Origin of the sequence: Variovorax paradoxus, assembly GCF_030815975.1 — a bacterium.
Classification (GTDB): Bacteria; Pseudomonadota; Gammaproteobacteria; order Burkholderiales; family Burkholderiaceae_C; genus Variovorax; species Variovorax paradoxus_N.
Genome location: NZ_JAUSXL010000002.1, coordinates 4,163,215 through 4,218,587, shown reverse-complemented (window position 1 = coordinate 4,218,587; position 55,373 = coordinate 4,163,215). Strand labels below are relative to the sequence as shown.

Annotated in this window: 50 protein-coding genes and 3 pseudogenes (2 of these 53 only partly in view); 34 read left to right on the top strand and 19 right to left on the bottom strand. The window is 69.2% G+C overall.

The window, feature by feature from the left end:
- The 15 genes and pseudogenes from QFZ47_RS23545 to QFZ47_RS23475 all read left to right on the top strand — a co-directional run.
- Positions 1-340: pseudogene (locus tag QFZ47_RS23545) on the top strand (GNVR domain-containing protein) (its annotated part extends 1,025 nt beyond the left edge of the window); the annotation flags it as partial.
- A gap of 271 nt (positions 341-611) precedes the next feature.
- Positions 612-1,271: a tyrosine-protein kinase family protein gene (locus QFZ47_RS23540; protein WP_307657937.1), complete on the top strand. Its 660-nt coding sequence runs from the start codon at positions 612-614 to the stop codon at positions 1,269-1,271.
- On the top strand, positions 1,268-1,930 hold the full coding sequence (locus QFZ47_RS23535; protein ID WP_307657936.1) for a sugar transferase: 663 nt from the start codon (positions 1,268-1,270) through the stop codon (positions 1,928-1,930). Before QFZ47_RS23540 ends, QFZ47_RS23535 begins: the two co-directional genes overlap by 4 nt.
- Before the next feature lie 67 nt (positions 1,931-1,997).
- Positions 1,998-2,975 carry a GDP-L-fucose synthase family protein gene (locus QFZ47_RS23530; RefSeq protein WP_307657935.1) on the top strand — a complete coding sequence of 326 codons (978 nt, stop codon included), beginning with the start codon at positions 1,998-2,000 and terminating at the stop codon, positions 2,973-2,975.
- 40 nt (positions 2,976-3,015) lie between these two features.
- Positions 3,016-4,338, top strand: coding sequence for a hypothetical protein (locus QFZ47_RS23525; protein WP_307657934.1), 1,323 nt, complete (start codon positions 3,016-3,018; stop codon positions 4,336-4,338).
- Positions 4,339-4,346: 8 nt separating this feature from the next.
- Complete coding sequence (locus QFZ47_RS23520; protein WP_307657933.1) at positions 4,347-5,444, top strand: glycosyltransferase; 1,098 nt, start codon at positions 4,347-4,349, stop codon at positions 5,442-5,444.
- Positions 5,441-6,370, top strand: a complete 930-nt coding sequence (locus tag QFZ47_RS23515) for a hypothetical protein (RefSeq protein WP_307657932.1) — start codon at positions 5,441-5,443, stop codon at positions 6,368-6,370. Before QFZ47_RS23520 ends, QFZ47_RS23515 begins: the two co-directional genes overlap by 4 nt.
- Positions 6,371-6,379: 9 nt before the next feature.
- Positions 6,380-7,312: a hypothetical protein gene (locus tag QFZ47_RS23510; RefSeq protein WP_307657931.1), complete on the top strand. Its 933-nt coding sequence runs from the start codon at positions 6,380-6,382 to the stop codon at positions 7,310-7,312.
- A gap of 31 nt (positions 7,313-7,343) precedes the next feature.
- Entirely contained in the window at positions 7,344-8,609 is a 1,266-nt protein-coding gene (locus QFZ47_RS23505; RefSeq protein WP_307657930.1) for a lipopolysaccharide biosynthesis protein, read from the top strand.
- Positions 8,606-9,832 carry a glycosyltransferase WbuB gene (locus QFZ47_RS23500; RefSeq protein ID WP_307657929.1) on the top strand — a complete coding sequence of 409 codons (1,227 nt, stop codon included), beginning with the start codon at positions 8,606-8,608 and terminating at the stop codon, positions 9,830-9,832. The genes QFZ47_RS23505 and QFZ47_RS23500 overlap by 4 nt, the downstream gene beginning before the upstream one ends.
- A 54-nt stretch (positions 9,833-9,886) precedes the next feature.
- Positions 9,887-10,675 (top strand): LuxR C-terminal-related transcriptional regulator, encoded by a 789-nt coding sequence (locus QFZ47_RS23495; RefSeq protein ID WP_307657928.1) that lies wholly within the window; start codon positions 9,887-9,889, stop codon positions 10,673-10,675.
- Positions 10,676-10,707: 32 nt separating this feature from the next.
- Positions 10,708-12,235, top strand: a pseudogene (locus tag QFZ47_RS23490) (mannose-1-phosphate guanylyltransferase/mannose-6-phosphate isomerase).
- Positions 12,236-12,246: 11 nt separating this feature from the next.
- Complete coding sequence (locus QFZ47_RS23485; protein ID WP_307657927.1) at positions 12,247-12,531, top strand: hypothetical protein; 285 nt, start codon at positions 12,247-12,249, stop codon at positions 12,529-12,531.
- Positions 12,532-12,551: 20 nt separating this feature from the next.
- Positions 12,552-13,151 carry a hypothetical protein gene (locus tag QFZ47_RS23480; protein ID WP_307657926.1) on the top strand — a complete coding sequence of 200 codons (600 nt, stop codon included), beginning with the start codon at positions 12,552-12,554 and terminating at the stop codon, positions 13,149-13,151.
- Between the two features lie 94 nt (positions 13,152-13,245).
- Positions 13,246-13,452: a hypothetical protein gene (locus tag QFZ47_RS23475; RefSeq protein WP_307657925.1), complete on the top strand. Its 207-nt coding sequence runs from the start codon at positions 13,246-13,248 to the stop codon at positions 13,450-13,452.
- Positions 13,453-13,497: 45 nt separating this feature from the next.
- Here QFZ47_RS23475 and QFZ47_RS23470 read toward each other — a convergent pair whose 3' ends face one another.
- From QFZ47_RS23470 to imuA, 4 genes are all read right to left on the bottom strand, one after another.
- Complete coding sequence (locus tag QFZ47_RS23470) at positions 13,498-14,442, bottom strand: hypothetical protein (protein ID WP_307657924.1); 945 nt, start codon at positions 14,440-14,442, stop codon at positions 13,498-13,500.
- A 69-nt stretch (positions 14,443-14,511) separates the two neighbouring features.
- The gene (locus tag QFZ47_RS23465; protein ID WP_307657923.1) at positions 14,512-17,880 is read right to left on the bottom strand and encodes an error-prone DNA polymerase; all 3,369 of its coding nucleotides are present in this window, start codon (positions 17,878-17,880) and stop codon (positions 14,512-14,514) included.
- Complete coding sequence (locus QFZ47_RS23460) at positions 17,873-19,222, bottom strand: DNA polymerase Y subunit UmuC family protein (protein ID WP_307657922.1); 1,350 nt, start codon at positions 19,220-19,222, stop codon at positions 17,873-17,875. Before QFZ47_RS23460 ends, QFZ47_RS23465 begins: the two co-directional genes overlap by 8 nt.
- A complete protein-coding gene (gene imuA, locus QFZ47_RS23455) occupies positions 19,191-19,997 on the bottom strand; it encodes a translesion DNA synthesis-associated protein ImuA (RefSeq protein ID WP_307657921.1) in 807 nt (268 codons plus the stop codon). Before imuA ends, QFZ47_RS23460 begins: the two co-directional genes overlap by 32 nt.
- A gap of 603 nt (positions 19,998-20,600) precedes the next feature.
- On the opposite strand from imuA, the gene QFZ47_RS23450 reads away from it, so the two are divergent.
- Positions 20,601-21,434 carry an aldo/keto reductase gene (locus tag QFZ47_RS23450; protein ID WP_370880607.1) on the top strand — a complete coding sequence of 278 codons (834 nt, stop codon included), beginning with the start codon at positions 20,601-20,603 and terminating at the stop codon, positions 21,432-21,434.
- A 16-nt stretch (positions 21,435-21,450) separates the two neighbouring features.
- Here the strand turns inward: QFZ47_RS23450 and QFZ47_RS23445 are convergent, their stop codons facing one another.
- The 7 genes from QFZ47_RS23445 to QFZ47_RS23415 form a co-directional block, all read right to left on the bottom strand.
- The gene (locus QFZ47_RS23445) at positions 21,451-22,425 is read right to left on the bottom strand and encodes a Bug family tripartite tricarboxylate transporter substrate binding protein (protein ID WP_307657920.1); all 975 of its coding nucleotides are present in this window, start codon (positions 22,423-22,425) and stop codon (positions 21,451-21,453) included.
- A 14-nt stretch (positions 22,426-22,439) separates the two neighbouring features.
- The gene (locus QFZ47_RS23440) at positions 22,440-23,567 is read right to left on the bottom strand and encodes a porin (protein WP_307657919.1); all 1,128 of its coding nucleotides are present in this window, start codon (positions 23,565-23,567) and stop codon (positions 22,440-22,442) included.
- Positions 23,568-23,684: 117 nt separating this feature from the next.
- Entirely contained in the window at positions 23,685-25,382 is a 1,698-nt protein-coding gene (gene ilvD / locus QFZ47_RS23435; protein WP_307657918.1) for a dihydroxy-acid dehydratase, read from the bottom strand.
- Positions 25,379-25,822 (bottom strand): aconitase X swivel domain-containing protein, encoded by a 444-nt coding sequence (locus QFZ47_RS23430; RefSeq protein WP_307657917.1) that lies wholly within the window; start codon positions 25,820-25,822, stop codon positions 25,379-25,381. The genes ilvD and QFZ47_RS23430 overlap by 4 nt, the downstream gene beginning before the upstream one ends.
- Before the next feature lie 130 nt (positions 25,823-25,952).
- Positions 25,953-27,248 carry an aconitase X gene (locus tag QFZ47_RS23425; RefSeq protein WP_307657916.1) on the bottom strand — a complete coding sequence of 432 codons (1,296 nt, stop codon included), beginning with the start codon at positions 27,246-27,248 and terminating at the stop codon, positions 25,953-25,955.
- 41 nt (positions 27,249-27,289) lie between these two features.
- Positions 27,290-28,129: an IclR family transcriptional regulator gene (locus tag QFZ47_RS23420; RefSeq protein ID WP_307657915.1), complete on the bottom strand. Its 840-nt coding sequence runs from the start codon at positions 28,127-28,129 to the stop codon at positions 27,290-27,292.
- Between the two features lie 68 nt (positions 28,130-28,197).
- Positions 28,198-29,652, bottom strand: a complete 1,455-nt coding sequence (locus QFZ47_RS23415; protein ID WP_307657914.1) for an FAD-dependent oxidoreductase — start codon at positions 29,650-29,652, stop codon at positions 28,198-28,200.
- A 166-nt stretch (positions 29,653-29,818) separates the two neighbouring features.
- Here QFZ47_RS23415 and QFZ47_RS23410 point away from each other — a divergent pair, with 166 nt between their 5' ends.
- From QFZ47_RS23410 to QFZ47_RS23395, 4 genes are all read left to right on the top strand, one after another.
- A complete protein-coding gene (locus QFZ47_RS23410; protein ID WP_307657913.1) occupies positions 29,819-30,817 on the top strand; it encodes a Bug family tripartite tricarboxylate transporter substrate binding protein in 999 nt (332 codons plus the stop codon).
- Positions 30,814-31,836, top strand: a complete 1,023-nt coding sequence (locus QFZ47_RS23405; RefSeq protein WP_307657912.1) for a Bug family tripartite tricarboxylate transporter substrate binding protein — start codon at positions 30,814-30,816, stop codon at positions 31,834-31,836. Before QFZ47_RS23410 ends, QFZ47_RS23405 begins: the two co-directional genes overlap by 4 nt.
- Before the next feature lie 96 nt (positions 31,837-31,932).
- The gene (locus QFZ47_RS23400; RefSeq protein ID WP_307657911.1) at positions 31,933-32,598 is read left to right on the top strand and encodes a response regulator transcription factor; all 666 of its coding nucleotides are present in this window, start codon (positions 31,933-31,935) and stop codon (positions 32,596-32,598) included.
- Positions 32,595-34,004, top strand: a complete 1,410-nt coding sequence (locus QFZ47_RS23395; RefSeq protein WP_307657910.1) for a sensor histidine kinase — start codon at positions 32,595-32,597, stop codon at positions 34,002-34,004. Before QFZ47_RS23400 ends, QFZ47_RS23395 begins: the two co-directional genes overlap by 4 nt.
- Here the strand turns inward: QFZ47_RS23395 and QFZ47_RS23390 are convergent.
- From QFZ47_RS23390 to QFZ47_RS23380, 3 genes are all read right to left on the bottom strand, one after another.
- Positions 33,992-34,804 carry a MipA/OmpV family protein gene (locus QFZ47_RS23390; RefSeq protein WP_307657909.1) on the bottom strand — a complete coding sequence of 271 codons (813 nt, stop codon included), beginning with the start codon at positions 34,802-34,804 and terminating at the stop codon, positions 33,992-33,994. The two genes, QFZ47_RS23395 and QFZ47_RS23390, sit on opposite strands and share 13 nt — an antisense overlap.
- A gap of 181 nt (positions 34,805-34,985) precedes the next feature.
- A complete protein-coding gene (locus QFZ47_RS23385) occupies positions 34,986-35,870 on the bottom strand; it encodes an alpha/beta fold hydrolase (protein WP_307657908.1) in 885 nt (294 codons plus the stop codon).
- A gap of 28 nt (positions 35,871-35,898) precedes the next feature.
- The gene (locus QFZ47_RS23380; RefSeq protein ID WP_307657906.1) at positions 35,899-36,729 is read right to left on the bottom strand and encodes a DODA-type extradiol aromatic ring-opening family dioxygenase; all 831 of its coding nucleotides are present in this window, start codon (positions 36,727-36,729) and stop codon (positions 35,899-35,901) included.
- Between the two features lie 100 nt (positions 36,730-36,829).
- On the opposite strand from QFZ47_RS23380, the gene QFZ47_RS23375 reads away from it, so the two are divergent.
- The 5 genes and pseudogenes from QFZ47_RS23375 (at position 36,830) to QFZ47_RS23355 (ending at position 43,377) form a co-directional block, all read left to right on the top strand.
- Complete coding sequence (locus QFZ47_RS23375) at positions 36,830-37,774, top strand: LysR family transcriptional regulator (protein WP_307657905.1); 945 nt, start codon at positions 36,830-36,832, stop codon at positions 37,772-37,774.
- Positions 37,775-37,804: 30 nt separating this feature from the next.
- A pseudogene (locus QFZ47_RS23370) lies at positions 37,805-39,668 on the top strand (ABC transporter ATP-binding protein).
- Between the two features lie 373 nt (positions 39,669-40,041).
- Positions 40,042-41,460 (top strand): DUF2868 domain-containing protein, encoded by a 1,419-nt coding sequence (locus QFZ47_RS23365; protein ID WP_307657904.1) that lies wholly within the window; start codon positions 40,042-40,044, stop codon positions 41,458-41,460.
- Entirely contained in the window at positions 41,457-42,872 is a 1,416-nt protein-coding gene (locus QFZ47_RS23360) for a GTPase/DUF3482 domain-containing protein (protein WP_307657903.1), read from the top strand. Before QFZ47_RS23365 ends, QFZ47_RS23360 begins: the two co-directional genes overlap by 4 nt.
- A 145-nt stretch (positions 42,873-43,017) precedes the next feature.
- Positions 43,018-43,377: a hypothetical protein gene (locus QFZ47_RS23355; protein ID WP_307657902.1), complete on the top strand. Its 360-nt coding sequence runs from the start codon at positions 43,018-43,020 to the stop codon at positions 43,375-43,377.
- An 8-nt stretch (positions 43,378-43,385) separates the two neighbouring features.
- On the opposite strand, the gene QFZ47_RS23350 is transcribed toward QFZ47_RS23355, so the two are convergent.
- The 4 genes from QFZ47_RS23350 to QFZ47_RS23335 are packed head-to-tail and all read right to left on the bottom strand — an operon-like array spanning position 43,386 to position 47,746.
- Positions 43,386-45,626 (bottom strand): xanthine dehydrogenase family protein molybdopterin-binding subunit, encoded by a 2,241-nt coding sequence (locus QFZ47_RS23350; RefSeq protein ID WP_307657901.1) that lies wholly within the window; start codon positions 45,624-45,626, stop codon positions 43,386-43,388.
- Between the two features lie 2 nt (positions 45,627-45,628).
- A complete protein-coding gene (locus QFZ47_RS23345) occupies positions 45,629-46,624 on the bottom strand; it encodes an FAD binding domain-containing protein (protein WP_307657900.1) in 996 nt (331 codons plus the stop codon).
- A complete protein-coding gene (locus QFZ47_RS23340) occupies positions 46,617-47,267 on the bottom strand; it encodes a (2Fe-2S)-binding protein (protein WP_307657899.1) in 651 nt (216 codons plus the stop codon). The genes QFZ47_RS23345 and QFZ47_RS23340 overlap by 8 nt, the downstream gene beginning before the upstream one ends.
- Before the next feature lie 23 nt (positions 47,268-47,290).
- The gene (locus QFZ47_RS23335; RefSeq protein ID WP_307657897.1) at positions 47,291-47,746 is read right to left on the bottom strand and encodes a DoxX family protein; all 456 of its coding nucleotides are present in this window, start codon (positions 47,744-47,746) and stop codon (positions 47,291-47,293) included.
- A gap of 141 nt (positions 47,747-47,887) precedes the next feature.
- Between QFZ47_RS23335 and QFZ47_RS23330 the strand changes: the two genes are divergently transcribed.
- The 4 genes from QFZ47_RS23330 to QFZ47_RS23315 all read left to right on the top strand — a co-directional run bounded on the left by QFZ47_RS23330 (position 47,888) and on the right by QFZ47_RS23315 (position 51,369).
- A complete protein-coding gene (locus tag QFZ47_RS23330) occupies positions 47,888-48,799 on the top strand; it encodes a LysR family transcriptional regulator (RefSeq protein ID WP_307657896.1) in 912 nt (303 codons plus the stop codon).
- A gap of 92 nt (positions 48,800-48,891) precedes the next feature.
- Positions 48,892-49,512 carry a PAQR family membrane homeostasis protein TrhA gene (gene trhA, locus QFZ47_RS23325; protein WP_307657895.1) on the top strand — a complete coding sequence of 207 codons (621 nt, stop codon included), beginning with the start codon at positions 48,892-48,894 and terminating at the stop codon, positions 49,510-49,512.
- Between the two features lie 91 nt (positions 49,513-49,603).
- Positions 49,604-50,041 carry a helix-turn-helix domain-containing protein gene (locus QFZ47_RS23320; RefSeq protein WP_307657894.1) on the top strand — a complete coding sequence of 146 codons (438 nt, stop codon included), beginning with the start codon at positions 49,604-49,606 and terminating at the stop codon, positions 50,039-50,041.
- Between the two features lie 26 nt (positions 50,042-50,067).
- Entirely contained in the window at positions 50,068-51,369 is a 1,302-nt protein-coding gene (locus tag QFZ47_RS23315; protein ID WP_307657893.1) for a UDP-N-acetylglucosamine 1-carboxyvinyltransferase, read from the top strand.
- A 12-nt stretch (positions 51,370-51,381) separates the two neighbouring features.
- On the opposite strand, the gene bla is transcribed toward QFZ47_RS23315, so the two are convergent.
- The gene (gene bla, locus QFZ47_RS23310; protein WP_307657892.1) at positions 51,382-52,281 is read right to left on the bottom strand and encodes a class A beta-lactamase; all 900 of its coding nucleotides are present in this window, start codon (positions 52,279-52,281) and stop codon (positions 51,382-51,384) included.
- A gap of 168 nt (positions 52,282-52,449) precedes the next feature.
- Here bla and QFZ47_RS23305 point away from each other — a divergent pair, with 168 nt between their 5' ends.
- From QFZ47_RS23305 to QFZ47_RS23285, 5 genes are all read left to right on the top strand, one after another.
- Complete coding sequence (locus tag QFZ47_RS23305) at positions 52,450-52,788, top strand: ArsR/SmtB family transcription factor (protein ID WP_307657891.1); 339 nt, start codon at positions 52,450-52,452, stop codon at positions 52,786-52,788.
- A gap of 29 nt (positions 52,789-52,817) precedes the next feature.
- The gene (locus QFZ47_RS23300; RefSeq protein ID WP_307657890.1) at positions 52,818-53,354 is read left to right on the top strand and encodes an SRPBCC family protein; all 537 of its coding nucleotides are present in this window, start codon (positions 52,818-52,820) and stop codon (positions 53,352-53,354) included.
- 123 nt (positions 53,355-53,477) lie between these two features.
- Complete coding sequence (locus tag QFZ47_RS23295; RefSeq protein ID WP_307657889.1) at positions 53,478-54,119, top strand: CDP-alcohol phosphatidyltransferase family protein; 642 nt, start codon at positions 53,478-53,480, stop codon at positions 54,117-54,119.
- A gap of 30 nt (positions 54,120-54,149) precedes the next feature.
- Entirely contained in the window at positions 54,150-54,728 is a 579-nt protein-coding gene (locus tag QFZ47_RS23290) for a glutathione S-transferase family protein (RefSeq protein WP_307657888.1), read from the top strand.
- Positions 54,729-54,742: 14 nt separating this feature from the next.
- A protein-coding gene (locus QFZ47_RS23285) for a histidine phosphatase family protein (RefSeq protein WP_307657887.1) crosses the window boundary here: on the top strand, positions 54,743-55,373 show its 5' portion. The gene runs 11 nt beyond the window's last position; only the first 631 of its 642 coding nucleotides appear in the window; the start codon lies at positions 54,743-54,745; its stop codon lies off the right edge, out of view.

Below are 55,373 nucleotides of genomic sequence, written 5' to 3'. Positions count from 1 at the left end.
GGAGCTGCAGACGAAGCTGTTCGATGCGACGCAAAAGCGCATCGAGCTGTCCGAGCGCTTCACGGCCAGGGACCCGAGCGTGATGACCATCGACGCACAGATCGCGTCGCTCAGGAAGGCCATGGGGGGCGTGGAGCAGCGCATCCGCCGCATGCCGATGCTGCAGCAGAACTCGCTGCGCATGCAGCGCGACATCAAGGTCAATACCGACCTGTACGTGTCGCTGCTCAACAGTTCGCTGCAGATGCGCCTCGCGAAGGAGGGACGCATCGGCAACGTGCGCGTGCTCGACCAGGCGCTGCTTCCGGAAAAGCCGATCCGGCCCAAGGCCTCGATCGTCATGGGGATCGCGCTGATCGCGGGCCTGTCGTTTGGCGCAGGCTCGGCGTTCCTGCGCAGGTCGTGGCGCAAGACCATCGCCAGCCCGGCCGAGATCGAGACCCACACGGGCCCTGAACGTCTACAGCACCGTGACGCTCAGCGTGCGCCAGCACCTGCTCGACCGCGCCGTCCGCAACGGCAAGCCCGGCGTGCACCTGCTGGCCGCGCAGCATCCGAACGACCCGTCGCTGGAGGGATTGCGGCGGCTGCGCACCGCGCTGAAGTTCGCCATGCCCAAGGCATCGAACAACCGGATCATGATTTCGAGCGCCACGCCGGGCGCGGGCAAGACCTTCGTGTCGGCCAACCTCGCGGCCGTGCTCGCCTCGACCGGCCGGCGCGTGCTGCTGATCGATGCCGATCTGCGGCGCAGCAGCCTGGCCGCCATGTTCGGGCTGAAGCGCCGCGGCGGCCTGTCGGAGCTGATCCAGGGCTCCATCGAATTCCAGAACGCCGTCCACACGGGCTTGCTCGCGCACCTGGACGTGATGACCACGGGCGCGCTGCCCACCGACCCCAGCGCGCTTCTGGCGAGCGACGCCTTTGCCAGGGTGCTCGAGAAGGCATCGGCACGCTATGACGTGGTGATCGTGGACACGCCGCCGATGCTGCTGGCCTCGGAGACCGCCGAGATGGCGACCTGCATGGGCACGCTGCTGATGGTCGCCCGCGCCGGGGACAACGAGCTGGGCGATCTGTCGGAAAGCGCGCACCAGCTGCGGCATGCCGGCGCGCAGTTCCAGGGCGTGGTCCTGAATGCGCTGGACACGCGCCGGCGCTACTACGGCAAGCTGGCCTACCGCTACGGCGGCTACCAGCCGCGGGTGCACGAATACCCGAGCGCAGTGGCCGAGCTTCCCCAACCTGCCCGTGCGAGCGCCGCATCATGAACACGCTGCGATCGAATGCCGCCGTCCATTCGCCCGGCAATTCACGGCTGCTGATGGGCACCAAGCGGGTCGTGGACGTGCTGCTGGCCGGCGGCTTCTTCCTTCTGCTCGGATGGGCGTTCGCGCTGGTCTGGATCGGCGTGCTGCTGACTTCCGGCAAGCCGGGCATCTACAAGCAGCCGCGCTACGGCCGGGACGGGCGCGTCTTCAGCTTCTACAAGTTCCGCACGATGGTGCCCGATGCCGACGCTGTGCTGGAGCGCTACCTGCGCGGCAACGAAGCAGCCCGCCGGCAGTGGGAGATGTACCAGAAGCTCGACCGCGATCCGCGCATCACGCGCTTCGGCGCGGTGCTGCGCAAGTACAGCCTGGACGAACTGCCCCAGTTCTGGAACGTGCTCAAGGGCGACATGAGCGTGGTCGGCCCGAGGCCCTGCATGTTTGCCCAGAAGGAGCTGTACGGCGTCTATTGGAGCAGCTACTGCGCCGTGCGGCCCGGCATCACCGGGCTGTGGCAGGTGAGCGGGCGCAACGAGGTCAGCTACCGGCGCCGCGCGGCGATGGATGCGGACTATGTCGCCACCCTTTCGATCCGCCAGGACATCGCGATCCTGCTGAAGACCTTTCTCGTGGTGGCCGGCGCGCGCGGCTCCCGCTAGGGCCCGCCGGCCCGCATCTGCATTTCCCTCCCGTCACATCAACCTCAACCTTTAACCGAAAGAACATATGCGTATCTACGTTGCTGGTCACCGCGGCATGGTGGGGCAGTCTCTCGTGAAGCGTCTGGGCAGCCTCGGGCACGAGGTCGTCACGCGCAGCCACGAGGAACTCGATCTTCTCGACCAGGATGCCGTTCGCCGTTTCTTCGCCACCGAGCGCGTCGACCAGGTGTACCTGGCGGCAGCGAAGGTCGGCGGCATCCACGCCAACATGACCTATCCGGCGGAGTTCATCTACCAGAACCTGCTGATTGCCGCCAATGTCACGCACCAGGCGTTCCTCGCGAACGTCAAGCGCCTGCTGTTCCTCGGCTCGAGCTGCATCTATCCGCGGTTGACCGAGCAGCCGATCCGCGAAGATGCGCTGCTCGGCGGCCAGCTCGAGCCGACCAACGAGCCCTACGCCATCGCCAAGATCGCCGGCATCAAGCTGTGCGAGAGCTACAACCGCCAGTACGGCGCCTCGCACGGCATCGACTACCGCAGCGTGATGCCTTGCAACCTGTACGGCCCCGGAGACAACTACCACATCGAGAACAGCCATGTGGTGCCGGCGCTGATCCGCCGCTTCCACCTTGCCAAGACCAGCGACGCGCCCGAGGTGCTGATCTGGGGCACCGGCCAGGCCAGGCGCGAGTTCCTCTACGTCGACGACATGGCCGAAGGCTGCACCACCGTGATGGGCCTGAGCCGCGCGGGCTACGAGCAGCACACCACGCCGATGTGCGCCCACATCAACCTGGGCATGGGCGATGACCTGTCGATCGGCGAACTGGCGCAACTGGTCGGTGAGGTCGTGGGCTACCGGGGCAGGATCCGGTTCGACCCCTCGCGCCCGGACGGCGCGCCGAGAAAGCTGCTCGACATATCGTGCGCCGCCGCCCTCGGATGGCACCCCACGGTATCGCTGGCCGAGGGCCTGCGCCGCACCTATGCGGACTACCAGAAGTCGCTGCAGCCGGCCCAGGAGCTGGCGCACGCCTGAGCCCGCACCGTCCCACGCAAGAACAAGCACAAGGCCCCCCATGAGAGCGCTCTCCTTCTGGTCAGGCATCGCCATTGCGTTCCTGTGCGGCTCGATCGAGCCGTCATGGGGCTATGCGGCGGTGTGCGCGCTGTCGCTGGTCCAGCTGTCGATGCTCGGCGCGCCGAGGGCCAGCGTCTTCCTGCTGATCCACTACGCCACGGTCCTGACCTACTTCTCGCTGGCACCGGCAATGCAGATCGCCGCTGACGTCTCGTTCTGGGACACGGGGGTGATCGGCCCGGTCGCGCACATGCAGGCGCTCACGCTGCTGCTGCTGTACATGGCGGGTGTCGAGGCGGCCCGCTTTGGCCTGCCCGATGCGTCGGCGCCGGTGCGCACCGACGCGGGCCCTCAGGTTCAGTCGGCCGGCGTGGCCCACCCGGCGCTGCTGCTCCTGAGCGGCGCGATCTCGGCGTTTGCCTCGCTGTTCATCCGCCCCGACCTGAACTTCATCGCGCGCGGCATTCCGGGGGCCGACGACAACGTGCCCGTCGACTACATCGTCTATTCGACGCTGCCCAAGCTCATCGTGCTGATCTGCTTCGTGGCCCTGACGATCCATGCCATGCGCCGCGGCACGTTCTGGTCATGGTGCGCCGCGGGCCTTTCGCTGGCCATGGCGGCCTTCGCGGCGAACCCCGTCAACACGGCGCGGCAAGTACTGCTGATCGGGCTGCTGCCTCTTTTCATCCATGTCTTCGGCCGGGGCTGGCGCTGGACGCTGGCCTTGCTGATCTTCGGCGCCATCGCGGGCCTTGGCCCGGTGCTCAACCTGGTGTCGCGCGGCACTTTCTGGGGCGAATCGCTCGCCACCTTTCCCTACAGCCAGGACTTCGACGCGATGTACGTCGTGGCCGGAATCATCGAGCGCGCATCCGAGCCCGAGCTCGGATGGGGGCGCTACCTGCTGTCGGCTTTCTCGTTCTTCCTGCCGCGCGACCTGAAGCTGTTTCCGGACTTCGATCCGCTCGGATGGCCGGCCATCCTGGGCAACTTCTCGCAGGCCAACCTGTCGCTGCCGCCCTTCACCACCGCGTACTTCGACTTCGGGCTGGCCGGGCCCGTGATGTTCGGCCTTGCGATCTCGGCCGGCTTCCGGGTGCTGGACAGGATGGTCGATCCGCGCGCCGCGCTGTCCGGCAGCTATCTGTGCGCGCTGGTGCTGCTGGCCGCCTATGTGCCATTCATGCGCGGGCCGATCCTCGGCTGGGGGCCGTTCGCGGCATCTGGGCTGATTGCGGCGCTGTTCGCCGGGCTGCTGAGTTCGCGCTTCCGTCCGGCACGCCGCGGTGCGGCGCCGTACGCCTCCGGCACGCTGTGAGGTTCACCATGTACAAGTACCTGTTCTACGACACGATCCGCCTCAACCGCGGCGCGGGCGGCGTGCTGAACGTGTCCGACCTCCTGCTGCGCAGGATGCGCCTGTGCAAGGGCGACCACATCCAGCCGGCCAGCGAACTGCATCCGCGCCTCTTCGCCGCCGCGCGGCGCCTGCGCATCAGCCGGTTCCTGGTCGAGATACTGCTCTACAACTACCACTGCCTGCGGGCGCTGGTATCGGGCGAGCGGGTGTTCTCGCTGTTCCCGAACTACTTCCTGCCGTTCGCGCTTTTCGGGCGCCATCGGGATTCGATCGTGATCGTCCACGATCTGCAGTACCGGCACTACCCTGCGTACTTCAGCCGCGCCAAGCGCCTGTGGCTCGACTGGAATCTCAGGCGCGTCGCGCACAGCGCGGCCGACGTGGTGTTCATCAGCAAGAGCAGCCAGCAGGACTTCGAGCGGCACTTCGGACGCTGCGAGCATCCGACGGTCATCTTCAATCCGGTGGAGGCCAAGCGCGCAGCGGGTGTGGCCGGTGCGGCCGAACCGTCCCGCGAGCCGCCCGCCGGCGAGCGCTACCTGATCGCGTCCTACCACTACTACCCGCACAAGAATTTTGGCGGCACGCTGAAGCTCTTCGAGCGCATGAAGCGCGAGGGGCTGGTCGACTGGCTCGACATCACGGGCAACGGCGCGGCCGATGTCAAAAGAATGGTCGCCAGCATGGCGCCCGAGCTCGGCAGCTGTGTGCGGCACCGCGGGCTGGTTTCGCGCCAGGAACTGACGCGGCTGTACTGCGGCGCGACGGCCTTCATCTCGCTGTCCGCCTTCGAGGGCTTCAATCTCTCGGCCGCCGAAGCCGCCACGCTGGGCGTGCCGCTGCTGCTCTCGGACATTCCGGTGCACCGGGAGCTGTTCGGCGGCTATGGCTTCTTCATCGGCAGCGAGCCCTGCGACCTGGGCCAGCTGTCGCGCTACCTGGACGAACACCGGAACACGCAACCGCCCTGGCTGCATGCCGAAGCCTGCGCACCCGGCGCGGTGGCCAGGCGCTATCTCATGCTCAAGCGCGAGGACGTCTCGCTTGCCGGGGCCATGCAATGACACGCACCGCACGCGCCCTTCGACGTTGGCTCGCGGCAGGGCTGCTCGGCGCGGCCTGCGCAGCGCCGGCAGCAGCCACGGCGGGCTTCGGCGTGATGGTGCACTACCTGCCCGACAAGCAGTCGATCGCCGATGCCGCCCGCTTCGACGTCGATGCGTTTGCCGCATCGCTCGCGCAGATGCGCGCATCCCACCTCATCCTGACGCTCGGGCAGAACAACGGCCAGTACATTGCGCCGAATGCGGCGCTCGAAGCGCTGTGCCCGCGCAGCGCCGCGAACCGGCCGCCGCGCGACCTGCCGCTGGAGATCGGCCGCGCGCTGCACAGCCGCGGCATTGCCCTGGTGCTGTACCTGCCGTTTCGCGCGCCGCAGGACGACCCCGAGCTGATGCAGTGCCTCGGCGACATCTCCGAGCAGGAGCCGCCGCCCGCGCACTTCGTCGCTGCCTGGACCGCGGTGATCCGCGACTGGTCGCAGCACTATGGCGCGCTCGCCAGGGGCTGGTGGTTCGATGGCGTCTACAACACCCGGGGCATCTCGCCCGCCGGCTGGGATGCGCTCTGCGCCGCGGCGCGCAGCGGCGCCCCCGACCGGTGGCTGGCCTTCAATGCCGGCGAGGGTCCGGCGCGCTCCAGCGCCAAGGCCGCGCCCTGCCAGAACCTGATGGCCGGCGAGTTCATGCAGCCGCCCGCGCAATTCGGCGGGCCGCCGTCGGAGCTGAAGTTCCATCTGTTGACGCCGCTCGGCGCCTCGTGGGGCCAGCCGACGCCGCCGCGCTTCACGGCCGCCCAGGTGCGCAGCTGGATTGCGCAGGCGAATGCGCGCGGCGGGCTCTTCACGCTCGACCTGCCGCTGGATGCCGACTTCCGATTTCTTCCCGCGCACGTGGCGTTGGTCCGCAACGCCACGGCGCCCCGGCCCTGACACATGACCATGAACAACACCCTTGCCTTCATCGTGGTGGAAGACCGCCAGAACAAGTCCTTGCTGATGTGCCGCGAATCCGCGGCGCGTGCGCAGGAACCGCTCATCGTGCTCGCGGGTACCGATGCCGGGCCCGGCTACGAACGCCTGTGCCGCACCTACGTGCACCTGTCGAGCAATCCGCCGGAGTTCGAGAAGATCTGCTTTAGGCGCTACTTCCTGCTGTCGGAATATCTGCGCGCCCACCCCGAGCACCGCGAGTTCGTGCTTATCGACAGCGACGTGCTGCTGTTCCGGGGCGTCGGCGCGCACATCCGGCGCGTGGCCGGAAAGGCGGATTTCTCGGGCTCGTACATGCGCCCGAGCGGCAGCTGGGACCCCTGCCAGATCTCACCGCACGTCAGCTACTGGACCGCGGCGGGCCTGCAGCAGTTCGTCGCGTTCCTGCTCAACACCTACGCAACGCCCACCGGCCGCAGGAGGCTGCGCGCGATCGCGGCGCGCTTTGCCGCCAGGGGCGTGCGCGGCGGCGTGTCGGACATGACCCTGCTGCACCTGTGGGCCCATGCGAGCGGCAATGCGGCGCCCATCAACCGGGTGTTCGGCGGGCGCGTGATCGACCACAACATCAACGGCGGGCACAACCTGCTCGCGAACGAATTCCAGGGCCGCGGCGGCGCCAAGCGCCTCGTGTTCGTCGACGGCCAGCCCTGCCTGGTCACACCCGCAGGCGAGCTGGTGAACGTGCTGGCCCTGCACTTCCAGGGCAGCGCCAAGATCGCGATGGCGCACGTGCTGCACGGCCGGGTGCGCACCGTCGCGCTGCTCACGGCCGCGCTGCGGCTCGGGCGCCGGGCCAAGAACTGGGCCTTCGGCATGCGCCAGCTGGCGCAGCGCCCCGCGGGCGGCGCGCGCTTTGCCGGCGCGGCCGGGCCGAAATGACGCCGCCTCCCGCACCCAGGCACTCACGGCCATGAACATCCTTCACCGCACCGTCGAACTCGCCGGCATGCGCGCGGTACGGCTTCATGGCGTGGGGGCGCTGGCTTCGCGCCTCTATGTGTACCTCGCGGGCTTCGCGGCGCTGTTCCTGATGGCCGCGAATGTCTCGCCATCGGACTTCGGCGAATACTCGATCTACCAGTCGGTGATGGAAGTGGCGCTGGTGGTGGCCGTGCTGGGCAGCCCGCTGCTGTTCGCGCGCCATGCCGCCACCGTGCCGCCGGGCGTGCGCCGCGGCGACGTGGTCCGCACGCTGGCCATCGGGCTTCCATTGGCCGCGCTGCTGAGCGCCGCCGTGCTGCGCATCCAGCACCTGCCGGTGGTTGGCGCGCCCTTCGCGCTGCTGATGGCGACGCTCGCGGTGTTCTCGTTCATGAGCCTGCGCCTGTCGTACAGCCGGGGGCTGGGCCGTGCCGGCCTGCTCAACCTGGAGGGAGGCATCCGCTCGACCATCCTGGTCATCGGCGTGGCGGCCTTCGCCGCGTGGGGCGCCGAGCTGCGCGCGACGCAGCTGCTGCTCATCAACCTGCTGGCCTTCGTGCTGGTGGGCGCGGCCTGCATGCAGACGCGCTGGGTCGCGGGCCCGCCGGCCGGACGCGCCGCCCTCGCGCTGGCGTCGCAGGGCAGCGCCACCGTCTATTCGCTGCTGATGTTCCTGCTTCGCAAGTCGGACCTGCTGGTGGTGGCCTTCTTCATGCCGCTCGGGTATGTGGGCGCCTTCAAGATCGCCTTCCTGCTGGCGGAGGCCCCGTCGCAGTTCGTCCAGGCCTTTCTCTACACCAAGACGCGCCCCATGCTGGACACCGATGCCGCGAGTTCAGACGGCTCGGAGCTGCGGCTGGCGAAGCACTCGTTCCTGCTGGGCTGCGCACTCTTCGCCGGGCTTGCCGTGGTGATCGCGGCCGCCGCGCCGCTGCTGAAGGTCGGGCGCGAGGCGCTCGAGATCTTCCTGTGCATGGCGCCCTACTTCCTGCTGCGCACCTACACGGTCCACCACGAGATGCTGCTCGCGCTCAGGGCCTCGATGGGCTCGCTCGGATGGTGGGCGCTGGCCGAAGTGCTGCTGCGGCTGCTGTCGTACGGCGCCGTGGTGTCGATCTTTCCCGGCAAGCCGCACTACGTGTTCTTCATTGCCGCCGTTTCCGACCTGCTGCTCTACGAGGTGCGGATGCGTGCGCTGCTCGGCTTCTTTCCGCTGGCGCGGCTGGTTCGCGGTTCCTTCCCGAGGCCTTCATGAAAATCCTGCTCTATTCGATGAACTTCACACCCGAGCTTGTCGGCATCGGCAAGTACTCGGGCGAGATGGCCCAGTGGCTGCATGCCAAGGGCCACGAGGTCCGGGTGATCGCCTCGCCGCCGTTCTTTCCGCACTGGGCGCCGTTCGAAGGGCACTCGGCCTGGGCCTACCGCAAGACGGACTGGAACGGCATCACGGTCTGGCGCGCGCCCACCTGGGTGCCGGCGCGGCCGCGCGCGCTGGCGCGCATGGCGCATCTGTTCTCCTTCATGCTGTCGAGCATGCCGCTGCTCTTCGGGCAGATGCGCTGGAAGCCGGACCTGGTGTTTGTCGTGGAGCCGCCTCTTTTCTGCGCGCCGGCCGTGCTCTTCTTCTCGCGCATGCTCGGCATCAAGTCGTGGCTGCACATCCAGGACTACGAGGTGGACGCCGCCTTCGACCTGGGCCTGGTGCGCGGCGCGCGGGTGCGGCGCTTCGCGCTCTCGGCGGAGCGCTGGCTGCTGAGCCGCTTCAGCCGGGTGTCGACCATTTCCGCCGCGATGCTCGACAAGGCCAGGAACAAGGGCATCGACGAGACCCGGCTGGTGCTGCTTCCCAACTGGGTGGACGTGCGCTCGATTCGCCCGCACCCGGACGGCGCGAACGGCTACCGGGCCATGCTCGGCATTGCGGACGATGCGGTCGTGGTGCTCTATGCGGGCAGCCTGGGCAACAAGCAGGGCATCGAGCTCTTGGCCGACGCGGCGGGCCGGCTCGCGGCCGCAAGGCACATTCACTTCGTGCTCTGCGGCAACGGGCCGAGCCGCGAGCCGCTGAAGGCCGCATGCGCCGGCCTGGACCACGTGCACTTTCTCGACCTGCAGCCGGCCGAGCGGCTCAACGAACTGCTGGGAATGGCCGACATTCACGTGCTGCCGCAGCGCGCCGACGCCGCGGACCTGGTGATGCCGTCGAAGCTGGGCGGCATGCTCGCGAGCGGCAAGGCCGTGATCGTCACGGCCCACGCGGGCACCGAGCTGAGCAACGTGGTGTCGGGCCGCGGCCTGGTGGTTGCGCCCGGCGACGCCGATGCGCTGGCCGAGGCCATCGCGCAGCTCGCCACGTCGCGCCCGCAACGCGAAGCCATGGGCGCGGCCGGCCGTTCGTTCGCCGAAACGCAGCTGGACCAGAACGCCATCCTGCAGCGGCTGGAGCGCGAGCTGCTGCGCTGCCTGGCCGACTGACTCCGCACGCCACCACCGACATCCACTTCCTCCAACTCCAACCTGGGGATCCACATGTCCGACACCACTCCTCCTTCCGACACGCCGGATCCCGGCCGCCTGCCGGAGCGCCGGAAAGCCAGCCCGCCGGGCCTCTGTCCACCGCCCGAACCGCTGTGGCCGCACTTCCTCACCGGACAGGAAGACGCGCCGGTGCGCGTGCTGCTCATCGACGACGACGAGTTCATGCGGCGCGTGATCGCCCAGGAACTGCTGTCGGACATGCGCATCCAGCTCGAAGGCCAAGGCAACAGCGTGCGCGACGGCCGGCGCCTGCTCGCGACCCATGAGTTCGACGTGCTGATGGTCGACCTGCGGCTTGGCGACGGATCGGGCTTCGATCTGATCCGCGAGGCGCGCAAGCTGCACCGCTACTGCGAAATCATCGTGATCTCCGCGCTGGAGGACGACGCCCACGTGATGCATGCGTTCGAGCTCGGCGCCACCGGCTACCTGCTCAAGCACGCCTGGCTGCAGAGCTTTGCCGAGGCCGTGCTGCAGGTGGTCAACGGCGGGGCGGCCATCACGCCCAAGCTCACGCGCCGGCTGCTCACGCGCATGAACCTGCAAGTCAACGGCGAGCGGCCGGCCGCGGAGGCGCCGCTGCGCGAGGCGACGTTGACCGCGCGCGAACGCGAGGTGCTGCGCTTCGTGGCGCGCGGCTGCGTTTCCAAGGAGATCAGCATGAGGCTCGGGATCTCGGGGCAGACCGTCAACGCCCACATCAAGAACATCTACAAGAAGCTGCATGTGCATTCGCGCGCGCAGGCGGTGAGCCTGGCCACCCACACCGGCCAGCTCTGACCGAAGCACCCCCACTTCAAGAGGATGACGCCATGACCACCCCCACCATCCATCCCGTCGTGCTGTGCGGCGGCAACGGCACGCGCCTGTGGCCGCTTTCGCGCAAGACCCTGCCCAAGCAGTTCGCACCACTGATCGGCGACAAGAGCCTGCTGCAGCTGACGCTGGAGCGCCTGTGCAGCCTGAACAGCAACATCACCTGCGTGGCATCGGAAGACCATCGATTCCTGGTGCGCGAAGCGGTCGACAAGGCCGGTGCCACCGGCCGCCAGATCCTGGAGCCGGTGGGGCGGAACACGGCCGCCGCCATGGCCGCCGCGGCGCTGCGCGCGGGGCCGGACGACCTGCTGCTGTTCGCGCCGGCCGACCATCACATTCCCGACACGGCGCTGTTCGCGCAGACGGTGCGCAGCGGCGTCGAGGCAGCGCTGGCCGGGCAGATCGTGACCTTCGGCGTGGCGCCCAGCTTCGCCAGCACGGCCTATGGCTACATCGAGGCCGGCGCGCCCTCGGCCGACGGCCACAGCCATGCCGTGGTGCGTTTCGTGGAAAAGCCGACGGCGGCCGTGGCCGAGTCGCTCATCCTGCACGGCGGCTATTGCTGGAACGCCGGCATCTTCCTGGCACGCGCCGACATCCTCGTTGCGGCGCTGCGCACGCATGCGCCCGACATCCTGCAGGCCTGCGAACGCGCCACCGCCGCCATCACGGCCGACGGCAGCTTCGACCGGCTGGACCGCGAGGCCTTCGAGGCCTGCCGCAGCGACAGCATCGACTACGCGGTACTCGAAAAGCACCCGGGCATCTCGGTCGTGAAGTTCACTGGCAACTGGAGCGATGTCGGCAGCTGGAACGCGGTAGCCACGCTGCATCCGGCGGACGGCACCGGCAACCGCCTGAGCGGCAAGGCCAGCGCCCTGCGCTCGAGCGACACCTTCATCCACGCACCACACCGCCGCGTGGTGGCGCTGGGCACCAGCCACCTGATCATCGTGGACACCCCCGACGCGGTGTTGGTGGCGGGCGCCGACTGCGCCGAGCAGGTCGGCGACGTGGTGCGGATGCTCGCCACTGAAGGCCAGGCCGAGGCAACGGAACACCGGCGCGTGGTGCGGCCCTGGGGGGCCTACGACAAGCTCGACTTCGGCGAGCGCTTCCAGGTGAAGCGGCTCACCGTGAAGCCCGGCGCCAAGCTCTCGCTGCAGATGCATCACCACCGCGCCGAGCACTGGATCGTGGTCCAGGGCACGGCCAAGGCCACCTGCGACGGGCAGGTCCACGCTGGTGCGCGAGAACGAATCCATCTACCTGCCGCTGGGCGCCATCCACCGGCTGGAGAACCCGGGCAAGACAATGCTCGAAGTGATCGAGGTGCAGACCGGCGGCTACCTGGGCGAGGACGACATCGTGCGCTTCGACGACACCTATGGCCGCTGCCCTTCGATCAAGACGCGCGGCGATGCGGCGGTGCTGCCGTCGCTCGATTCCTCCCTGCCCGCCGAGGCCGATGCCACGCCGCAGATGGCCCCGAGCCCGCAGCCTGACGCAGCCATCACGTAGCATCCGCCCCCATGAGCTACACAGTGAACCTGATCGATTTCCCCGATGCACCGGCCGATGTCATTTCCGCGGCCGAGGCGCGCTTTCGCCGCGAGCTCGACAAGCTGCTGGGCGACGGCGTGGGGCCGGCGTTGAAGGCCTTCGAGAACGCCAGCGAATCGAGCGCCGACGAACTCACCAAGGACGACATCGCATTGGCGGCAAGCTGGGCCAAGGCCTACGAAGCCGCCAAGACGGCGGGCTTTCGCGCGCTCGGCGAGGCCGACGAAGCCTATTTCGAAGTTCGGCTCGACTGACGGGCGCGGGCAGGGCCTCCATGACGAAGCTCTGGCCTGCCCTGCTGATCGCCGCCCTGCTCTCGGGCTGCGCCGCGCCCTCCGTCACGCCCGCAACCACGCCCGTGCCGGCAGCGCCGGCTGCCGGCACGGTGACGTGGCAGTACATGCGCTCGACCTGGCACGAGGCGCGGCTGCCGGGCCTGGGCATCAGCCACCGCTACGAGAGCCGCGTGGGCTGGATCGACGTCTACCTGTACGACCTGAAGCAGGGCCACTGGCAGGCCGGGGTCGACGATCCGCGCTTCGAGGCGCAATTCAATTCTTCCGTGGAAGAGGTCCGGCTCGCGGGCGCAAGGGGCCTCTATGCAGAAGTGGAGGTCGGCCCCGTCAGCGACCTGCGGATCGAGGGGCAGGACTTTCGCCGCGCGAGCTTTCGCATCGTGCACGCCGTCACGCGCAAGGCTTACGAGTCGTTCACCTTTCTCACGGCGCGCAACGGCCGGCTGCTGAAGTACCGCATGTCCTTCGACACGCCGGCGCCGGCCGACGTGGATGCCATTGCCCGCGAATTCATCGAGCGCAACCTGCGCAGCGGCCCGGACATGCCGAGGGCCGCGCGCCCGCTGTTCGACACCTGAGCCAGCGCCCCGCAGCGCCGCAAAAATACTGTTCTTTCATACAGTGTTTCCTCTAGAATTACTCGTCTCCAAGAGCAACATTCAAGGCGACACCATGACCACCGCCAGCCCGCCGGCGCCCTCTGCGCGCATCCTGTTTTTTTCGCCGCTGCGGCGCTCGCAGCCGCGCCAGCCCGCGGGGCGGATCTCGACCTGGCCCTTTCGCGTGGCCTGCGCACAGGAGCGCGACGGCGACCTCCGCATCCATGCGGCGCGCGTCATTCGCACGACGGCCGAACACTGGTGGCCGCCGGCCGATTGAGCAGAAAGAGAGAAGAGGCTGGCGTGGTGCAGGACGCCGGCTTGCCTAGGCGCTGTCGTCCGCTCCAGGCTCGCCGAGCATGTCCTGCGCATCGTCGTCGAAGCCCGCGATGGGCTGGGCCTTGGCCAGCGCGAGCCATACGCCGAACGGAATGCGATCGAAGGCGCGGTGCACGGCGGCGCGCGCCACCACCAGCCGTTCGCCTTCGAGCACGAGCACGCCGCACTCGGGCGGAATTTCGTCGGGCGATGCGATGCAGCGGCCGCGCGCATCGTTGCCCAGCACGTACCAGCATTCGCCGCCCAGCTCGAGATAGGCCGCGCGCTTGTCGGGCTTGCGCAGGTCGCCCAGCAGATCGGCGCGGCTCACCTTCACCTCGTGCACGACGGGATGCGCATACGCCTCGACGCTGGTGTTCCGGATCGAGAACACGTCGGGCCTCGCGATGCACCAGCGCGGCTTGCCGCCCTCTTCGAGCGGCGGCAGGCGCGCCCGCAGGCCGAGGCCGCGCCAGGCAATGCGGCCGCCGCGCGTCATCTCGCGCGCCACGCGCTCGACCAGCGCCTCATGCGGCGAGAGCGCCGCGCGGTTGATGGTGAGCGTGGTGGCAATGCGCGCAATGCCGGCATCGGTCACGCGCAGGGTCTCGTGGCCATGCGGCGTGCGCAGGCGTTCGAGGAACCCGCCCGCGAGCAGCTCGACCTCGATGGCATCGCAGCAGGGCCAGCCCGCCGAACGGTAGATCTCGCGCAGCCGCCGCGCATGCAGCTTTCCGAACGGCACCTCGCCAGCCTTTTGCATGGGCGGCGGAGGATCGATCACGGGCGGCGGAAAGCCGGGGTCGGTGAACGGCGGCTCGACCGGCGGCGGATCGCCTTCGGGCGGGGGACCGGGCGGCGGTGGCGGCGGCACGGGTATGGGCACGTCGGGCGCGGGCGGCGGCGGGCCTATATGCGCGACAACGATGGGAGCAAGGGCGAGTGCGGACATGGAGGAAACAGGTTAGCGAAAAGTCGTGGTGTGCGCGAGACATTGAACGATCGGTTGCATTCGATGCCATCAATGGAAGTCGCGGCTGGTGTTGCTCTGCGCCAGCCGGCCCATGAGCGGCGTCAGGTCCTTGAAGCCGGTGGCGATCAGGTGCTGCACCTTGCCGCCGCTGTCGTCGTCGCGCTGCCAGGTGCCCTGCACCGCGAGCAGGTGCGACTTGAGCAGCGGCTCGCGCCAGGCCTCGATCACATGGCTCCAGACGATCACGTTGACGTTTCCGGTCTCGTCCTCGAGCGTGACAAAGATGGTGCCGTTGGCGGTTCCCGGGCGCTGGCGGCCCTTGACGATGCCGCAGGCGCGCACGGTCTGGCCGCTGGGCAGCGCACGCAGCTGCTCCGCGCTCATGAGCTTCATGCGCGCGAGGCGCGGGCGCAGCAGCGCGAGCGGATGGCGGCGCAGCGTGAGGCCGAGCGCGGCGTAGTCGCCGACGATCTCCTCGCCCTCGGGCGCCGCGGGCAGCAGCAGCACCTGTTCGTTGATCGGCACGCCCTTGAGCAGGGCCGGCGAGCGGTGCTGCGCGGTGGCGTCCCACACCTGCTGGCGCCGATGGCCCGAGAGCGACATCAGCGCATCGGCCGCGGCCAGCGCGGCCATGTCCTTGCCGTCGAGCTCGGCGCGCAGCGCGAGGTCTTCGGTGCTGGTGAAGGGTGCTTGCGCGCGCGCTTCGAGCAGGCGCTTGGCGCCCTCCTTGCTGAGGCTCGAAATGCGGTTCAGGCCGAGCCGCACCGCGGGCTGGTTCTCGTTGCCGAGGCGATCGGCGTAGCGCGCATCGGTGCCCGTGGGCATGCGCGGCGCATCGGGGGCGCGGGCTTCGAGCGTGGTGTCCATGTCGCTGCACGTGACATCGACCGGCCGCACTTCGACGCCATGCCTTCGCGCGTCCTGCACCAGCTGCGAAGGGCTGTAGAAGCCCATGGGCTGCGAGTCGAGCAGCGCCGCAAGGAAGCAGGCGGGCTCGTAGTTCTTGAGCCAGCTGCTCACGGTGACCAGCAGCGCAAAGCTCGCGGCGTGGCTTTCGGGAAAGCCGTAGTCGCCGAAGCCGAGGATCTGCTTGAAGATGGCCTCGGCGAACTCGGCCTTGTAGTGGTTGTCGGTCATGCCCTTCACGAGCTTGTCGTGGAACTTCTCGAGGCCGCCCTTGCGCTTCCATGCCGCCATGGCGCGGCGCAGCTGGTCGGCCTCGTCGGCCGTGAACTTGGCCGCGATCATCGCGATCTGCATCACCTGCTCCTGGAAGATCGGAATGCCCAGCGTGCGCTCCAGCGCGGGCTTCAGTTCTTCCTTCTCGTAATGGATCGGCAAGCGCTTGGCCACCCGCTCGCGCTGCTTGAGGTAGGGATGCACCATGCCGCCCTGGATGGGCCCGGGCCGCACGATGGCGACCTCGATCACCAGGTCTTCGTAGCAGCGCGGCTTCAGGCGCGGCAGCATCGACATCTGCGCCCGGCTCTCGATCTGGAACACGCCGATGGTGTCGGCATCGCAGATCATGTCGAACACTTGCTGGTCATCGTTGGGGATGTGGTGCATTTCCACCATCGAGTTCCGCCAGCGGTTCATGTGGTCGAGCCCGCGCCGTATCGCGCTGAGCATGCCGAGCGCGAGCACGTCGACCTTGAGCATGCCCATGGCTTCGAGGTCGTCCTTCTCCCACTGGATGACGGAGCGGTCTTTCATGGAGGCCTTCTCGACCGGCACCAGCCGCGTGAGCCTGGTGTGCGTGAGCACGAAGCCGCCCACGTGCTGGCTCAGGTGGCGCGGAAAGCCCTTGAGCCGCCGCGTCATCTCGATCCATTGCACCAGCTTGAGTTCGTCTTCCTCCACGCCGACGCGCGCGGCCGCCTTGAACAACTGCTCGCCCAGCACGGTGTCGTCGAACCAGTAGTGGTCCTTGGCGAATTCGTCGATCAGCCGCTCGTCGATGCCCATGGCCTTGCCCACGTCGCGCAAGGCGCTGCGTGCGCGGTAGCAGATGACGACGGCCGCGATGGCGGCGCGATCGCGGCCGTACTTCTCGTAGATGTACTGGATGACCTCCTCGCGCCGCTGGTGCTCGAAGTCGACGTCGATGTCGGGCGGCTCATGGCGATGGCGGCTCAGGAAGCGCTCGAACAGCAGGTGGCCTTTTTCGGGATTGATCGCGGTGATGCCCAGGCAATAGCAGACCGCCGAATTGGCCGAGGAGCCGCGCCCCTGGCAAAGGATGTGCTGCGAACGCGCAAAGCGCACGATGTCTTCCACCGTGAGGAAGAACATCTCGTACTTCATCTCGACGATCAGCGCGAGCTCCTTCTGCACCTGCGCACGCACCTTGTCGGGAACGCCGTCCGGAAAACGCACTTGCGCCCCCTCCCACGTCTTGCGCACCAGCGTCTCGGCCGGCGTCTCCCTGGTTCCCACGGTTTCGAGCGGGTACTTGTAGTTCTCGCGGATCACCTCGGGATCGAACCGGCAGCGTTCGGCCACCACCAGCGTGTTCGACAGCATCTGGGGCAGATACAGCTCGGCCAACCGCACCCGCTGCCGCAGATGCCGCTCGGCATTCGACTGCAGCGCAAAGCCGCATTCGGCCACGGTCCTGCCTTCGCGCACAGCCGTCAGCACGTCGTGCAGCGGCTTGCTCGAACGCGCATGCATGTGCACGTCGCCGGCTGCCACCAGCGGGACGCCCGCCTGCTCGCCGGCCTGCATCAGCGAGATGAACCAGAGGTCGTCGTCGAGCTCGTTGAGCATTTCCACGGCCAGCCACAGGTTGCCTGCGTAGAGCGCCCTGGCGGCCAGAAGGTCTTCATGCAGCGTGGCCGCGTCCACGGCGCCGCCCGGCTCCCGGTGCGGCACGAAAAGAACCTGGCAGTCCTGCAGCGAGGCCACGTCGCTCGCCTCCCAGCTCACGCGGTACTCGCCCTTGGGCAGCTCGGTGTTGCGCGCGGCGGTGATGAACTCGCACAGGTTGCCCCAGCCCTCGGTGCCGTTCGCGATCACCACCAGCCTGAAGCGCTCGAAGCGGAACTCGCTGCCGAACAGCAGCCGGAAAGCGGGGTTGCGCGGGATTGACGGTTCGTCGGGATGCTCGCGCTCGTATTCGTCGAGCTTGGCCGGCAGTTCGCGCAGGCAGACATGCGCGCGCACGATGCCCGCCACCGAGCATTCGTCGGTGATGGCCAGGGCTGTGTAGCCGAGCTGGTAGGCACGCTCGACCAACTCCTCGGGTGTCGATGCGCCGCGCTGGAAGCTGAAGTTGGTGAGGCAGTGCAGCTCGGCATAGTCGGGCAGGCGCGGCAGCGCTGGCACCTTCTGGCTGGACCGCTCCCGCCGCGGCAGCGCATGCACCTTGGCCGAGTTGCGCCCGCGCAGCTGCTTGTCGCTCAGGTCAGGCATAGAACCCCTGCAGGTACCAACGCACTTCGCCCGGAGAAAAGCGCGCCGAGGGCCGCTCGCGAAAGATCCACACCAGGCCGGCCTCGGGGCTTTCCGCCACGTAGTAGTCGCGCATCGCGGGCTGGCCGCCGTCCTCCTTGCCGCCCCACCAGCCCGCCTCGACGCGCTGTGGCCCGACCAGCTTGCGCAGCGGGCCGCGGTAGCACGGGCGCTCGCCCTCCATTTCGAGCAGCAGCGGTTCGGGCAGCAGCCACGGCGGGTAGATGGCATCGGGCTGCGAAGCCGCGGCCTTCGCTTGCTTGCGGACCTTGTCCGTTGGCGCCTTGTCCTGCTGCAGCGCGGGGCGCCAGGCCTGCTTGTGCTCGGGCCGGTGGTCGGCCTGCGCCGCGGGCACCACCACCTGCTGCGCGCCGAGCCGCACGCTGAGCCGCTCGACCATCTCGTGCAGCTTGTCGCCCTTGCGGTTGTCCTCGGGCAGGAAGCTGGTGCTGGCGCCGGCCCACGGATCGGTTTCGAGCGTGCGCAGCCGCAGCCAGCTCGCGGGCGCAGCGAGCGTGGCAAGGGCCAGCTTCTCGGACAGCAGGCGGCGCAGGTGCGCCATGTCCTGCGTGGGCTCGGCCGTGCGCACGGTGACCTGCTGGTGCGGCGGCAGGTTCACGCCGTTGAAGCGCTTGAGGTCGAGCGTCCACTGCAGCTCGAGCGCACACGCGCCGCGCTGGCGCACGCGCAGCCAGATCTGCAGCGCCGTGAGCAGGCGGTTGGCCGACCACATGAGCTCGGGCGCGGTCTCGGCCAGCGCGGGCAGCTCCAGCTTCTGCTCGAACACGTCGGGCAGCGTGAGCCAGCTGTGGCTTTCGGGGGAGAGGCCCCAGGCGATGTCGAGGGCCTCGCGCAAGCCCGCGCCGAAACGCCGCGTGAGGCCGCCGCGCGGCAAGGCGGCCACCTCGCCCCAGGTGCGGCAGCCCAGGCGCGCGAGCAGGTCGAGGTGGTTGTGCGCAGCCGTCAGCGTCTCCAGCGGCAGGCCGGCCGGAATGTCCCTGGGCCGGTTCTCGTCGCGCTCGAACAGGCGCAGCCGCGCCAGCGCGATCAGGCTCGTGGCGCCCTGCGCACCCAGCATGCGGACGTCCGGCGCCGGGTTGTCGGCCAGCAGTTGGCGCATCAACTGCAGCCGCCCGCCCCACAGGCGCTCGCAGGCCGAAACCTCGAGCATCAGCGCCTCGTCCTGCCAGGCGACGTGCGGTGTGTAGTGCAGCGCCCACCAGCCCAGCGCCTCGGGAGTGGGCAGGGTCGGCGCTTCGGGCGAATCGGTTTCAGGCGACCACTGCAATGCGATCCAGTGCATTGGGGCCTCCCTTCCATGCGTCGATGTGCACCACCGTGGCCGACGCTGCCGCTTCGCCGACCGGCACCGTTCCCTGCTGCTGCAGGCGCAGCTTGCGGCGCAGCCGGGCGGCGGCCAGCAGCGCGCTCATGCGCTCGTTGCGCGCGGGCAGCATCACCGGCGCGGCCAGCGGCGGGCCGCGGCGCTTCAGGATGCGCAATTCGATCTGCGAGCCATCGGCCTCGCAGCTTTCCACCTGAAGACGCAGCCGCGCCGGCGATGCCCCCTGCGCGGCCGATGCCGGCCGGCACACGAAAAGCAGCACGTCATGCTGGGCAGCCGCCAGTTGCAGCCGCCGCAACTCGCCCACCCGGGCCTGCGGCAGCCAAGCCAGCACGGCGGCCACGTCGGCGCAGCGCAGCGCCTGCTCGCAGGCCCACAGCCGCGCGGCCGGCGCCTCGCTTCGGACCCACATCAGCGCTTCCACCGGCAGCCCCTGCGCCGCGAGCGACGGCCCGCAGGGCTCGTAGGGCGCGCCGACCAGCACCACCGGCCCGCCGCGCGCCTGCACCGCCTGCGCCAGGGCGGGCAGCAGCAGCCGCCAGACATGCGCTTGGGGCGCGGTCTGCAGCAGCTCCGTCATGGCGCCCACCGGCCAGCCGCCGCCCGGCAGCTCCGCATCGAGCGCGGCGTGGCCGGTGGCGACGACCTGTGCGTCGGCCAGGCCAAGCTCGTCGGCATGCCAGACGCCACGGCCTGCGGCAGCGGAAAAGGAGTCGAGGAAAGGAAGGCCCATAATTGGAGTGTTAACTGTATTTTTATACAGTATTTCCTGGGCCGCAACCAAATAGCGATTACCCGAGGAAGGAGCGGTGTCTCAGCCTTCTCCGAGCTGCCGATGCTCGTCGAGGCCGGCGGGCGGTACCTGCGCCAGGCGCTTGTTTTGGGGCGGTGCTGTTCGGGGCGCTGCTGTTCAGGGCGCTGCTGTTCAGGGCGCGCTCCCGCCGACGGGGCACCTTGCTCCGCGAATGTCCCCCGCCCTTCGGGCTCCTCCTTGATTTCGCTGCGCAAGGCACCCCATCGACGGGAGCGTTGCACAGAGCCGTCGTTGATCGGCTGTACACCAGCGGAGTGCCCAGGTGCACAGGGCATCGGGTGCTCCCCGCAGCGAAATAAAGGAGGAGCCGAAGGCGGGGGACATTCGCGGAGGGGAGTACCCGGTGGCCTGTGCACACACCCCGAAAAAAGCCTTCTCTGGCGCAGAATTTCGTTCGTGACGCCCTCCACGAACGAGCCCCACCTCCCCGCCCTCACCCGCGCCCGGTTGCTGCGCCTCGGCGCCGCACTCTGCGCCGGTGCCGCGCTCCCCTCCTTCGCCCAGCAACAAGGCAGGCCCTCGATGACCATGAACACCCGCCCCATCCCCTCCACGCAGGAAGCCTTGCCGGTGGTCGGCTGCGGCACCTGGATCGGCTTCGACCAGCGCCCCGGCAGCGACGAATACAAGCGCCTGCCCGGCGTGCTCGACGCCCTGTTCGCCGCCGGCGGCACGGTGATCGACAGCTCGCCGATGTACGGCCGCTCCGAGGAAACCACCGGCGAGCTGCTGGCCGCCGCCTCGAGGCCGCGCGAGAACAAGGCCTTTCTCGCCACCAAGGTCTGGACCTCGGGCCGCGAGGCCGGCATCGCGCAGATGGAGCAGTCGTTCGCGCGGCTGCGCACCCAGCGCATGGACCTGATGCAGGTGCACAACCTGATGGACTGGAAGACCCACCTCGCCACGCTGCGCGGCTGGAAGGACAAGGGCCGCGTGCGCTACATCGGCATCACGCACTACACCGCCTCGGCCTATGGCGAGGTGGAAGCGGTGCTGCGCGCCGAGAAGCTCGACTTCCTGCAGATCAACTATTCGCTCGACGCGCGCGAGGCCGAACAGCGCCTGCTGCCGCTCGCGGCCGAGCGCGGCGTGGCGGTGATCGTCAACATGCCGTTGGGCGGCGGCGGCCTCTTGCGCCGGCTGCGCGGCAAGCCGCTGCCCGCCTGGGCCGGCGAGATCGGCTGCACGAGCTGGGCGCAGGTGCTGCTGAAGTTCGTGCTGAGCCACCCGGCCGTGACCTGCACGATTCCCGGCACCAGCCGCGCCGAGCACATGGCCGACAACGCCGCGGCCGGCGCGGGCGCGTTCCCGGATGCGGCGTTCTGGCGCCGCAACGCGGCATCGATCGGACTCTGAGCCGCGATAGCCGCGGCTATTCGAACTTGACGTTGTGCTCCCGCACGGTCGCGCCGAAGGCCTCGTACTGCGCGCGGAAGAATTCGGCGAACTTCGCGGGGCTCATGCCGTAGCCCTCGAAGCCCTGCTGCACCAGCTGCGCATGCACCTCGGGCCGCTTGAGCGTGTTCTGCAGCTCCTGCGAGAGCTTGCCGGTGATGGCCTGCGGCAGCCCCGGCGGCCCGAAGAAGCCGGCCCACGGCGTGATGGTGAGCTTGCCCAGCCCGAGCTCGCCGCCCGTGGGCACCTCGGGCAGCAAGGCGCTGCGCTGCGGCAGCAGCGTGACCAGCGCGCGGATGCGCCCCTCCTTCACGAAGCCCGGCGCCAGCGTGCCGGTGGTGAACATCATGTGGATCTGGCCGCCCAGCAGGTCGGTCATGGCCTGCATGTCGCCCTTGTAGCGCGCGTTGACCACCTTGCGGTTGCCCAGCAGCTGCAGCATGGCCAGCTCCGACGCGCTGTTGCTCGAGGCCGAGTTGTAGGCGCCCGGCTTGGCGGCCACCATGGCCAGCAGCTCGTTCACGCTCTTCACCGGCAGGCTGGCCGGCACCACCAGGAACATCGAGAACTGCCCGGCCGAGCTGATCGGCGTGAAGGCCTTGAACGGGTCGTAGGGCGGCGTCGGCCGCAGCGTGGGCGCCGCCACCATCGCAGTGTTGGTGCCCATCAGCAGCGTGTAGCCGTCCGGCTTGGCCGATGAGGTGGCCTGCGCCGCCAGCACGCCGTCGGCGCCGGGTCGGTTCTCCACGATCACCTGCTGGCCGAGCTGCTTCGACAGCCCCTCCGCGATGATGCGCGTGAGCGCGTCGGCGCCACCGCCGGGCGCAAAGCCCACGATCAGGCGCAGCGGCTTGTCCGGATAGGTTTCGGCGCTCCATGCTGCCGTGCCCGGCAGCATGGCCAGCGAGCCGCCGGCCGCAAGGGCCGCCAGCGTCAGGTTTCTGCGTCGCATGTCGTTGCTCCTTCTCAAAAGAGATGCCGCACACCGAACTCCCAGCCCGACGAGCGGCGCCCGCCGGCCGGTGCCACGCCGCCGCTCACCACATAGCGCGCCTGGCCGCCGTTCATGAGCCGCGCATAGGTACCGTAGAGCGCGGTGCGCTTCGAGAGGTTGTGCACATAGCCGATGCCGAACTGGCGCGCGTCGTCGCGGTTGCGCGGCATGCCGTTGGCATTGCGCAGGCTCTCGTCGCTGCGGTCGTCCAGGTAGGCGTAGCTCACGCGGATGCGGCCGACCTCGAAGGCCGGAATGTGCGCGCCGATCTCGGCCGTGTTCTTGCGCACCGTGCCGGCGGCGAGCTTCACGCTCACCTTGTTGTAGAGCGCGAAGAATTTCGCAAAGCCCGCATCCCAGGTGCCGCCGATGTTGGCATGCGTGTAGTTGCCGATGGCAGCGGCGGCGTCGAAGTGTGTGCGCGTGACGGCCGCCGCGATGTCGAATGCGCCCGAGGCAAAGCCGAAGCGCGCACCGGCAAAGTTGCCGTCGTCGCGGTTCGGCGCGGTGGAGTCGTTCTCGCCGGTGCCGATCATCGCCATGCCGTAGAAGCCGCCGAGCCCGGCCGGCAGCCAGTAGCTCACGGTGTTGCTGCCGGTGATGGCCGTGGGCAGCGGCCCAGTGCCCGAACCCGCGAACGTGAGATTGCCCGCGCGCGCCACGCCGTTGGCGTTGAAGGGATCGAAGTAGATGCTGTTGTAGTGCGTGGGAATGAAGTCGCGGCCCAGGCGCAGTTCGCCGAACTTCTCATGCGACAAGCTCACGAAGGACATGCGGTCGAAGGTGATCGGCCCTGCCGTGCCCGCACCGCTCGCTTGGTTGTTGCTGTTGCTCGGCCGGCCGGTGCCGGTGTCGGGGTTCAGGCTGCCTTCGAGCCAGAAGCCCGCGCGCAGGCCGCCGCCCAGGTCCTCGGTGCCGCGGAATCCGAGCCGGCTGGTCGAAAGCCCGCCGTTCGACAGCGCCTTGACCGAGCCGCCGCCTTCGCCATTGGTGTACTGGATACCGAGGTCCATCACGCCGAAAACGGTGACGCTGGATTGCGCCTGCGCCACGCCGCCGGTGGCCAATCCCAGCGCCGAGCACATCAGAAATCTCTTCATGGTTTTTTGTCTCCTGCTTCTTCTCTTGGTTGAAAAACACGGGAACGCGCGCAGGGCTGCGCCACCGGGTGCGCGCGGGGGTGCGCACCGGTTGGCGAAGGCCAGGGTGAAAAAGGCCTAGGGCTCGGGGCGTTCGGTGCGCACGAGCACGGCGCCCTTCGACAACGGGCTCACGTTGCGGCGGTACTGCTGCAGCCAGCCGGTATCGAAGGCCGGCGGGGGCGCCTGCCAGTCGGCGCGGCGCGCAGCGAGTTCCGCATCGGTCAATGCAATGTCGAGGCGGCGCGCATCGAGGTCGATGGTGATCGTGTCGCCATCGCGCACCAGCCCGAGCGGCCCGCCGAGCGCGGCCTCAGGCGACACCTCGGCCACCACCAGCCCCTTGCAGACCAGGCCCGAGAGATGCCCATCGGTCAGGATTGCGACCTGGTCGCCGAGCCCCGCGCCATCGACCGCGAAGACCACGCGCGAGGCGCCACCGCCCATCGCCGGGCCGCCGCAGGCGCCGGCGCCGCGCATCACGACCACCTGGCCCGGCACGATCTCGCCGTTCTTGAGCGCCGCAATGGCCGCGTCCGAGGTCCAGAAGCACACGGCCGGGCCGGTGAAGCGGCGCACCTTGCGTTCGACGATGCCGGTCTTGATGAGGCCCGATTCGGGCGCGAGATTGCCGCGCAGCAGCACGATGGCGGGATGCGGCGCGACCGGGCGGCCGATGGGGCGGATCACTTCCGGATCAGCCACTTCGGCATCGCGCAGGTTGTCGGCGACAGTGCCGCCCGTGACAGTGAGCGCGGCGGTGTCGAGCAATGGCGCGAGCTGCTTCATCAGCGCGCGGCAACCGCCCGCCGCCTCGAAGGCTTCGATGCTGTGCGCGCCGATCGGCCGCACACCGGCCAGCACGGGCGTCGCCAGGCCGAGGCTTTCGAACAGGCCGTACACGTCGACGCCGCACTCCCCCTCGGTCGACACGGCCTGCAGGTGCTTGGCCGTGTTGAGCGAGCCGCCGACCGAAAGCACCGCACGCACCGCATTGGCAAAGGCGCCGGGCGTGAGAATGTCGCGCGGCTTGAGGTCGTCCCACACCATCTGCACGATGCGCGTGCCGGCCGCGCGCACGTCGGCCATCATCTTCGGGCTTAGCGCGGCCACCGGCGCGCTGCCGGGCAAGGCCATGCCGAGCGCCTCGCAGACGATGTGCATCGAGTTGGCCGTGCCCAGGCCCGAGCACACGCCCGGCCCGCGGATCGCCTCGCGGCTCATGCCCACGAGTTCTTCCACTGGCAGGTGGCCCGTGACCGCGTGCATCGCGCCGATGAACACCTCCTCGATGTCCATGTGCCTGCCGCGGTATTCGCCGCTGGGCTGGTAGCCGCAGGGCACGAGCAGCGTCGGAATGTTGAGCCGCGCCGCCGCCATGAGCTGGCCCGGCACGGTCTTGTCGCACGAGGTGAGGCACACCATGCCGTCGAGCTGCGCGCCTTCGACCGCCACCTCGATGTCGTTGGTCACGAGGTCGCGCGCGCCGAGCATGTAGGCGCCGCGTGCGCCCGCGCCGGTGATGAAGTCGCTGGGCGCTGCGGTGCGGATCTCGAAGGGCACGCCGCCCGCGGCGCGGATCGCGGTCTTGATTTCCGCCGCCACCTTGTCGAGGTGGCTGAAGCAGGCGGCCAGTTCCGACGAGCTGTTGACGATGGCGATCTTGGGCTTCTCGCAATCCTCTTCCGGGATGCCGAGCGCGCGCCAGTGCGCATTGCGCACCGACCAGAGGTACGAGCCACGCGGGAAGTTGCTGCGCAGGGGGCGGGTGGTCATGGGCGGTCTCCGGGTTTGTTCTTTTTGGTGATCTCGATCACGCCGCGGTCGGCGTCCACGCGCACCCAGTCGCCGGTCGCTATGCATTCGAGCGGATCGCGCTCGAAGTCGGTCATCGAGGGCGCGTGCGTGACCACGGCGCCGAGCGCCATCTTGGTCGTCATCTCGTTGAACAGGAAGGCCGCGGGCGCCGAGTTCATGAGCCGCGTCATGTGGAACATCGCCGACCAGCCCGACGAGCCCTTGGCCCCCGGAAACACCAGCACCTTGCCCGCGAAGCTCTGGCCTCGCAGCTCGTGCCGCGTCTCGATGACGGTGCCCGTGCGCGGATCGATGCCGCCCCAGCCCGAGATGCGGTCGCGCGTGACCAGTGCTTCGCCTTCGGCAATGCCGCCGACGACCTTGCGGCCGCGGATGACCAAAGGAAATATGTTGTGCATGGTCGCGCTCATTCTTGCGGGATCTCATCGTGGAACACCGCGGAACCGGCTTTGCCGGGCCGCTGGTGTTGCCCCCCGGTAGGGGGGTTGGCGAAGCGACACGAAGTGCGCGAAGACTGGGGGGCGAGCCTCATTGCATGCCTCCATTCCACCGCCCCGTGCACGCCGCATCGACGCATTCCGCCGTGCTGCCGAACCACGCCTGCACGCCGAGGATGGCGGGCAGGTAGTGCGCCTGCTTGGCCGAATCGAGCGCCACGGTCCTGGTGCCCTTGGGCACGGCGCGGCTCATGGCGGAGCAGCTGTCGGTCATGAGGATGCCGCCCGCGTCCTCGATGATCTTCGTGTAGCCGTTGCGGTCGGCCAGCGACTTGATGGCGCGCGGCGTGAAGATCCAGAGCTCGCAGTCCGGGTGCACCTTGCGGCCCTCGATGAGCTGCGCGGCCTCCCAGATCTGCTCGATGGTGTAGTGCGGGCAGCCCAGCATCACGTACTGCACCTCGGCGTCCTTGCCCGTGGCGTTGATCTTCTCGTAGGTGGCGCGGCGCTCGGCCTCGCCGTAGCGCAGCACCTCCACCGGCGCGCGTCCGCCCAGCGCCTGCTCGAGCGTCAGAGCCTCGGGCGTGATGCCGGCGATGTGGTACATCTCCACGCCGCCCGACGACGAAGCCGCCGCGCCAAAGTGCTTGAGCCGCGGCAGGTTGGGCACGCGGCCGATGCCGCGCTTGCTGTGCACCACCGGCACGCGCTCCTGCACGTGCTCGCCGATGTAGTAGCCGAGCAAGCCCCAGTCCTGCACCGATTCGACTTCGACATCGAGTTCGACCACGTGCGTAGCGCGGCGGTTCTCGTCGAGGTGGTAGCCCCAGTACGGAATGCGGCCCGTGAGCATCGCGGCACCGGTGCTCTCGCGCCCTTCGGTATTCGTGCGTGCGCCGAGCACCGAGTTGCAATACACCACCGCCGACGATTCCATCCACGCGCAGTGCTCGCCGCGCGTCGGGATGTTGCCGACCTGGTACGGCGTGCAGGTGTTCATGATCTGCGCGCCCAGGCCCGCCGCATGGCGCTCGCTCTTGTTGTAGAACTGGACGATCTCCTCGCTCACGCCCATGCGCTCGGGCTGGCCGGGATCGAAGCCCAGCTGCAGGTGGCTGGTGAAGACCTTGAACTTCGGGATCTCGACGGTCTCCTGGCTGTCGAGGCTGAACTCGGAAAACACCGCATCCATGCCGCCGCCCTTGGCCAGCGCGAAGTCGCGCTGGAACGGCGTGGTCGAGGTGATGGTGGCGCAGACATTGCGCGTCTCCACCAGCCGCTCGGCGCCAAGCGCTTCGCCGTAGCGCATCAGCAGGTCCATCGCCTTCTGCACGGCGGGGCCGTCGCGGCCGTCGTACATGGCTTTTTCTTCATCGCTCAGGTGCATGGCCTGTGTCTCCGTTTTTATGTGTCGTGGGGTCGGCCGGGCTAGCCCGGCAAGGGCGTGGGCACGTGGCCGCCGATGTCGCGCGCAATGGTGAGCGCGATGTCGTGCAGGCGCGGCGCGAGTTCGTTGCGCAGGCGCTCCTCGGTGAACACGAACGCGGCGCCGCCGCCGTTGAGCGCCATTACTTCGCCGTCCGGCCCGATGAGCGGCACCGACACCGAATTGATCTCGCGGTGGAATTCGCCGAGCGAAAGGCAGTAGCCCAGCCGCCTGGCCTCGCCGATGGCGCGCGTCATGCCGGGCGCAATGCTGTCCCATTCGGGGCCGCGCAACAGGCGCATCGAATCGACCAGCTGGTTGCGCTGCGCCTCGGGCAGCGCCGAAAGGTAGGCGCGGCCCAGGGCCGAATTGGCGAGCGGCGCGCGCGAGCCCACGTCGAGCCGCGCCGACAGCATCGACGAGCGCGGCCGGCAGGCCTCGATCAGCACCATCTCCATGCCGTCGCGAATCGCCAGGTAGACCGAGGCGCCCACCTCTTCGGCCATCGCCTGCATGCTGGGCCGCGCGGCGGCGCGCACGTCGAGGCTGCCAAGGAACACGCGCGACAGCGACACCACGCCCGGCCCGAGCATGAAGCGGTCGGCCACCTGCGCGGCCTTGAGCATGCCCAGCGAGAGCAGCGTGGCGACGAGCCGGTTGACGGTCGGCCGCGGGATGCCGGTCATGCGCGCGATGTCGGCATGGCCGAGCACGGGGCGCGCCTCGCTGAAGCAGCGCAGCACCGAGATGCCGCGCTCCAGCGCGCTCACGGTGTCCGAACGGTCGGCGCGCGACTCGGCGTCAGATGCGGAAAGAGAGCTGTCGTTTTTGTCAGTGGACATGGAGGAACCCTTTGCAAGACTCTGCAATGTAGAGGCAGGCGAAAGCGCGTCGGCCGGGTTCATGCGATTCAGATTCCGGCTTCGGCCGCGGCCCGCGCATGCGCGCCCTGCCCTTCGGCGCCGGCGCGCAGGTACACGCCCTGCGCGAGCAATGCCGACTGCAGCGCGCCCACATCGACGAAGCGCGGTTCGATGCCGCCCTGCGACGCCAGCGCCGCCGCCACGCCCGCGGCCTGGCCGGTGATCCAGCATTGCGGAATCTCGCGCATGAAGCCGTGCGAGTTGCGGTCGCACGAGATGTGTCGCCCGCAGGCCAAGAGGCCGTCGAGCTGCTGCGGCACCAGCGCGCCGTAGGGAATGGAGATGTTCGGAAACTTCGGCGACACGGCGGGCGTCACGCCCACCTCGTCGGCCAGTGCCACGCCATCGGGCCACTGGCTGCGCAGCACCGCGCCCACGCCGCTGAGGCGCCGCGCATGGCGCACGCCGATCTGCGGTGCGCTCAGCATCAGGTAGGCGTCCTCGAAGCCCGGCGCATGCGCCTTGAAGTAGTCCAGGTGCGCGGCCATCGCGCGGTGCGAGCGCACTTCCACGGCCGTGAGGTCGTCCACGTCGAGCGCCGAATAGCCCGACTGGCGCGGCCCCATGAACAGGGCCACGTCGTTGCGCCACGAGACGAAGGGCCGCTCGAACAGGCCGCACACTTCGCGCCCGCGCGCCATGAAGGCGCTGAACGCCTCGGGCTGGCCGGCCTTGAACTCGATCCAGCGGTTCATGTCCACGCCGCCGAACAGCCACGAGGTGTTCATGCAGTGGTGCACGTCGGCCTCCTCGATGTCGTTCACGAAAGCCGCGCCGGCCCGCGCGAACAGGTCGCCGTCGCCGGTGGCGTCGACCACCACGTCGGCCATGATGGCCATGCGGCCTTCCTTGCTTTCGAACACCACGCCCTTCACCGCGCCGTCCTGCACGATAGGAATGGCCGCCCACGAGTGGTAGATGAGCTTGACCTTGCGCTCCAGCACGATCTCCTGCGACAGCAGCTTGAGGCGCTCGGGGTCGATGGTGGGCGACCACGTGACCACGCCGTGGTAGGCGGCCGTGCGCTGCGACCAGTGGGCGGCCTTGGCCGTGTCCTGCGAGCCCCAGTCCTCGCGCGCCGGGCCGGCAATCGCATCGGCCGGCAGGCGGTCGAACAACTCTTCGGCAAAGCCGCGGATCACGAGCTGGCCTTCCCAGTCGGTCATGCGGTCGATCCAGATCACAAGGCCGCCGGTGGAAAGCCCGCCCAGGTGGTTGTAGCGCTCGAGCAGCGCCACGTCTGCGCCGGCGCGCGCGGCGGCGGCGGCGGCCGCGGTGCCCGAGGGCCCGCCGCCCACCACCAGCACGCCGCAGCGGTGGTAGACCGGAATGTTCTTGCCGGGCTCGGCCCAGCTGCCATGGTCAGGCCGCTTGACGCGGCTGTCGCGGTCGAAGATGTCGGAGGAGAGGATGCGCTCGTCGGTGCGGACGACAGTTTTCATGGATGGGTGTCTTGGATGGGCTGTTGCATCGTATTTTGATTTCAATGTTCATTTTGTCAAACACAAAAGCCTTCAAAAGGCATTTCTTCGGGGTATTCCCTAGTCGTTGTGGATTTTTATGATTTTCTAAACCAATATAAGAAGAACATTTCAAACGGAGACATCGATGAAGAAACCCTGCGGCACCCGCCGCGCGTTCGGCGCGGCGCTCGGCGCGGCGGCCCTCCTGGGCGTGGCGCCCCTGGCCCTGGCGCAAGACTTTCCCGTGCGCGGCGGCAAGCCGATCCGCATCGTGGTCGGCTTCACGGCCGGCGGCGGCACCGATGCGCAGGCGCGCATCGTGGCGCAGAAGCTCGGCGAGGTGCTGGGCACCGGCGTGATCGTCGACAACAAGCCCGGCGCCAGCACCATGCTGGCCGCGAGCGAGGTGGCGCGCGCGCTGCCCGACGGCTATACCCTGCTCTACGCGCCGTCTTCGACCATGGCGCAGAACCCGCACACCTTCTCGCAGGTGCCCTACGACCCGTTCAAGGACTTCACCGCCATCTCGATGGGCGGCCGCGGGCCGCTGGTGCTGTCGGTGAGCACCACCGTGCCGGCCCGCAACGTGAAGGAGCTCATCGCCTACGTGAAGGCGAACCCCGGCAAGGTGAGCTACGCCTCCTTCGGCGCGGGCACCTCGTCGCACATCTACGGCGAGGCCTTCGTGAAGAAGGCCGGCATCGACGCGGTGCACATTCCCTACAAGGGCGGTTCCGACGCGGCCAAAGACCTGATCGGCGGCCGCGTGCAGTACATGTTCGATTCGGCCTCGTCGGCGGTCATCACCTCGGGCACGGGCAAGGTGAAGATCCTCGCGATTGCCGCGAACGCGCGCATCGCCGCGCTGCCCGGCGTGCCGACCTTCGCCGAGCAAGGGGTGACGGGACTCGACCTGCCGAGCTGGCTCGGCTTCTACGGGCCGGCCCACATGCCCGCGCCGGTGGTCGCGAAACTCAACGCCGCGCTCACGCAGGTGCTGGCGATGCCGCAGGTGCGCGACTTCTACCGCAGCGGCGGCTATGAAGCCGGCGCAAGCACGCCCGAGGAGTTTGCCGGCGTCACGCGCTCGACCTACGAGCGCTGGGGCGCGATGGTGCAGCAGGTCGGGCTGGCCAAGCAATGAACGCCTGGCCGCCCTCCTCCATCGGCCGCCGGCGCGTGGCCGCCTGGCTCGGGCTGGTGTCCGCGCTCGGCGCGGCCGCGCTGCCGTGTGCCGCGCTCGCGGCCGAGCCCGCGCCCTTCCCCGAGAAAGGCCGCAGCATCCGCATCGTGCTCGGACTCGCGGCGGGCGGTGCCTCGGATGCGCAGGCGCGCTTCGTCGCCAACAAGCTCGGCGAAGTGCTGCAGACGCCGGTCATCGTGGAGAACCGGCCGGGTGCGAGCTTCATCCTGGCCACCGAGGAAGTGATTCGCGCGGCGCCCGACGGCTACACGATGATGTACGCGCCCTCTTCGGTGGTGGCGCAGAACCCGCAGACGCTGGCGCAGGTGCGCTACGACCCGTTCAAGGACCTGACGCCAATTTCACTCGGCGCGCGCGGGCCGCTGGTGCTCACGGTGCATGCGAGCGTGCCCGCGCGCACGGTGCAGGAGTTGGTGGCCTACATCAAGGCCAACCCGGGGAAGATGAGCTACGCCTCCTTCGGCACCGGCACCTCCTCGCACATCTACGGCGAGGCCTTTGCGCAGCAGGCGGGGCTGGACGTTGTGCATGTGCCCTACAAGGGCGGCGCCGACGCCGCGAAGGACTTTCTCGCGGGCCGCGTGCAGTACTACTTCGACGCCGCGCCCAACGCCATCCAGAACACCGCCACCGGCAAGGTCCGCATGCTGGCGGTGGCGGCGCCCAAGCGCAGCACGATGCTGCCCGACGTGCCCACGATGACCGAGCAGGGCGTGAGCGGGGTCGACATGCCGAGCTGGCTCGGCTTCTACGGACCCGCGCGCATGCCCGCGCCGGTGGTCGCAAAGCTCAACGGCGCGCTCGCGCAGGTGCTGGCGATGCCGGCCACGCGCGACTTCTTCCGCCAGGGCGCCTACGAGGCCGAGTCGTCGAGCCCCGCGCAACTGGCCGAGCTCACGCGTGCAACCTACGACCAGTGGGGCGACATGATCCGCAAGCTGGGGCTGGTGAAGCAATAGCGGGGCGCCGGCCGCAACGCGTGACTTAACGAGATATTAAAAACTCTGGGGCATCATTCGCACTGCTTCCCGCGCGCCACACCCCACACCACCTCCATGCACCTGCTCCTGGTCGAAGACGATGCCATGTTGGGAGAGGCGGTGTGCGACGGCGCGCGCCAGAGCGGCTGGACCATCGACCACGTCCGCAATGCGCCGGCCGCGCGGCTCGCGCTCATCGACCATGCCTACGCCGCCGTGCTGCTCGACATCGGGTTGCCCGGCGAGTCGGGGCTTTCGGTGCTGCGCGCGATGCGCAGCCGCTATGACCCCACGCCCGTGCTGATGCTGACCGCTCGCGGCCAGCTCAGCGAGCGCATCCATGGGCTCGACGCGGGTGCGGACGACTATCTTGTCAAACCCTTCCAGTTCGACGAGCTCTGGGCGCGCGTGCGTTCGGTCATCCGCCGCAGCCAGGGCCGCGTGATCCCGGTGTTCTCGCACGGCGACATCGAAGTCGACCGCAGCCGCCGCGTGGTATCGAAGGCCGGAATCGAGGTGACGCTGAGCGCGCACGAATACCGCACGCTATTGGCGCTGCTCGAGCGGCCCGGCCACGTGATCACACGCGACCATCTGCAGGACGCCGTCTACGGCAACGCGAGCGCGGTCGAGAGCAACACCATCGCCGTCTTCATCCATCAGTTGCGCCGCAAGCTCGGCGACGACCTGATCCGCACCGTGCACGGGCACGGCTACGTCGTCGGCCAGCCGCGGCCATGAAGCTGAAGTCGCTGCACGGGCGGATGATCCTGGTGATCGCGGCGACCATCGCGCTGTGCTGGGCGGTGGCGCTCGCAGTGCTGTTCGTCTATCTCACGCACAACAAGAACAGCATCTGGGACGACAAGCTGCGCACCATCGCCACGCGCATCTTGCTGACCATCCCGGGCGAGAACAGGCTGCGCGGGATGCGGCCGCCGGGCAACGGCCTGCAGCTGCGCGACGAAGCGCTGTCCGAGAGCGAGGCGCTCGCCTTCCAGGTCTGGCTCGACGGCAGCCGGCTGGTCGTGCGTTCGCCCGGCGCGCCGGAGACGGCACTGCGGCCCGACTTTGCCGAAGGCGTGGCCACGACCGTCATCGCGGGCGAGCGATGGCGCGTGTATTCCGTCTCCGACAAGATGGGCCGCGTGTATGTGCAGGTGGGCAACCTCCACAGCGTGGTGGACGCCGAACTGCGGCAAGAGGCGCTGACCGCGCTGGTCCTCAACACGCTGCTGCTCCTGCTGGTGGGCGCGGTGATGTGGTTCGTGGTGCGACGCTCGCTGGAGCCGGTGGTGGCGCTGGGCGCCGCAATGCGCAACCGGCGCAGCTTCGACCTCACGCCGCTGACGCCGGCGCTGCTGCCGCGCGAGCTCCATCCGCTGGTCGCCTCCTTCAACCACGCGCTGCGGCAGCTCGACGAAGCCGTCGAAGGCGAGCGCCGCTTCATCGGCGACGCGGCCCACGAGTTGCGCACGCCACTCTCGGCGCTGCAGGCGCAGGCCCAGATCGCCCTGCGCGCCCCCACCGCGGCCGAGAAGGACGTGGCGCTGACCAAGCTGCTCACCGTGGCCGAGCGCAGCACGCGCCTGTCCGAGCAGCTGCTCGACCTGGCGCGCCTGAACGCGGGCGCCAATGCACCGCAGCATGCACCGGCCGACCTGGGCGCGCTGGCAATGCACGTGGTGCACGAGTTCGACATCCATGCGCTCCAACAGGTGCGCACGATCCTGCTCGACGTGCGGCCCTGCACCATTCGCTGCGACATCGACGAGATCGGCATCCTGCTGCGCAACCTGGTCGACAACGCACTGCGCTACACGCCCAAGGGCGGGCGGGTGCGCGTGAGCTGCGGCCAGGAGGCGGGCACGGCGCCACCGCAGGACCGGCGCGTCTATCTCGAGGTGGCGGACGACGGGCCCGGCGTGCCCGCGTCGGAGCGCACCGCCATCTTCAAGCGCTTTCACCGCGTGGCCGGCGCGCCGTCGCGCGGCAGCGGCATTGGGTTGTCGCTGGTGGCGGGCATCGCCCAGGTGCATCGCGCGGCCATCGAGACCGGGACCGGGCTCGACGGCCGCGGCCTCGGCATTCGCGTGGTGTTTCCGGCGTTGGGCTCCGCCGAGGCTCCTGCGCTTCAGAATCTGTAGAGGTAGCCGACGCGCACGCCGGTCTGGCTCGATCGGCCGACCAGCGGGCTGTTCTTGATACCGCTGCCGAGGCTGGTGCCGCTGAGGTCCAGGAACAGGGTCTGCTTCGGCGCCACGGCGTAGTCCACGCGCAGGCCCAGTTCGACGTTCGCGGCGGCGTCGCCGTCGTAGCGGGCGCGATCCGAGCGGGATTCCGCTGCGCGCACGCCGTAGTAGTAGTCGACGTACTTGCGGTCGACCCAATGCACAGCGAGCCGTGGCGTGAAGCTGAAGGCACCCGAGGTGAAGCGACGGTCGACCTGCAGCTTGAACCGGGTGCCCTTGCTGTGCCCGGAAGCGTCGGCCAGCAGCTCGGCCGACAGGTTGGCGAACTCGTTGCGCCAGATCGCGGCGCCCCCAAGCCAGATGCTGGCCTTGCGTTCATCCATGCCGCTCAGGTAGGGGGAGTCTTCGGCCTCGTAACCGTCAGACGCGTAGCGCGCACGCAGCCGGAACGACACCGGACCCGCGGACGGGAGCTTCAGATCGAGGCTCGGGCCCGCAACGCTGACCCACCGGTTCTCGTAGGTGACCATCGGAATGGCGATCGCCTTGTCGTCGAATTCGCGGTAGGGCTTGCGATCCATGCCCGCCGCGATACCGAGACCCCACTGGGAGCCCCCGGCCTGGAATTTCTCTTCGTCGGATTGTGCCCAGGCGAGTGGCATGCAGGTGGCGGAGATGGCGCTCACGGCGATTGCCGCGAAGGTCGAGCGGCCATGGAAACGGGGGCCTCGGGCAAGGCGGGTTTGCTTCTTCATCAGGATCCTCAGGGTGAAAAGTCGAAGGTTCGAAGCGGCATGGCCGCCTCGCCGCCGGATGCTGACCCTGAGGCTTTAATAACTCTTTAGGCTTTTTAAGATTCGATGAATGGCGCGCCGCCGCGAGCTTTCACGTCGCTCGGGCTCGCGAGGCCATAGGGAAGCTGCGGGGCTGCCAAGCTCAGCCCAGGAAGCGCAGCAGCCGCCGGTTGAATTCATCGGCGCGCTCGTACTGCGCCCAATGCCCTGCCCCATCGATCACCACGCCTTCGCGCTGCGGATGGCCGGCCGTGAGCTGCGCCACCAGCGGCCGCGGATCGGCGGTGACGTCGTACTCGCCCCACAGCAGCAGCTGCGGCCCGCCGAGCGTGTCGAGCGCGGCCTGCAGGCCGCCCGCCTGCGACACGTCCTTGCTGCGAAAACGCGTGCCGTGGCAGGAGATGTCGTGGATCTCGAACGCCACCGGGTCGATCGCGGCCTTGTCGTGCAGCATCAGCGCGGCCAGGTTGTGCAGCAGCGCGGCGCGTTCCTGCGCGCGGTTGGGCGCGGCGCGCCAGTTGATCATCTCCACCGCCATGCGCCGCATGGTGCCGTGGCCGCCGCTGCCCACGAGTGCGAAGCGCCGGATGGCGCCGCGCCGCACCGCGAAGCGCGCGGCGGTGAGCCCGCCGAAGGAGAAGCCGCCCAGATCGATGGGCGTGCCCGCGCCGATCAGCTGGTCGAGCGATCCGCCCAGCGCATCGAGCAGCGGGCCGAGCGGATCTTCGCCGGGCGCGGCGCGCGGCGGCGCGTCGGAATCATTGAACCCGGGCATGTCGGGCAGCCACAGCGTGCGCCCGGCCGAGAGCGCCTCGACGTTGCGCAGCCAGTGCATCCAGCTGCCGTGGCCGCCGTGCAGCAGCACCAGCGGCGCATGGGTGTTGTCATCGCCGAAGCGGCGCCAGCAGACGCGAACGCCGCCATGCACCACGTCATGGCGCGTGCCGCTCGCGGCGATGCGTTCGATCAAGAGGCGGGCTTCGCGGTCTGAATCTGAAGTGGAATCTGAATCGGGAATGGAAGGCATCGCCCGATTCTGCCAACGCGCGGCCTTTTCAGCTGGCGCCGGCGCCGAAGCGGTAGCTCGACACCACGAGCCCGCCCATGAAGGCATCTTCGTGATAGATGCGTTCGCCGGGCTCCTGCTCGGCCGCGCCGACCGCCACCATCAGCGGGATCAGGTGCTCCTCGCGCGGATGCGCGATGCGCGCCGAAGGGGCGGAGGCCCAGTCCTGCAGCCGCTGCGCGCGTTCCTGCGGCGGCGATTGCACGGCGGTGTGGTCGAGCCAGTCGCCGAAGGCCTTGGACGCGCCATGCGCCTGCGGGCCGAAGTTGCGCAGGTTGTGATAGCTCAGGCCGCTGCCCACGATGAGCACGTTCTCGTCGCGCAAGGGCGCGAGCGCGCGGCCGAGCGCCAGGTGCTCCGCCGGATCGAGCCCCCGGCGCAGCGACAGCTGCACCACCGGCACGCCGGCATCGGGATACATCGCCTTCATGGGCGAGAACATGCCATGGTCGAAGCCGCGCTCGGGGTCGATGGCCGCGGGCAACCCGGCCGCCGCCAGCAGCGACTGCACGCGCTGCGCCAGTTCGGGCGAACCCGGTGCGTCGTAGCGCACTTCGTAGGTGTGGGCGGGGAAGCCGCCGTAGTCGTAGATCATCGGCGGGCGCGGGCTGCCCTGCACCGTGAAGACCGGCGCCTCCCAATGGGCCGACACCATGAGGATGGCGCCGGGCGTGCGGCCGATCTGGCGCGGCATGTCGGCCAGCGCCGCGGCCAGCTGGTCGTAGGTGGGGCCCATTTCCTTCCTCATCCAGGGCCAGGGGCCGCCGCCATGCGAGATGAAATACGTGGGCAGGCGCGAAGTGGTGTTGTCGTGGGTCAAGCCGATGCTCCTTGAAAGCGTTGCATCGACTGTAGACATTTCCCACCAGGAAATCGACAGGCTACGATGCATCGATTCATTTCCTCTGAGGAAACCATCCATGGACCGCCTGACCAGCCTGCGCGTGTTTCGGGAGGTCGTCGAATCGGGCAGCTTCGTGGCCGCGGCCGAGCGCCTGTCGATGTCTGCGCCGATGGCCAGCAAGCATGTGGCGCAGCTCGAAAAATCGCTGGGCGCGCGGCTCCTGCACCGCTCGAGCCGCCACCTGAGCCTGACCGAGGCCGGCACCGCCTGGTACGAGCAGAGCCGGCGCGCGCTCGACCTGCTCGATGCCGCCGAGGCCGCCATCGGCCAGAAGAGCGAGGCGCCGCGCGGCCAGCTCAAGGTGAGCGCGCCGGTGTGGTGTGCCACGCCGCGCTTCGCGCGCGTGCTGGCCGACTACCGCGAGCGCTTTCCTGAAGTGCTGGTCGACATCCACCTGGAGAACCGCAAGGTCGACCTCGCGGCCGATGGCTACGACCTCGCGCTGCGTGCCACGCAGGAGCCCTCGCCGGCGCTGATTGCGCGGCCGCTGTGCCGCGTGCCCTTCCACCTGGCAGGCACGCCCGCCTACCTGCGCCGCATGGGCGGCAACCCCGCGCTGCCGGCCGACCTGGGCCGGCTCGGCGCCATCGTGCCGAGCTACGTGAACCTCGACAATCTCTCGCTCAAGGGGCCGGGCGGGCGGATGTTTCCGCTGCGGCTCACGCCGGCGCTGCGTTCGGACGACACCACGCTCACCTTGCATGCGGTGCGCGCGGACATGGGCATTGCGTTCCTGCCCGAATGGCTGGTCGACGACGACCTTGCCGCGGGCCGGCTGGTGCGGCTCTTGCCCGACCACGCCTCGCCGCCGGTCACGCTGTTTGCCGTGTACACCAGCCGCCAGTACATGGCGCCCAAGCTGCGCAGCTTCATCGACTTTCTCGGCGAGCGGCTGGGCGGCCAGCCGCCCGCGGCGGCAAAACGCACCCTTTCGGGGCAAGGACATGCCACCCCGGGCTAAAGTCGCGGCTTCCCCTGGAGACCGCACGCCTTGTTCCGTTTCTTCGAAAAACTGCTCCTCCCCTATCCCGCGGCCGAACCGGCGCCTCCCCCGACGGGCTTCTTCGCGTTCCTGTGGGCCTGCACCCACGGCCTGCGCCTCAAGATGACCGTCATGGCGGCGCTCACCGCGGCCATCTCGGGCTTCGAGGCGCTGCTGTTCGCGGTCCTCGGGCGCATCGTCGACTGGCTCGGCGGCCAGGTGCCGTCGCGGCTGTGGGCCGAGCGCGGCGACACGCTGGCGTGGCTGGCCGTGCTGCTGGTGGTCAGCATCGGCGTGGTCGCGCTGCAGACCATCGTCAAGCACCAGACGCTGGCAGTGAACCTGCCGATGCGCCTGCGCTGGAACTTCCACCGGGTGATGCTGGGCCAGAGCATGGCCTTCTACCAGGACGAGTTCGCGGGCCGCATCACGGCCAAGGTCATGCAGACCGCGCTCGCGGTGCGCGACACCCTGTTCGTGCTGGCCGACGTGGTGGTGGCGATGGGCGTGTACGTGGTGACCATCATCGTGCTGGTGAGCGTGCTCGACGTGCAGCTGGTGCTGCCCTTCATCGTCTGGCTGGTGCTCTATGCGTGTGCGCTGATGTACTTCGTGCCGCGGCTGGGCAAGGTGGGCAAGGCGCAGGCCGACGCGCGCGCGCTGATGACCGGGCGCGTGACCGATGCCTACACCAACATCGCCACCGTCAAGCTGTTCTCGCACACGCAGCGCGAGGCCGGCTTCGCGCGCGAGGCGATGCGCGAGTTCATGTACACGGGCTACGGCCAGATGCGGCTGGTGAGCGCGTTCGAGATCGTCAACCACACACTCAGCATGGGCCTGACCGCGGGCATGGCCGGCACCGCGCTGTGGCTCTGGTCGAACGGCACGGTGGGCGTGGGTGCGGTGGCCGCAGCCACCGCGATGGCGCTGCGCCTGCAGGGCATGTCGCACTGGATCATGTGGGAGATGACCAGCCTGTTCGAGAACATCGGCACCGTGCAGGACGGCATGAAGACGCTGTCGCGCCCGCGCACCGTGCTCGATGCGCCCGATGCCGGCGTGCTCGAGGTGCCGCGCGGGGAGGTGCGCTTCGAGCACGCGAGCTTCCGCTATGCGGATGCGGGCCGCCGCGTCATCGACGACCTGAACCTGGTGGTGCGGCCCGGTGAGAAGATCGGCCTGGTCGGCCGCTCGGGCGCGGGCAAGTCGACGCTCGTCAATCTGCTGCTGCGCTTCCATGACCTGGAAAGCGGGCGCATCCTGATCGACGGCCAGGACATCGCGCATGTGACGCAGGATTCGCTGCGCAGCCATATCGGCATGGTCACGCAGGACACCTCGCTGATGCACCGCTCGGTGGCCGACAACATCGCCTACGGCCGGCCCGACGCCACGCACGAACAGATCGAGGCGGCCGCCAAGCGTGCCGAAGCGCACGACTTCATCCAGACGCTGGGCGACGCCAGCGCCCGGCGCGGCTACGAGGCGCACGTGGGCGAGCGCGGCGTGAAACTCTCGGGCGGCCAGCGCCAGCGCGTGGCCATTGCGCGCGTGATGCTCAAGGACGCGCCGATCCTGCTGCTCGACGAGGCCACCAGCGCACTCGACTCCGAGGTGGAGGCCGCCATCCAGCAGAGCCTCTACCGGCTGATGGAAAGGCAAGACCGTGATCGCGATCGCGCACCGGCTGTCGACCATCGCGGCCATGGACCGGCTTATCGTGCTCGACGAAGGCCGCGTGGTGGAAGAAGGCGACCACCGCACGCTGATGGCGCAGGGCGGGCTCTATGCGCGGCTGTGGGCGCACCAGAGCGGCGGCTTCCTGGGCGACTCGCTGGAAGAAGAGGACGGCGAAGCCCTGCGGGCCTGAGCGCAGGCTATTTGTCAGCAAGCGTTACGGTGGCACGGCGCAAGCGCGCGGGCGGGTCTTTGCGAGTCCTACAGCACGGGCCGCCACTCGCCGACAGCAACCGGACACCCCGGGCGCGATGCTGAAGCTGTCGTCAACAACGAGGAGTCCTCGCGTGAATTCCATCATTTATATCGTCGGTCTGGTCGTCGTGGTCGTGGCCGTGCTTTCGTTCTTCGGCCTGCGCTGAACCGGGCACGCGTTTTCGACTCGCCTGCTGAACAAGAACGGGGCCGTCCGCGCGGCCCCGTTTCTCATGGGTTGCCCGCAGCGCGCCGGGCATAATTCGCGCGCCCCGGCACTTGCGGGGCCCACTTGCTGCGAAGGGACCCTGTTGACCAACACCGCGTTGCGCGAACCTGCCTTTCCGGACGCGGTCATCACCGAAGCGATCCGATGGACCGAGGAGAAAGGTCCGCTCGACGACGCCGAGGTCCTGCGCGCCGCCCTCGCCCGCACCTCCCGCACTTCCGACGCACCGGCACGCATCACCGCACGCGCGCTGTTGCTCGGTGAGCGCATCGGGCTGCAATCCGAACTGGCACGCGCCCGCCAGTGGGCGCCATGGGTGCTGCTCGGACTGGTCGCGCTCGTCGTCATGGCCGGCCTGGGCCTCGCGGGCCACGTGGTCGGCGGCGGCGAACGGCACATCAACGTGATCGTGGCGCTGGCGAGCCTGCTCGGCCTGCATGCGCTCACGCTGCTGCTCTGGCTGGCCGGCCTGTGGCTGCCGCTCGGCGCGTTCAACACAAGCTCGCTGGGCTGGATCTGGCTCTCGCTCACCGCGCGCGTGGCCGGCGGCAAGCGCGGCCAGGCGCCGGTGCTGGTGCGCTCTGCCACCGGGCTGCTCGCGCGCGCGAGGCTGCTGCCCTGGGCCCTGGGGCTGGTGAGCCACGGCATCTGGTCGCTCTCGTTCGCCGCGGTGCTGGCCGCGCTGCTGTTCGCGCTGGCGTTTCGCAGCTACACGCTGAGCTGGGAGACGACGATCCTCGACCCGGCCTTCTTCGTGCACGCCGTGCAGGTGCTCGGCTGGGCGCCGGCGCAGATCGGCTTTCCGGTTCCCGATGCCGCAACCGTGCTTTCCCCTTCTCCGGGCGCCGCGGGCCAGCGCACCTGGGCGCTGTGGCTGACGGGCTGCATCGTGGTGTACGGGCTGCTGCCGCGCCTGGCGCTGGTGCTGCTGAGCGCGGCGGTGTGGCACCGCCGCCGCGGCGCGCTGCGGCCCGACTGGAGCGAGCCGTATTACCGCAAGCTGACGGCCCGCTTTGCCGCGCTCGCGCCGCCTGCCATCGTCGATGCCGATCCGGGGCGTGCGCCGGGCTCGGCGCCCGCGGGCCTCGCACCTTCGGAGTTGCGCGATGCCCTGTTCGTCATCGGCTTCGAGCTGCCTTCGGATACGGCATGGCCGCCCGAGGGCCTGCCGGCCAATGCAACCCCGCACGTGCAGCGCATCGACGGCAGCGCCCCCGCGCGCCGCGCCCTGCTCGACCAGCTCGCGCAGGCCCGTCCGCGTGCCGTACTGCTGGTGTGCCACGCCGCATCGAGCCCCGACCGGGGCACCGAACGCTTCCTGCGCGAAGTGCTGGCCCATTGCGGCGAATGCCGGCTCTGGCTGGCCCCGGCCGCCATGGACGCACCCGACGCAAATGCATCGCAGCGCTGGATCGACTGGCTGCGCGATACCGGCCTGCCGCGCGTCGCGGCCACGCCCCGGCTCGAAGACGCATTGCAAGCCCTCGGCGCCACCCCATGACGCAGCAGCAGCCAGCCATCCGCATCGCCGTTGTCGGCCACACCAACGCGGGCAAGACCTCGCTGCTGCGCACGCTGACGCGGCGCGCCGGCTTCGGCGAAGTGTCGCAGCGCCCCGGCACCACGCGCCATGTGGAGTCCGTCGATCTCGACGTGAACGGCCAGGCCGCCGTGCGCTTCTTCGACACGCCGGGCCTCGAGGATGCGGTGGCGCTGCGCGAGCACCTGGCCGGCCTCGACCCGCAGGCCACGCCACCCGGGCGCATCCGCCTGTTCCTGCAGGGCCCCGAAGCCCACGGCGTGTTCGAGCAGGAGGCCAAGGTGCTGCGCACCATGCTCGACATCGATGCGGCGTTCCTGGTCATCGACGTGCGCGAGCCGGTGCTGCCCAAGTTCCGCGACGAGATCGAGCTGCTCAACTCCTGCGCCCGGCCCGTGCTGCCGGTGCTGAACTTCGTGCGCGATGCGGCCAGCCGCGAGCCCGACTGGAAGGAACTGCTGTCGGCCTACGGCCTGCACGTGCAGGTGCGCTTCGATGCCGCGGCGCCCTTCGTGGGCGCTGAGCGCGAGCTCTACAGCGACCTGTCGACATTGCTGCGCGACCGGCGCGAGCTGCTGCGTGCCGTGGTGGATTGGCTCGCCGCCGAAGCCGCCGGGCGCCGCCGCGCGGCCTGCGTGCGCATCGCCGAACTGCTGGTCGATGCCGCGGCGCTGCGCCGCACGGTGCCGACCGAGGAGTTCGCCGACACGGCGCGCCGCAAGGCCTTCGTCGCGGCCTTGCAGAAGGATGTGTTCGACAAGGCGCAGCGCTGCACCGACGACCTGCTCGCGCTCTACGGCTTTCGCCAGGACGATGCCGGCGAGGCGCCGCTGCCGCTCATCGAAGGCCGCTGGACGCTGGATTTCTTCAGCCCCGAAGCCATGAAGGACGCGGGCCTGCGGCTCGGCAAAGGCGCCGCCATCGGCGCGGCCGTGGGCGTGGTGGCGGACCTGGCCCTGGCCGGCATTTCGCTGGGCACGGGCGCCGCGCTGGGCGGCGCCATTGGCGGCGCCGTGTCGCAAGGCTGGGGGCCGTTCGGGCGCAAGCTGGCGAACAGGCTGCGCAACGTGCACGAGCTCACGGTGGAAGACGGCGTGCTGTTTGCGCTGGTGGCCTGGCAGCTGAAGCTCACGCGCGCACTGGAGCAGCGCGGGCACGCGGCCACCGGGCGCATCGCGGCCGAAACGAGCGCAACCCAGGACGCGCCGACGCGCGCCACCGCGGCCGCCGTGCGCGCCGTGCGGCCGGCGCGCAGCCATCCCGAATGGGAATCGGCGGGCCTGGCCACGCGCGGCTTCTGGCGCCCCGCGCCGCAGCGCGATGCGCTCGCGGCCGATCTCGCGCGCACGCTGCAGGGCGCCTTCGCGCCCTGAGCGCCGGCTCCTGCCTCCGCTTGCAGGCGGAGGCGACGGATTCCTACGTGCCAGCGATGCCGCGCGCACCACTCTTTTTTCGAAGACATCGACGGCACGCGGGGTGCCGTTCGTCTTTTTTGTCCTCATCGAAAAAGGAGCACCCATGGCCGTCGAATGCAAACTGCTCGCCACCCCCTTGATCGGACGCGTGTGGCAAGGCCGCACGCCGATCGCGCGGGCCGACGAATACCTGCGCTACAGCTTCGAGCACGGCATCCAGGACATCGCGAAGAAGCCCGAATGCCTGGGCGTGCAGTACTTTCGCAAGCTGAACGGCGACACCGCCGAATTCAGGACCGTCTCCTACTGGCAATCGATCGAGCACATGCATGCGATGCACGCGCAGCGCGGCGATCCGCTGCGCGTGGCGCCGCTGGCGCGCGACCCCGAGTTCCTGCTCGAACTGCCGGAGTTCGTGGACATCGTCGAGGTGCACGTCAACTCGTTCGGCACCGGCAGATAGCCACAGGCCTAGGTTTCAAGCAGGTCCTCCAGCCGCAGCGGCAACCGGCGCAAGCGCTTGCCGGTGGCATGGAACACCGCATTCACGATGGCGGGCGCCACGCCGACCATGGCCACTTCGCCCAGGCCTTTCACGCCCATGGCATTGAGCCGCATGTCCGGCTTGCCGACAAAGTCGACATCGATGCGGCCGATGTCCGCCGCCACGGGCAGCACGTATTCCGCAAGGTCCGCGTTGAGGAAGCCGCCGTAGCGCGCATCCACCTCGCTCGCCTCGCGCAACGCGGCGCCGATGCCCCACACCACGCCGCCTTCGACCTGGCTGCGCGCAGTGCGCAGGCTGGCCACCGTGCCGCAGTCGGCCACGCTGAGCACGCGCGGCACGCGGATGCGCCGCGTGGTGGGTTCGATGCGCACCTCGACAAAGTGCGCGATGAAGCTGAAGGCGACGAAGTCGGGATACACCGGCCCGGCCGCGGCGGGCAGCCCGCCGGTGAGCCGCCCGAAGACCTGTTCGGGCTGGCCCGGCGCGCGCATCCGGCTTTCGGCCTCGGCAAAGGGGCGGCCCGAGGCGCGCAGCAGCGCCACGGCCGTAGCCCCGTCCGCACCAGGCTGCGCACCCGCGTTCTGCCGCAGGTCGTCCATGAGCCGCTGCGCGGCTTCCTGCACCGGCGGCAATGCCGTGGCCGTGCCCCAGGAGCCGGCGGTCAGGTGCTGCGGCGCGGCGGCGGTGTCGCCGACCAGAATCTCGACCGCGGCCACCGGCGCGCCAAGCACGCGCGCCACCGTCAATGCAATGGCCGTGCGAATGCCCTGCCCCATCTCGTGGCCGCCGACCGCCACCCGCACCGCGCCGCTCGCGTCGAGCCGCACCTTGGCGACGGCCGGTGCAATGGCCGCCTTGTAGGCGCCGGCCGCCACGCCCCATCCGATGAAGCTGCCGTCGGGCGCGCGCATCGAGCGCGGCGCCATCGTGCGGCGCGCCCAGCCGAACGCGCTGCTTCCCTTGGCGAGACACTCCGCCAGGTGGCGCGACGAAAAAGGCTTGCCGCTGATCGGATCGACGGCCGCGTCGTTCGCAAGGCGAAACGCAACCGGGTCCCGGCCGAGCGCGTAGGCCATCTCGTCCACCGCGCTTTCGAAGGCGAAGGCGGCCGGATGCTCGAACGGCGCGCGCATGTAGCCGGGCGTCTGCACGTCGGTGCGCACGAGCCGCTCGCGGCCCAGGAAATTGCCGATGCCGTAGAGCCGCGAAGTGATCTCGGTGCCGCTCGATGGAAACAGGTCGTGGCGCGAGGTCTGCTGGTCGATCTCGTGGATGGCGGCGACCAGCTTGCCGCTGCGGTCGGCGCCCAGCCGCACGCGGTGGCGGCTCGCCGGCCTGAAGCTCGCGTTGTGGAACAGCTGGCTGCGCGACAGCACGAGCTTCACCGGCCGGCCCAGCGTGCGCGCCGCAATGGCCACCAGCGCGGTGTGCGACTGCAGCGAATTCTTCTGGCCGAAACCGCCGCCCACCGTGGGCGACAGCACGCGCACCTTTGCGGGCTCGATGCCCAGTTGCTTCGCCAGGCCGTGGCGCACGCCTTCGGCATTCTGGGTCGGCTCGCGGATGGTGAGCACGCCGTCGGCGCTCCATTCGGCCACGGTCGCGATGATTTCCATCGGGTTCTGGTGCTGCATCGGCAACTCGTACGCCGCGTCCACCGTGAAGGCGGCATCCTGGAGCGCGGCTTCGGCATCGCCCGCGCGCCGGTCGGCGAACATGGGTTGCGGCAGCAGCGCGGACTGCATCTGTGGCTCGGCACCGGGCGCATCGATGGTGGCCACGAAGGGAATGGCGGTGTACGTCACGGCCACCAAAGCAGCGGCCTCGCGAGCAGCCTCAGGCGTGTCGGCCACCACCATGGCCACGGTCTGCCCGCGGTAGGCAATCTGCGGCGAGCGCAGCGGATAGAAGCTCTGGAAACCGAAGCCGCCTCCCATCAGGAAGCCGCCGGTGTCGAAGCTGCCGACGTTCTCGTGCGTGAACACCGTGCGAACGCCGCGCACGCGCTGCGCCGCCGCGGTGTCGATGGCGGTGACGGCGCCGCGCGCAATGCGCGATGGCACCAGCGCGGCATGCAGCAGCCCGGCGCGCGCATCGTCCGCCGCATAGCGCGTGGCGCCGCGCACCTTGTCGCGCGCGTCGACGCGCTCGGCACCGGCGCGAGGCGTGCGCTTCATCACTGCCGTGTTGAGATTTGTTGCCATCTTCAGCTCCTTTCCCTGGCCAGCATCAGCGCATCGGTCACCGTTTCGATGCCGAGCGCCACCTTGAACGCGTTGTGCTCGAGCGGCTTCGCGCCCTCGAAGGCAAGTTCGGCGGCCCGCCGCGCGGCCGCGCGCGTGAACGGCTGGCCGACCAGGCTGCGCTCTGCCTCGGCCGCACGCCACGGATGCGTTGCCACACCGCCGAGCGCAATGCGCGCGTCGACCACCCGGTTGCTCCTGATCTCCAGGGCCACAGCCGCCGAGGCAAGCGCAAAGGCGTAGGACTCGCGGTCGCGGATCTTGTGGTACGTGGAGCCCCGCCCGATCGCCCTGCGCGGCACGCGGATGCGCACGATCAGCTCGTCGGCCGCGAGCACCGTTTCCAGATGCGGCGTGGCGCCCGGCGCACGGTGCAGTTCGCGCACCGGCACCGTGCGCTCCCCGCGCGGGCTGACGGTGTCGACCAGTGCGTCGAAGGCCACCAGCGCAACGGCCCAGTCGCCGGGATAGACGGCCACGCAGGCGTCGCTGCCGCCCAGCACCGCATGACCGCGGTTCTGGCCGCCCACCGCCGAACAGCCGCTGCCGGGCACGCGCTTGTTGCAGGCGAATTCGGGTCCGCCGCGAAAGTAGGCGCAGCGCGTGCGCTGCAGCAGGTTGCCGCCCACGGTTGCCATGTTGCGCAGCTGCTGCGACGCGGCCTTCCAGAGCGACTCCGACAGGGCTGGGAATTCGCGCTGCACCACGGCGTTGTCCGCCACGTCGCTCATGGCCGCGAGCGCGCCGATGCGCAGCTCGCCGCGGCTGGCGGTGTCGACTTCGCGCAGGCCTTCGATGCGGGTGATGTCGATCACCGTGGCCGGCGCTTCCACGCCGAGCTTCATCAGGTCGAACAGCGTGGTGCCGCCCGCGAAGTAGCGCGCGCCGGGCTGGTTCTGCGCGAGCAGCTGCACGGCTTCGCCGGTGCTGCGCGGACGCAGGTAGGCGAAGTCATGCATGGCGACTGCCCTCCATGCGCCGCACATGCGGCGCAGCCTCGCGGATCGCTTCGAGAATGCCCGCGTACGCACCGCATCTGCAGATGTTGCCGCTCATGTATTCGCGGATCTGCGCGTCGCTGGTGGCGTGGCCTTCGCGCACGCAGGCAATGGCCGCCATGATCTGGCCGGGCGTGCAATAGCCGCACTGCAGCGCGTCATGGTCGAGAAAGGCCTGCTGCATCGGATGCAGCGTGCCGTCGGCCGACTCGATGCCCTCGATGGTGGTCACGGCGCAGCCGTCGGTCTTCACGGCCAGCGTGAGGCACGAGGCCACGCGGCGGCCGTCCACATGCACGGTGCAGGCACCGCACTGGCCGTGGTCGCAGCCCTTCTTGGCGCCGGTGAGGCCGAGCTGTTCGCGCAGCACGTCGAGCAGCGAGGCGCGCGGCTCCAGCTTCAGTTCGTGGAGCCTGCCGTTGATGGTGACGCGGGTCTCGTGGGACCCCGCGCCGGGGTTGGGTGCCGCGCGGCCGGTTTCCGCGGCCGCACTTGCGCCGGCCGAAGCCGCGGTGCCCGCGCTGGCCGCCGTGGTCATCATGAACATGCGGCGGTTGACGGCAGGCAATGCGCCTGCTGCGTTCTGCAGGGGTGGATGGCTCATGGGGCTCTTCCTTTTTTTCTTCTTCAGAATTCGCGGCCGAGGCGCGCGTCGAACGACGCAGGGCCGCTGCCGCGCGCCGCGATGCACAGCGCGACGAAGACCAGCATCAGCGGATATTCGTAGCCGCGGTCGATCCAGGGAAAGGTGGGTGCCAGCAGGTAGCTGATGACCAGCATCTGCACCACCACCATCGGCGCGACGATGCGCGTCAGGAAACCCAATGCCAGCATCAGCCCGCCGACGCCTTCGAGCAGCGCGATGAACCAGCCGATCAGCGGTGCGGCGGGCAGGTGCAGCACGTTGGCGATCAGGTTGACCGAGCCGGCCATCGGATCGGCCATGCTGCCGTGGCTGCGGCCCAGCAGCTTGGGGATGCCGTGGGTCATGAGCATCAGGCCGAACGCGATGCGCAGCAGCGCATGGCTCAGCGGCTCCAGCCGGTCATAGAGGCTGCGCAGCCGTGGAAAGATCAGTTGCATGGGGAGCGCTCCTGGGTCGAAGGGGTTGCGGGGAAGCGCCGAAAAAGGTGGCGCGAGAGGAAGTCTCTCTGTTCTGCATGGGCGAATAAATATGCGAATCTCGCCAATACAATTCAATGAGACTCAACAATCAAGAAGACCATGGATCGCTTCGACGCCATGCAGCTGTTCACCCGCATCGTCGATCTGGGCAGCTTCACCCAGGCCGCGGCCGCACTCGACATTCCGCGTGCCACGGCCACGCATGCCATCAAGGAGCTGGAAGCAAGGCTGCACGTGCGGCTGCTGGAGCGCACGACGCGCCAGGTGCGCACAACCGTCGACGGCCAAGCCTTCTACGAGCGCTGCCGCCATCTGCTGCGCGAGCTCGAGGAGGCCGAGTCTTCGCTGTCGGAACTCGCGGTCAATCCGCGCGGGCGCCTGCGCATCGACATCCATGGCGCGCCCGCCCAGGCAATCGTGCTGCCACGCATCCACGAATTCCATGAGCGCTATCCGCACATCGAACTGGCCATGGGCAGCGGCGACCGGCTGGTGGACCTGGTGCGCGAAGGCGTCGACTGCGTGGTGCGCGCGGGCGAGCCCAAGGATTCGTCGCTGGTCACGCGCCGCCTGGCGCTGCTGCCGCAAGTGACCTGCGCGAGCCCGGGCTACCTGGCCGCGTACGGCACGCCCACGCAGCCGTCCGACCTCGCCCGGCACCTGGCGGTCAATTTCTTCTCGGCCTCGCGGCCCGAGGTGTTTCCGTACGAGTTCATGGTGGACGGCAAGCTCGAAACCTGCATGCTGAAGGACTGGATCAGCGTCAACAACGCCGATATCTACAAGAGCTGCGCCGAACAGGGCTGCGGCATCATCCAGGTGCCGCGCTTCAGCGTGGAGAGCCAGCTGCGCGAGGGCTCGCTGGTCGAGATCCTGCCGCACACGCCCTGCCCACCGATGGTCTATTCGGTGCTGTACCCGCACCATCGCCAGCTCTCACCGCGCGTGCGGGTGTTCATCGACTGGATCGCGCAGCTCTATGCGGAGCGCTTCGGCAGCGCGGCCGCATAGGCGCCGGCGCGGTGGTCACCGCGCAGTCACGTGGCGCACCTAGCATCCGCAGGCCCTTGCCGCCACCTACCCAGACTGCACCACCCCACGCGATGTACCCCGGCGAACGGCTCAACGGATACAGCCATCTGCTGGGCCTGGTGCTCGCACTTGCGGCCACCGCGCTGCTGCTTGCCAAGACCCTGCCCACCGGCGACCCGGCACGGATTGCCGGCGCGCTGGTGTTCTCGCTCTCGGCGGTGGCGCTGTATGCAGCCTCCACGCTGTTCCACAGTACCCGGGGGCGGCTCAAGCGCTTCTGGGAGCGCGCGGACCATTGCGCCATCTACCTGCTGATCGCGGGCACCTACACGCCGTTCGCGCTGGTCACGCTGCACGGGCTGTGGGGCTGGCTGCTGCTGGCCGCCGTGTGGAGCGCGGCGTTCTTGGGCATCGCGCGCGAACTGCTGCAGGCGAACAGCGCGGGCGCGAAGCCTCCGCTGGCGCTCTACATCGCCATGGGCTGGCTCGGCGTGCTGGCCTCGGCGCCGCTGGCCGCGCGGCTCGACAGCGGCGGGCTTGCGTGGCTCCTGGCGGGCAGCGCGCTCTACACCGCGGGCACGGTGTTCTATCGCAACCGGCGGGGCTTTCGGCATGCGCACGGCACCTGGCATCTGTTCGTGCTCGCGGGCACCGCGAGCCACTATGTCTGCGTGGGCTGGTTCGTGCTTTGATGCACAACCGCGAGCGGGCACGGCCCCGCCGTAAGCACCTGTTACCACCTCTCGCGCGGTTTCGCGTCGTGAGATGTGCACAATGCGCCCCATGCCAAATATCGCCTCCATCCTGAAATCCGAGATTTCCCGCGTCGCCCGAAAGGAAGTTCGCGCGGAGATCGAAACGCTCAGAAAAGCCTCCACGCTCCACCGCGCCTCGATCGCCGCCTTGCGCCGGCAGGTCGAAAAGCTGGAGAAGGAACTGCGCCGCACCACCAAGACCGTGGTGCGCGCCGCTCCCGCAGGCGATGCCGACGAAGCCGCCGAATCAGGCCCGCACCGGCGATTCAGCGCCAGCCGTCTGGCCGCTCACCGCGGCAAGCTCGGCCTCTCGGCGGCCGCCTATGGCAAGCTGGTGGGCGTCACCGGCCAGACCATCTACAAGTGGGAGCAAGGCAAGGCAAGGCCGCGCAAGGCCCAGCTCGAAGGCCTGGCAGCCGTTCGGGGCCTGGGCCGGCGCGAAGTGGCCGAGCAGTTGAACGGATAAATCAGCCCCTCCCCCGGCACCGCTTCATGTCCAGCCTCATCGTGCACGGCGGTACGCCGCTTCGTGGCCGCATCACACCTTCCGCCAACAAGAATGCCGTGCTGCCCGTGCTGTGCGCCACGCTGCTCACGCGCGAGCCCCTGCGCCTGCACGGCGTGCCCGACATCACCGACGTGCGCAAGATCCTCGACATCTTCCGCAGCCTGGGCAGCGAGGCGCGCATGGACCACGCCACCGGCACGCTGGAGCTGCACCACCGCGACACGGTGTTCGATGCCGCGCGCGACCGGCTGCCCGAGGAGATGCGCTCGTCGATCATGCTGGTGCCGCCGCTGCTCGCGCGCTTTGGCATTGCGCGGCTCGAAGACAACGTCAAGGGCTGCACGCTGGGCGTGCGCGAGATCGATCCGCACGTCGATGTGTTCCGGCGCTTCGGCGGCGAGGTGGAGCGCGCCAGCGGCTCGCTGCTGGTGCGCTGCGCCGGGCCGCTGACGCCCGCGCAGCATTGGCTCGACTACGCCTCCGTCACCACCACCGAGAACTTCGTGCTGTGCGCGGCAGCGGCCAACGGCAGCTCCACGCTCACCAATGCCGCCTCCGAACCGCATGTGCAGGAGTTCTGCCGCTTCATGACGATGCTCGGCGTGCGCATCGACGGCATCGGCACATCGCGGCTCACCGTGCACGGCGGCGGCGCGCTGGGCGGCGGGGAGTTCCGCTTCGACGAGGACTTCCACGAGATCACCACCTTCCTGGCGCTGGGCGCCATCACGGGTGGCGACGTGGTCGTGCGCAACAGCGCGCCCGAGAACTTTCCGCTGATCGACCGCACCTTCGCCAAGTTCGGCGTCACGGTCACGCACACAGACGGCTGGTCGCGCGCCAGCAGCACCGGCCCGCTCAAGGTGCAGACGCCTTTCACCAGCAACGTGCTCACCAAGGTGGAAGCGGCGCCGTGGCCGTACTTTCCGGTCGACCTGCTTCCGATCTTCATCGCGCTGGGCGTGCGCGCCCAGGGCAATGCGATGTTCTGGAACAAGGTGTACGACGGCGCGCTGGGATGGACCGGCGAGCTCTCGAAGTTCGGCGCCCACGTCTTCTCCTCGGACCCGCACCGGCTCATCAGCTTCGGCGGCAGCCCGCTCACGCCGGCCGTCGTCGAGAGCCCCTACATCATCCGCGTGGCGATCGCGCTCTTCATGGTGGCGGCGAGCATCGAAGGCCGCTCCGAAATCCGCAACGCCGCGCCGATCCGCCGGGCCCACCCGCGCTTCGCCGAGAACCTGCGCAGCCTGGGCGCACAGGTGGAGTGGACGAGGGAGGAATGAGCGCGGGGCGCTTCAGCCCCTGAGCGCGCCCACCGCGATGCGCGCCGCCGACGCGATGACGTCGTTGCGGCCCGGCGCATCCGGCTTGGGAAAGGTCAGGTAGACCGCCATCACCATCGGCGCGCCGGCCGGCGGCCACAGCACGGCGATGTCGTTCACGGTGCCGTAGGAGCCGGCGCCGGTCTTGTCGCCCACCTTCCAGTCGGCCGGCACGCCCGCGCGGATGCGCGTGGCGCCCGTGGTGTTGCCCAGCAGCCAGGCCTCGAGCTGGCTGCGCTGCGCCGCACCGAGCCCGTCGCCCAGCACCAGCCGCTGCAGGCTCGCGGCCATGGCCTCGGGCGACGTGGTGTCGCGCGGATCGCCCGGAATGGCGCTGTTGAGCTCGGTCTCCCAGCGGTCGAGCCTGAAGGTCTGGTCGCCGATGGAGCGCGCGAAGGCGGTCACCGCGGACGGGCCGCCCAGAATCTTCACCAGCAGGTTGGCCGCGGCGTTGTCGCTGTACTGGAGGGTGGCGGCGCACAGCGCGGAAACCGTCATGCCCTGGCCCAGGTGCTTCTCGGTGATGGGCGAGTTGGAAAGAATGTCGCTCCTCGCGTAGCTCACGCGCCGCTCCAGCAGGCCGGGCTCGCGGGTGCTGCGCGCAAGGATGGCGGCGGAGGCCATCATCTTGAAGGTGCTGCACATCGGGAAGCGCTCGGTGGCGCGGTGCTGCACGCGCGCGCCGGTCGCAGTGTCGAAGGCGGCCACGCCGAGCCGCCCGCCCACGGAGCTTTCGAGCGCCGCGAGCTGCGCTTCGGCACTCGAAAACGTGGTGGCCTGCGGCCCCTTGGCGGACCAGGCGGTACAGGCGCTGGCCAAGGGCAAGGCGGACGCGGCAAGCAGGAAGGTGCGGCGATTGGCGGATGATTTCATGGGTCTTTTTGTCTGCGAGTGGATGGAACGAAGCGAATCGTAGGAGCGCCATCGCTCAGGCTCCAGCGCCAGGCGGCGCAGCCGCGTCTCGCCTGTATCGGGTGTAACCGGAAAAATCATTCAACTTTTCGGTTGAATAAATCTCGAGGCAAGACTATATTCAACCTCATGGTTGAACTAGACGACGAACGGCTCGACGCCGTGTTCCAGGCCCTGGCCGACAGCACGCGCCGCACCATGCTGCAGCTGCTGGCCCAGGGCGAATGCAGCGTGGGCGAACTCGGCGCGCCATTCCGCATGTCGTTCGCGGGCGCATCCAAGCATGTCAAGGCGCTGGAGCGCGCCGGCCTGGTCTCCCGCACGGTGCACGGCCGCGCGCACGTCTGCCGGCTGGAGCCGGCAGCGCTCGCATCGGCCAACGCATGGCTGCGCTATTACGAAGGCTTCTGGAACAACCACCTGGACGCGCTGGAGAAGGAACTGCGGCGCGACGCATCCCGCAAGTGAAGTCCCCTTTCTTTTTCAAGGAGCAAGCCATGGCCAAGAACAGCCTCGGAACCCTGATCGAACCCGGCACCCTGCGCATGGAGCGCACGCTGCCCGCCCCCGTCGAGCGCGTGTGGGCCTATTTCGTCGACCCCGACAAGCGCGCCGCCTGGCTGGCCGGCGGCACCATGGCCGAGGAGCCCGGCAGCGTGATCGAGCTGCGCTTCGACCACACCCGGCTGTCCGGCGAAGTGGCCCCCGAGCGCTTCAGCGCCTGCCGCAGCCCCATCCTCCAGAAGTCGCGGATCGTCGAGTTCGAACCCCTCAAGCGCCTGACCATCAGCTGGGGCAGCGAAAGCGCCACCGCCTCGGAGGTCGCTTTCGAGTTCACGCGAGCGGGCGACGCCACACACCTCGTGCTCACGCACCGGCGCCTGCCCGACCGCAAGGAAACCCTCAGCGTCTCCAGCGGCTGGCACGCCCACCTCGACGTGCTCGACGATGTGCTGCACGGCCGCAAGCCGCGGGGGTTCTGGACCAACCACGCGGCGCTCGAGAAGGCTTACGACGAGCGGCTGCCGGCTTGATCGGGCGAGGCTGCGCCCTTTGTTCGGCGCGGCCGGCCCCCTTCCGGAGTCGGATGGCGACTACAGGCAAGTGCCCGCGCTTGCGTTAAGGTTCGCAGCATCCGCCGACTCCGAAGCACCGCCATGGCCCTCACTCCTTCCCCCGCACCGGTCCGCAAGCATTTCTCGATGATCCGCGGCTTTCACCTGGCCGATGCATTCACGCTCGGCAATGCGGCATGCGGCGTGGGCGCGGTGTTCCTTTCGATGGCCTTCATGGCGAGCCAGTCGCTGGCGCAGTTCCTCTGGGCCGCCGCGCTCGCGCCCGCGGCCTTCGTGTTCGACGTGTTCGACGGCCGCATCGCGCGCTGGCGGCAAACGCATTCGGCGCTGGGGCGCGAGCTCGACTCGCTGGCCGACGTGATCTCCTTTGGCGTGGCGCCGGCCGCGCTGGCCTTTGCCGCGGGCCTGGACGGCGGCTGGGACTGCGTGCTGCTGATCTATTTCGTCGGCTGCGGCGTGAGCCGGCTCGCGCGCTACAACGTCACGGCCGAGGCGCTTTCGGCAGGCGCCGACAAGGTCAAGTACTTCGAAGGCACGCCCATCCCGACCAGCGTGGTGCTGGTGGGCGTGCTGGCCTGGGCCGCCTGGCAGGGCCGCATCGGCGACGCGGTGTGGGGCGGCGCCTGGGTGCTCGGGCCGTGGCAGCTGCATCCGCTCACGCTGCTCTTCGCGCTCTCGGGCACGCTGATGATCAGCAAGACGCTGCGCATTCCCAAGTTCTGACCGCCTGTCCACTCCAAGGAAGCCCTTCCGATGATGAAGCTGTATTTCGATCCACAGAGCCGCTCGCAGGTCGCGAAATGGATGCTCGACGAAGCCGGCGTGGAGTACGAAATCGTGCCCACGCTGATCCGCGAGAAGGCGCACAAGAAACCCGATTACCTGAAGATCAATCCCTCGGGCAAGCTGCCGGCGCTGGTCGATGGCCGCAGCCGCGTGTTCGAGAACGCGGCCATCTGCATGTACGTGGCCGAGAAGTTTCCGCAGGCCAGGCTCGCGCCGTCCGTGGGCTCGCCCGAGCGCGGCCGCTACCTGTCGCTGATGGTCTATTCGACGGCGCAGCTCGAACCCTCGATGGGCGACAGCCTGCTCGGGCTGCACAGCAACAACAGCGCGCGCGGCTGGACCCATTTCGAGCAGGCCAAGGATGCGGTGGAACGCGAGCTGGGCTATGGCCCCTACCTCTTCGGCGCGCAGTTCACCGCGGCCGACGTGATGATCGGCTCGATGTTCATCTGGCACCGCGCATTCGGCGGGCGCTCGAACCGGCCCAAGATCGATGCCTACATCGACCGCCTGCAGGCGCGCCCCAAGGGCATGAAATTCGGCTGAACCGCATCCCACCCATGTCAAAGGCACCCTTCCCCCACGGCGCGGCCACCGGCCTCGACCAGCTGGTCCGCATCGCCGCCGGGCAGCCGCTCGCACCGGCCTGCGACCATTTCTACTTCCTGCGCCACGGCCAGACCGGCCGCAATGCGCAGCGCATCTTCCAGGCCGTGGACGAGCCGCTGAGCGAGCTCGGCCTGCAGCAGGCCGCACGCGCCGCCCAGCTGCTGGCGGGCGAGCCGATCCGCACCATCGTCTGCAGCGACGCCCGCCGCGCGCACGACACGGCGCATGCCGTGGCCACCGTGCTGCGCCTCGTGCCCACGCCGCAGGCGGGCTTGCGCGAGCGCAACTTCGGCGCGCTCATCGGCACCTCGTCGGCCGAGATCGACTGGGCCTGCGAGCCCGAGGGCGGCGAAACCCTGGCGCAGTTCGTGGCCCGCAAGCGGCTGGCGCTGGACGCCGCGCTGGCGCAGCCCGCGCCGGTGCTGGTGGTGGCCCACGGGGGCACGCTTTACGCGCTGGCCGCGCTGATCGGTGTGCCCATCGACCTGGCCCTGCTCGGCAATGCGCAGCCATTGCGTTTTTCGCGCAGCGGCCCCACCTGGACCGTAACGCCGCTGCTGCGGCATGCCGACGGCGATTCGA

What these genes read in the sequence shown, in the direction of transcription:
- QFZ47_RS23375 (WP_307657905.1), top strand. Translation starts at nt 36,830, where the DNA reads ATGGACCGCCTGACCAGCCTGCGCGTGTTTCGGGAGGTCGTCGAATCG.
- QFZ47_RS23485 (WP_307657927.1), top strand. Translation starts at nt 12,247, where the DNA reads ATGAGCTACACAGTGAACCTGATCGATTTCCCCGATGCACCGGCCGAT.
- QFZ47_RS23295 (WP_307657889.1), top strand. Translation starts at nt 53,478, where the DNA reads ATGGCCCTCACTCCTTCCCCCGCACCGGTCCGCAAGCATTTCTCGATG.
- QFZ47_RS23495 (WP_307657928.1), top strand. Translation starts at nt 9,887, where the DNA reads ATGTCCGACACCACTCCTCCTTCCGACACGCCGGATCCCGGCCGCCTG.
- QFZ47_RS23440 (WP_307657919.1), bottom strand. Translation starts at nt 23,567, where the DNA reads ATGAAGAGATTTCTGATGTGCTCGGCGCTGGGATTGGCCACCGGCGGC.
- QFZ47_RS23520 (WP_307657933.1), top strand. Translation starts at nt 4,347, where the DNA reads ATGTACAAGTACCTGTTCTACGACACGATCCGCCTCAACCGCGGCGCG.
- ilvD (WP_307657918.1), bottom strand. Translation starts at nt 25,382, where the DNA reads ATGACCACCCGCCCCCTGCGCAGCAACTTCCCGCGTGGCTCGTACCTC.
- QFZ47_RS23425 (WP_307657916.1), bottom strand. Translation starts at nt 27,248, where the DNA reads ATGCACCTGAGCGATGAAGAAAAAGCCATGTACGACGGCCGCGACGGC.
- QFZ47_RS23315 (WP_307657893.1), top strand. Translation starts at nt 50,068, where the DNA reads ATGTCCAGCCTCATCGTGCACGGCGGTACGCCGCTTCGTGGCCGCATC.
- QFZ47_RS23515 (WP_307657932.1), top strand. Translation starts at nt 5,441, where the DNA reads ATGACACGCACCGCACGCGCCCTTCGACGTTGGCTCGCGGCAGGGCTG.
- QFZ47_RS23390 (WP_307657909.1), bottom strand. Translation starts at nt 34,804, where the DNA reads ATGAAGAAGCAAACCCGCCTTGCCCGAGGCCCCCGTTTCCATGGCCGC.
- QFZ47_RS23405 (WP_307657912.1), top strand. Translation starts at nt 30,814, where the DNA reads ATGAACGCCTGGCCGCCCTCCTCCATCGGCCGCCGGCGCGTGGCCGCC.
- QFZ47_RS23505 (WP_307657930.1), top strand. Translation starts at nt 7,344, where the DNA reads ATGAACATCCTTCACCGCACCGTCGAACTCGCCGGCATGCGCGCGGTA.
- bla (WP_307657892.1), bottom strand. Translation starts at nt 52,281, where the DNA reads ATGAAATCATCCGCCAATCGCCGCACCTTCCTGCTTGCCGCGTCCGCC.
- QFZ47_RS23300 (WP_307657890.1), top strand. Translation starts at nt 52,818, where the DNA reads ATGGCCAAGAACAGCCTCGGAACCCTGATCGAACCCGGCACCCTGCGC.
- QFZ47_RS23530 (WP_307657935.1), top strand. Translation starts at nt 1,998, where the DNA reads ATGCGTATCTACGTTGCTGGTCACCGCGGCATGGTGGGGCAGTCTCTC.
- QFZ47_RS23470 (WP_307657924.1), bottom strand. Translation starts at nt 14,442, where the DNA reads ATGTCCGCACTCGCCCTTGCTCCCATCGTTGTCGCGCATATAGGCCCG.
- QFZ47_RS23510 (WP_307657931.1), top strand. Translation starts at nt 6,380, where the DNA reads ATGAACAACACCCTTGCCTTCATCGTGGTGGAAGACCGCCAGAACAAG.
- QFZ47_RS23290 (WP_307657888.1), top strand. Translation starts at nt 54,150, where the DNA reads ATGATGAAGCTGTATTTCGATCCACAGAGCCGCTCGCAGGTCGCGAAA.
- QFZ47_RS23400 (WP_307657911.1), top strand. Translation starts at nt 31,933, where the DNA reads ATGCACCTGCTCCTGGTCGAAGACGATGCCATGTTGGGAGAGGCGGTG.
- QFZ47_RS23395 (WP_307657910.1), top strand. Translation starts at nt 32,595, where the DNA reads ATGAAGCTGAAGTCGCTGCACGGGCGGATGATCCTGGTGATCGCGGCG.
- QFZ47_RS23415 (WP_307657914.1), bottom strand. Translation starts at nt 29,652, where the DNA reads ATGAAAACTGTCGTCCGCACCGACGAGCGCATCCTCTCCTCCGACATC.
- QFZ47_RS23535 (WP_307657936.1), top strand. Translation starts at nt 1,268, where the DNA reads ATGAACACGCTGCGATCGAATGCCGCCGTCCATTCGCCCGGCAATTCA.
- QFZ47_RS23385 (WP_307657908.1), bottom strand. Translation starts at nt 35,870, where the DNA reads ATGCCTTCCATTCCCGATTCAGATTCCACTTCAGATTCAGACCGCGAA.
- QFZ47_RS23480 (WP_307657926.1), top strand. Translation starts at nt 12,552, where the DNA reads ATGACGAAGCTCTGGCCTGCCCTGCTGATCGCCGCCCTGCTCTCGGGC.
- QFZ47_RS23320 (WP_307657894.1), top strand. Translation starts at nt 49,604, where the DNA reads ATGCCAAATATCGCCTCCATCCTGAAATCCGAGATTTCCCGCGTCGCC.
- QFZ47_RS23350 (WP_307657901.1), bottom strand. Translation starts at nt 45,626, where the DNA reads ATGGCAACAAATCTCAACACGGCAGTGATGAAGCGCACGCCTCGCGCC.
- QFZ47_RS23340 (WP_307657899.1), bottom strand. Translation starts at nt 47,267, where the DNA reads ATGAGCCATCCACCCCTGCAGAACGCAGCAGGCGCATTGCCTGCCGTC.
- QFZ47_RS23420 (WP_307657915.1), bottom strand. Translation starts at nt 28,129, where the DNA reads ATGTCCACTGACAAAAACGACAGCTCTCTTTCCGCATCTGACGCCGAG.
- QFZ47_RS23410 (WP_307657913.1), top strand. Translation starts at nt 29,819, where the DNA reads ATGAAGAAACCCTGCGGCACCCGCCGCGCGTTCGGCGCGGCGCTCGGC.
- QFZ47_RS23450 (WP_370880607.1), top strand. Translation starts at nt 20,601, where the DNA reads ATGACCATGAACACCCGCCCCATCCCCTCCACGCAGGAAGCCTTGCCG.
- QFZ47_RS23345 (WP_307657900.1), bottom strand. Translation starts at nt 46,624, where the DNA reads ATGCATGACTTCGCCTACCTGCGTCCGCGCAGCACCGGCGAAGCCGTG.
- QFZ47_RS23305 (WP_307657891.1), top strand. Translation starts at nt 52,450, where the DNA reads ATGGTTGAACTAGACGACGAACGGCTCGACGCCGTGTTCCAGGCCCTG.
- QFZ47_RS23460 (WP_307657922.1), bottom strand. Translation starts at nt 19,222, where the DNA reads ATGCACTGGATCGCATTGCAGTGGTCGCCTGAAACCGATTCGCCCGAA.
- QFZ47_RS23500 (WP_307657929.1), top strand. Translation starts at nt 8,606, where the DNA reads ATGAAAATCCTGCTCTATTCGATGAACTTCACACCCGAGCTTGTCGGC.
- QFZ47_RS23330 (WP_307657896.1), top strand. Translation starts at nt 47,888, where the DNA reads ATGGATCGCTTCGACGCCATGCAGCTGTTCACCCGCATCGTCGATCTG.
- QFZ47_RS23525 (WP_307657934.1), top strand. Translation starts at nt 3,016, where the DNA reads ATGAGAGCGCTCTCCTTCTGGTCAGGCATCGCCATTGCGTTCCTGTGC.
- trhA (WP_307657895.1), top strand. Translation starts at nt 48,892, where the DNA reads ATGTACCCCGGCGAACGGCTCAACGGATACAGCCATCTGCTGGGCCTG.
- QFZ47_RS23445 (WP_307657920.1), bottom strand. Translation starts at nt 22,425, where the DNA reads ATGCGACGCAGAAACCTGACGCTGGCGGCCCTTGCGGCCGGCGGCTCG.
- imuA (WP_307657921.1), bottom strand. Translation starts at nt 19,997, where the DNA reads ATGGGCCTTCCTTTCCTCGACTCCTTTTCCGCTGCCGCAGGCCGTGGC.
- QFZ47_RS23430 (WP_307657917.1), bottom strand. Translation starts at nt 25,822, where the DNA reads ATGCACAACATATTTCCTTTGGTCATCCGCGGCCGCAAGGTCGTCGGC.
- QFZ47_RS23335 (WP_307657897.1), bottom strand. Translation starts at nt 47,746, where the DNA reads ATGCAACTGATCTTTCCACGGCTGCGCAGCCTCTATGACCGGCTGGAG.
- QFZ47_RS23540 (WP_307657937.1), top strand. Translation starts at nt 612, where the DNA reads ATGCCCAAGGCATCGAACAACCGGATCATGATTTCGAGCGCCACGCCG.
- QFZ47_RS23475 (WP_307657925.1), top strand. Translation starts at nt 13,246, where the DNA reads ATGACCACCGCCAGCCCGCCGGCGCCCTCTGCGCGCATCCTGTTTTTT.
- QFZ47_RS23355 (WP_307657902.1), top strand. Translation starts at nt 43,018, where the DNA reads ATGGCCGTCGAATGCAAACTGCTCGCCACCCCCTTGATCGGACGCGTG.
- QFZ47_RS23360 (WP_307657903.1), top strand. Translation starts at nt 41,457, where the DNA reads ATGACGCAGCAGCAGCCAGCCATCCGCATCGCCGTTGTCGGCCACACC.
- QFZ47_RS23465 (WP_307657923.1), bottom strand. Translation starts at nt 17,880, where the DNA reads ATGCCTGACCTGAGCGACAAGCAGCTGCGCGGGCGCAACTCGGCCAAG.